This window comes from Paenibacillus oryziterrae (genome assembly GCF_042610485.1).
Lineage (GTDB): Bacteria > Bacillota > Bacilli > Paenibacillales > Paenibacillaceae > Paenibacillus_AQ.
Window position 1 is genome coordinate 1 of the sequence record NZ_JBGJZO010000004.1, and the last position, 57,671, is coordinate 57,671.

Here is a 57,671-nt window from a genome sequence, read left to right on the forward strand (position 1 = left end):
GAGCCTGGATTATACGTAACAAACCAGGTCGAACGCTGAAACGAGCCTGGATTATACGTAACAAACCAGGTCGAACGCTGAAACGCTTCTGGTCATCAGCCGCCGAACGAAGGAGGTTCGTAGGCTGATCCAGGGCAATGGCGGAACTTCCACGGGGTTCCGCCAGGAACTCCAGCGCTGCCCCGGCGGCTTCGGCCTGGGCTGCGCTTAGCCTCCATCGCTGCGTGGCGATGGGGGCCGAAACGGCCGTGCCCCGCACGGCCGGAAGCGCTGCGCCGCGCAGCAGCAGCGCGCAAGACCGGCTGCGCCCGAGTGCGAGGCAGGCCTCGCAATAGGCGCAGCCCGCAAGGCCGCACGCCGCGCAAGGCGTGCGGCCTTCGGCGGCGCTGCCGCAGCGCAGGCAGCGCGGTGCCACACCGCCGCGCCAGCCGGCAGCGCGCGGGACCCTGCCGCGCCCCCAGGACGGGCGCGGCACAGCGGCGGCGGCTTCCAGCAGCAGCCGCCCCTGGAGATGCGCCCGCTGCACCGCGCGGCGCCAGCCCGGTGCGAGCTGCGGCCAGCGCTCGCCCAGCAGCGCTTCAAGCTCCGGCTGCAGCAGCGACCGCCCGCGGAGGGCTTCAGTTACAGCTGCAGCTTCATGCTCCAGAGCACCCGTGGTTAGCTCTGGTGGAATAGGGCTATATCCGCCATAAATAGCCCTCATCCGATCCATCCACGCAGCGTCCTCCTGCCGGGGGTGTCCTATGATTACTTGGGAGTCCGGCCAGTTTGCACTACACACGTCCACTCCGGAGGGCACAAAGTTTTCACGCTTCCGGATTCTACACTCCTCTTTCAGTTCCCTCTGCAAAACGTCTCTTACATAGCTCCCCCACTCCCGCGTATCCCACCGCTGCATTTCCGGGATGAATACAAACCATTCCCTAAGTTTAACTGCCCAACCAAGAGGCATCGAAGCACACAACACCACCAGCACCTCTGCACTCTTTTCACAAAAACCACGCATGTCCCTCATTTCACTCTTGTCACTCATATCATCACTCATGTCATGCTTATCACTCTTTAGACATTCCCCAAACTCCCAACTCTTCTCACGCTTATCACTAATGTCTCTCATATCTCTCTTGCCACTCATATCACTCATATCATGCTTTTCACTCTTTAGATGTTTACCACGCGCATGACTCTTTCCACTCTCAATCCCCCTCTTCCCATCTCTACTCTCTCCACCGCCTGTTCTGCCCCTGCCACTCCCGCCATACCACAGCAAATCTACCATCAAATCCAGGGAAATTCGGATCTCCCATTGTTTATTTACCTGAACTGCATACACTGCCGCCTTCATATACGCCACTCCCCCTGCCCATGTTCAAGCTGTTATCTTCCTCTGTTCAGGTTTAACTTTCTTACTCTTAGTTAATAGCGCAGAATATTATCGAATTCTTATATAAAAGCAAACACAAAAAAACACACTGCCCCATTACATGGAGAGTGTGCTTCACCCGTCATTTTCATTATTATACCCAATTGTTATTATAAGCCCCGTCGTGATCCCCAGCCTTTGCTGCCCGACATGCGCATGAAAGGTACTGGGACAACCGGCTCTGGCAGGCGTAGATCAAGCACCATACCCTGCTGTAAATATTCGTCTTCTCCGGTAAAAGCCCGAAAGTCCGTTTCTCGCCCCAGTCCGTTCTGGAACGCTCCAACCATTCCTGCCAGTCCTTGCCTTGATCCGTCCTTAACCACTTCCACTACTCCAGCCGTTTCCAGCCCGGGAATAGCATGTATACCACCATGTTCAGCCACACCGCCACAATCTGTAAGCAAATCAACAGGATACCCGGAGCGCTTCATGATCGAAACTAACATCATCGTATCATCACTCGAACCATCATCCACTAACGTCAGGCGCAACTGCTTCCCTGTGATAAAAGAATGAAACCCTAGCGCGCGGATATACCACTCTACAACCGACTCATGGTTTCGCGTAATGAGAACATAATGCATCCACTTCCCCGTTCTTGGGGATTGTTTGGATTCCTCACGGATACGAAATATTTGAACAAGGATCACTGCAGAAGCATACACGGCTGCTATCCAGATCAACTGGGCTACCATGGAGACACACCTCCTCTGTATACCAACAATATATGCCAGTATAAAAAGGTCGGTGACTGCCCAATCCTGACAGGCTTCCTGCTCTATGCTTCTGCTTTATGTCACGGTATTCCTGCTAAATCCACTTCAGATCAGCTTCACTCTTGTCCAAAATGAGTATATCCGGCTAACACCGGATTCCTCTTTTTATGTAGTCGTAAAGTACAGCGTTACAGCGTTACCCAACCGTATTTAATCGAGTTGATTACAGCTTGCGTGCGGTCGTCAACTTCCATTTTCTGCAAAATACTGCTTACATGGTTCTTCACGGTTTTCTCGCTGATGAAGAGGTATTCACCAATCATCTTATTGCTTTTACCCTCGGCCATCAGACGCAGCACTTCTGCTTCGCGGCGAGTAAGCGGGTTGTTGTCGCCAGCGACAAATTTAACTCCTGCTTCCTTCACCACAGTTTCAGCCATAGCCCCGGTTTCGTTCAGATAAGTCATGCGGCGCAGCTGGTTAATCAGCTTCCCGGTTACTTTCGGATGAATGAAGGCATGGCCTTCACAGACCGAACGGATAGCGTTAATCAGCGACTCTGCCTCCATATCTTTCAGTAAATAACCGTTCGCACCTTTGCGCAGCGTTTCAAACACATAGCTTTCGTCGTCATGAATCGATAAAATAATAACTTTAATGTCCGGGAACATCTCCCGCAGCTTTTGCGTTGCTTCGACACCGTTCTGTGTAGGCATGTTGATATCCATCAGAACGATATCCGGTTTGGTGTGATTGCAGAATTCCAGGACCTGAATCCCGTCGCCGCACTCACCAATGACCTCAATGTCGCCCTCCATATTCAAAATGCGCTTGAGGCCTTCACGAAACAGCTGATGATCGTCCGCCAATAATACCTTGATTGACGGCTTGCCAGAGCTTTGATTCTCCATAACTCATTTACTCCTTTCCTTTGTCCACGTTCGTTGGAATGTGGATGATAACTGATGTGCCTTGATTCTCTGCCGATTCGATCTCCATTCTTCCCTCCAGTAGTTCCACGCGTTCACGCATCCCCACCAGACCGAAGCTCTCCCGGCTGCTCTGTTCGTTTTTGATTTGCTGTACGTTGAAGCCCAAACCATTATCTCTGACGACAATCTTGATCAGCTGTGCTTGGAAGGATATCTCTACCAACACATAACTCGGATTAGCATGCTTAGCTGCATTGGACAACGCTTCCTGTACCAAACGGTATACTGCGGCTTCCATCGCCGATGAGAGCCGGTGCTCCTTGCCTCTGGTTTCAAAAGAGGTTCGTATCTTCGTCTTTTCCTCATAGTCGTGCACATACTTCCGTAATGTCGGAATCAGTCCTAAATCGTCGAGTGCCATCGGACGCAAATTAAAAATAACCTTACGCATTTCTTCCAGGCTGAAGCGAACCTGCCCTTTCAAATCTACTATTTCGTCCTGCACCAGCCCATATTCCTGCTTTATCAGCATTCTTTCTACAATTTCCGTCCTAAGGACTAGATTGGCGAGCATTTGGGCAGGACCATCGTGAATTTCCCGGGCAATTCTCTTCCGTTCTTCCTCCTGGGCCAAAATAATCTTAAGCCCAATAATCTGTCTATTCTTCGCAGATTCGACAAGACGCGTCACTTGTCCCAGTTCTCCGGACAAATATTCCAGGACAACGCTCATTTGCGAGCCGATCGATTCCGCACGCTCCACTGAACTCTCCACGCTGCGGACACGCATCTGCAGTTCATTCCTGCGGCTTCGCAGGTAAGCTTCCCTCTCACGTGTCATCATCAGCTCAAGCTGAAGCTCCGTTGCTTTCTCATAAGCAACGCGGATGTCCTTCTCGGTATAACGGACAAAATCACGGCTGACTTCTGTCAGCCGGATCCGGGAGCGGTGGTACTGAAGCTCCAGCTTGTCCACCTTCTGGAGGGTTTCATCCGTCTCATCCATCACCCGCTGCAGCTCTCTGTTCAGCGCGGCAAGTTCATCACGGGCTACCTGCAAAATTTCAAAAATCTGATATTTGCTGTTCTCCATGACTTCGATCGTATTCCTAATGACGCGGTCTATCGCATCTGCCTGGTATTCCACGGACATTTGCCCCATTTCTATCGGATCATAATTAAAGGGTTTCCTTTATATTAACATATCATGATTCGATCGTTACGGTCTTCGTATTCTGTTCCCAATTTACTTTCAATCCAAGCTGCTCCGAGACCAATCTTAGTGGTACTAAAGTCCTACCTTGAATCAATAGGGCCGCATCATCAGCGGTCTTAAGCTTGCCATTCAGTTCGAAATCGGTTTTATTCACCGTAAGCTGCATTACCTTGCCTCCGCGGAGCACCAATATTCTTTTGCTCGCATCCATGCTTGCGCTGCCGCCAAAGGCATCAAGCACAAAGCGGATCGGTACATAGGTGGTCTCTCCTTTGACGACAGGAGCTACATCCACCGCCACTTTCGTGCCATTGACGAGCATGGATTTCTGCCCGATGACCATAGACACCTTGCCAGTTGGCAGGCCCGCGTCACTTGAAAGGGAAGGCATGGTGAAGCTGATATTATCAAAAGCAACCGAGCCCGTCTTGGCACGCTCATCCTGGCCCTCTTCTACATTCACGACATACAGCCGTTTCAGGACAGCAGGGAATTTGATGCCCGAGCCTGTCAGGTCGATATTGATATTCTTCCAGCCGTTCCAATCAATAATCTTCGCCAAATCCACATACACCGTTGCACCGCTGTTATCCGTGAATTCCGCGCGCATCCAGTTCAGGCTGTTATCACCCATCACGTCAAGTGACATCGAGGTAGCCGCTGCCGGAACCGATTTGCCGGTGGTACCGTTGAACTGGGCGTAGGCGTACATTTTACCGCTGCCTGCGGTCATATCATAGGTGAGTCCAAGTACGTTGGAGCCAGCGCGTTCCCCGTTACCCGGAATGACCGCTGCGGTTCCTGTAACTCCGGCAGCATTCGTGGTGAATGCAAGCGGATAGGCTACTTTCTCGAAATTCTCCCACACAGAGGCTGTGGCAGCAGACAGGACAACACCGGTGCTAAAGCCGTCATAACGTGCAATAGCATACCCTGTTGTCGCCCCAGTGTTCACAGAGCTTACCGTCAGCTTGCCGTCCTGCACACTTCCTTTGAAACCGATGAACTCCCACTTCAAGGATGAGGCTGGCACCGTTATGGTAGCACCACTCTTCGTTACTGCTGTCACCGGCACAGAAATGGTGCTTCCGGCAACCAGCGGAGCTGTGGCTGTTCCAACGTTCAGACTGCTGAGGTCATTTCCCCCAATGACAGTAACTTCCGTGGTAGCACTGGCACTACCGCTGACAGCCTTTAAAGTAACCTTGCCTGGCTTCACAGCCGTCGCCACTCCGGCATTCACCGTAACACTGCTATCAGTTGAGGTCCATGCAGGATTGGCTGCAGCCACATCAATCGGATTATAGTACGTATCATAGCCTTTTAATGAATAGGTTGCCTGCTGACCCATCAGGAGCACAGGACTTCCGCTGATTTTGATACCTTTAACTTCACCCTGAGGAGCTGAGGTATAAATTCCGAGACCATTCACGATACTGCGCTGCTCGGTCCCATATTCCGTATTAAAGCTAAGCGTTGTGGAGGTTTCAGCCAGAGGCCGGTCAACCATAGTGGTCGAACCGCCGCCGTCGAGATTAAGTCCCTTCCACACCCCGATATTCGTCATAAAAGATTGCAGCTCAGTCAGTGACATTCCCGCACTGTTGCCATTCTTCTCCGCTGCAATGACGTACACATAACGACCGTCCTGCGAATACCCGAGTGCCGTCCGCGCACGGTAACCGCCAATGCTTGTGGTGGAACGGGAGAAGGTGGCCGCCTTGCCGTTGTTCACCAGTATCGTATGACCTCCGATCATCATCTGGAGATTAGTCGGGTCAACCTTCTGCTGCGTGGATTTAGAGATCAGAGAATACGTGCTGTCCAGATGCTGGCCGACCGCAAGGTGAGCCATAACATACTGCGCCGCAAGTCCATGCGTCCGTAGAATGTAGGCCCCTTTCGGAACAGCCATAGGAAGCGCCGCATTTGCTGATATTTGCGTTATGATACCGTTCTCTACAAGCACCTCGGTAGGTGTGGTAGAACTGTTCTTTGGGCGCTCCAGAGCCGTCCAGGCATCTGTATAGATGTACATGGCATGGGCATGGCTGTAATTGGAGCTTCCTCCCTCAGGAGTATAAGCACCCTTGTTGATTCCCGACAGCAGGAATTGGGCTCCATCTTCCGCCGTTACCATCCCTTCAAAAGAGAATTCATCAATCACAGGCTTTCTGTCATTCGTTACGGCGAAAGCGTACATCCCTTCCAGTTGCGATGGCGTAGACATCACCACACCGGACGAAATCTGTCCTCCCATTGGTGATCCTTCTCCGCTGGTTACGAAATAATCACCGTTAACCGCAGCCACAGCTCCCGTCTCCTTAGCCATGCCTCCGGTACTCTGCTTGGTTGTAAGTGCGCCTCCTTTGCCCGTCATAACATCCAGAGAGACGTAAGGATTGTTCAAATCAACCCGGATGACATCCGCCAAACCGCTTACACTGCTTCCGGAGCGGGTTGCCGTGTATTTATATTTCATCTTAATGGCGCCGGAAGTAATCACTTCCTCACCCAGCTTGCTCACCGAAAAAGCAGCTTCTGCTGCTGAGGCTACAGGTGCGTACTTAGGTCCTCCCGTAAATATACCTTCACTGCCGATAACCGGCATCAGCCAGAGTACACCGGCAAGGGATGCAGCAACCCATTTTTTTCGATTAAATGTAGTTGAAATCATATTCATGTTAAGTAGAACTCTCCCATCTCTTCGCTCTCTCTTTAGATCATCTTCAGAGTCTGGAAATGACAAGTCTATTTTCCCAGTACACTACTAATAGACTGAATTTTAGCCAAAAAGTTGCGATTATTGAGAGATTAAGAGAATAGAGTTCTGAGAGGATCAGGCAACAAAAAAGCCGGGCTTCCCTAGGAAGACCCGGCTCATTTCTGATAGTTGATGTTATAACACGCTTAATTCTTGTTACAAATAATCTGCTTTGTTCAGCATCCGCTGCAGCATCACCGCTGCCTGGGCACGTGTAGCATTCCCCTGCGGCTGGAAGACTCCGGCAGATACACCGAGGATAATTCCAGATTGATAGGCTTTGGCGACAAAATCATCACTCTGGATCTTAGACTTATCCTTGAAGACGGACAGCACCGTAGCGGATGTTCCCTTCAGTGTAATCGGATGGTCCGTATATTCCATAGCCCGAATCATCATGAGGGCCATCTGCTCACGTGTAATATTAGCATTCGGCTTGAACGTAGCATCTTTATTCCCCAGGATAATGCCCGCTTTAGCCGCAGCACCAATATAGTCACCTACTTGTGTCGAAGGCTGTACATCACGGAAGGTCTGCGCTGTCTCCCTGCTGCCTTGAAGCCCAAGTCCCCGGGCAAGCATTACCGCGAACTCCCCGCGGGTAATCTTCAGGTCCGGCTTGTAGTTGGAACCGTAGCTGCTGTCGATGATATTCTTGGTTACCAGTTCCGATACCGCGGTACGCGCCCAGTGCTTGCTCATATCGTTGAAGGAGCGAATCGACAGAAAGGCTCCCATAACCTGATTCCCCTGTGTCTTGGCATGAAGGACGGTGTAGCTTCCTACCTTGGTAAAGGTCGTCGGCAGATATGCGGCATCCTGATAAGTGGTATCCAGTCTGGCCAAGGATACCTGCGGTTCGTTCAGCGAGGCGGTAGTCCGCACACTGTACTCACCCGCTGCGGTCAAATCTACTGGCTTCGAATAATTATCATTTGCGATTGCTGACAGACGGTAGTCCACGAGACTGCTGATTTTTTGCAGACCATTATTCTGCAGTTTCGTTTCCAAATCAGTATAGGTTCCTGTCGGAACCTTCTCTAGCCGCAGGAGAAGAGAAATACTGCTGCTATCAGCACTTAGACTGCGCACGAGTCCGGACATATCAACTTTATCAAGCTCAATGCTGTACAGATTCTCGCCATAACGGATTGCGAATTCAGCCTTCTTGTTGCGGTTAACCGCGGCAGACAGCGGAGCCAGAGGCACAGATACATAAGCGGCACTCTCTGTCTGCGGCACTTCAAAGACCAGCGAAGCTGTTCCCAGCTTGGAGAGGTATTCGTAGCTTCCTGTTAAACGGTCTGCTTTCAGGTTATACCGGTTAATCGCTTGGCTGGACTTGGAATAATCACCAACTGCATTTGCCGAGTCACTCTTCAGCATAGGGATCGACTCTCCGAACTCTGCGGTCGCGAGCGTCGTCAAGTAGGACGGGCCACCCGCCACTGAGCTTGTTAGATTCTGCACACTTAGCGTTGTGAATGACGGAAGAGCCGTACCATTCAGGTCCTTGATCGTTCCTGTTCCCGCCATATAGGACAAATCGATGATTTGTCCTGTCTTCACCAGCGAGCTTAAAGTAATCTTCAACTGAGTGCCCGACACTGAAGCGGATTGAACACCGAGATTACTGCTGTCAGCTCTAACCGCGAACTGGCTCGGGGAGAAGGAAGATGTAGTTACCATGCTTTTGTTAAAGTTAACACTAAGCGTATCGCCCGTAATCGTTGCCGAGCTAATCTCCGCAACAGCACTTGCTCCCGACATCGTAACATTCTGCAGGTTAATATAACCGGCCCGGTTATTATTCAAATCACTGGTTCCCGTGGTTCCCGGTACGTAGGATACCGTAACCTTCTGATCCACGGTTAGCGCTGTCTGCAGTGTCAAAGTCACCTGATTACCGCTTACCGCAGCATCCGTCACGTAGACTACCGTGCTGCCAGCCAGAACAGAGAACTGGTTATTCACCGGAAGGTTAGTCGTGGACAAGCCCTCATTGTAGGTAAGTACGATTTTATTGCCGCTTCCGGTTGCGGTCTGCAACACTGGAGCCACCACATCATTACTGTTGCGGACATTGAAATTCGAGAACGCCGACAGATTCTGCCCTAACGTGTCTTGCAGCGGGTAGGAGCCTGCATTATAGGATACACGAACAACTCCTGAATTAGATGGTGCACTGCTCAGCGACAGATAAACTGTGCTACCGCTGGAGCTGATCGAATTAACCCCAATATAAGAACCGTCAGACGTGACAGAGAACTGGCTATAGGCGTAAGGAGATACACTCTTCAGTGAATCATTAAAGTTCAGCGTCAGCATCGTTCCGGAGACCACACCATCTTTAGGTGCAGCGAGTGCCGAATCCACGTTGTTGGATACAAGCCGTAGTGCAAAGGTGGCTGCAGCATTAGCGTTAAGATCTTTAATCGTGCGGCTGCCCCCGGAATATCCGACTTTCACTACTTGGCCTACAGCTACGCCTGAGCTTAACGTTATATACACACTGTCACCAGATACAACTGCGCTGTCCACACGGCGATACTCGTCATTCACCGTAACCGGGAAGCTGGATGCCAGCAATGCTGTTGTAGCATCCAATGGCTCGTTGTATTTCAAACGTATCGTCCGGTTATTGTCCAGAACTGCCGATGAAAGAACCGGAGCCGTTCTATCTACGGCTGTTGTGGTGAAAGTCCACGCCGTTTGTCCATTAAGCCCACTATAGACAGTAAGGGGATCGGCGGCATCCGTAAATACGCCATTCAGGATATTAATATAGTAGGTGGAAGCATTGTCGAGTACAGTGGAGCCTTGCATCGTAATGACAAAGTCCTTGGCCGTGCTTCCTGGTGTGACTGTAATCGGAACCTGAACCCCGGTACTCTTATATAGGGCGACTCCGTTAGCAATTGAGTTATCATAAATCACATTCCGGTTGAAGGTAATCCCGAACGTGCGGTTAACCGCAACCGAATCACTTCCATCTGCCGGAGACAGAGTTGCTGGAGCAAGAGGCTGCAGGCTTGAAGCTGTCGTAAAAGTCCAGGTATAGGCAGATCCTCCTGATGCCGGGAACAAGTGGTCATCCTGATCCTTGAAAGCTCCAGGCGGCACCGTGACGGTGTAAGTCGTGCTGTACAGCAGCGGACTGGATGAGGAGGCAGGTGAGACTGTAATCGTTCTGCTGCCACCACCTGTTACTTGTGTGGAAGTCACATTAACCTTGCGGGCTCTGCTGTCTGTAAGAGAACCTGGTGAAACCGTAATCTGGCCGCCTCCCGGCCACATCGGACGATCAAAGGTTAGCTGCAGCGAACCTGTTGGAGAAATATTGGCTGATGCATTGACTGGAGTCACACTAGGTACAGGTACAACGGCCGTCCCTTCCGTGCTGAAGCTCCATATCGCTCCGCTTGAAATCCCCCCGAAGGTCGTGAAATCCGTATCACGGATCGCATACTTATCCACAAGGACATAGTAACTGGTGCCGGTGGTTAGCGTAACTCCTGTTAAGGCGAGTCTCACTGTAGTTCCGCTGGCATCACTCGTAAGAGACACTCTTGGATCACTGGATGTGATATAACTCGAAATTGGCGTATTGCTTGCGGAAGCAATTAGTTTAATTGTGCCGCTCCCTTTGAGAAGTCCCGGCTTGCTAAGTTTAAAGCTCAGCTCAGAAAGTGAGCCGCCATTGACCCTTGCGTTGTTAATCGGTGTGAAGCTTCCCGCTGTTATCGCCGAGTTCACCGCAGGATCAGTAGTGAACGACCAGCTTGCAGCCAGTGAATTCCCGCCTGAGCTGTCCTTGAACGCTCCCGCTGGAATACTTACGGTGTAGGTCGTATTCGGCTCAAATTGCAGACTGGACAGCCATTTCACATCGAACTGCGTGGAACTACCCAATAACCCAGATGTAAGCGGCACAGAAACAAAGGTAGTTCCGGTACTCTGCTTCGTTATCGTTACGTCGCCGCCTACTGGAACAACGGTCCGGTCGAAGTTCAGCTTAAGATACTCAGCTACGCCTACTTCTGTTTGTCCAGCCGACGGATAGGTCGACGTTATCGCAAAATCAACTGCGGCATATGCTTTCGGTGCCTGTACTCCTATATAAGGGATTCCATTACCTAGCAGTAAGCTTCCGGCCAGAAACAGTGCCGCCCATCTTGAAGTTCTTCTGTTCATGCGGTTAAAGACTCCTCTCGAGCTCGTCAGTATGTATAGAGTTTATTTCGGCTAAAGTGCTTCCAAAGTTTAGCGGTTTCTTTCGTCCCGAGGTAAGCCTGTTTGATATTTCAATATCCTGGCACAATAAAGACCCGTAAGAAGAACACTTCTTTCGAAGCCATTCTCTTACGGGTCATCTTAATCATAAAGCGATAGAATTAAATCTCAGCTTGGGATCTCAGCAGCTCCGCTTTATCCACGCGTTCCCATGGCAGATCGATATCCGTACGTCCGAAATGGCCATATGCTGCGGTATACTTATAAATCGGTTTACGCAGGTCGAGCATGGAGATAATTCCAGCCGGACGAAGGTCGAAATTGCTGCGGATCAGCTCCACCAGCTTCTCTTCACTTACCCTGCCTGTCCCATAGGTATCCACGTTAATGGATACCGGATTCGCTACGCCGATCGCGTAAGCCAATTGAATTTCGCATTTATCCGCCAGACCTGCCGCTACGAGATTCTTCGCAACGTAGCGAGCCGCATAAGCTGCAGAACGGTCTACCTTGGTCGGATCCTTACCGGAGAAAGCGCCCCCGCCATGGCGGGCATATCCACCGTATGTATCCACGATAATCTTACGTCCGGTCAGACCTGCATCCCCCTGTGGACCACCAATTACAAAACGACCGGTTGGGTTGATGAAATATTTAGTCTCCCCATCCAGCAACGTTTCAGGAACCACCGGCAGAATAACATGCTCTTTAATATCAGCCTGAATCTGCTCCAGAGTGATCTCTTCAGCGTGTTGCGTCGAAACTACGATCGTATCTACACGTACAGGCTTCTCATCCTGATACTCAACCGTAACTTGAGTCTTACCATCCGGGCGCAAATAAGGCAGAGTACCGTCCTTACGCACTTCCGCCAGGCGGCGGGCAATCCGGTGAGATAAAGCAATCGGCAGCGGCATAAGCTCAGGTGTTTCATTGGTAGCGAAACCAAACATAAGCCCCTGATCCCCAGCTCCGATATTCGCAGTCTCTTCGGCAACCTGTGCAGGATCCCGGCCTTCCAGAGCAGCATTAACACCCTGCGCGATATCGGCAGATTGTTCGTTGAGCGAGGTGAGTACGGCACACGTATTATAATCAAAGCCATAAGTGGCATTGGTATATCCGATTTCCTTAACAGTACTACGCACAATGGCCGGAATATCCACGTACTCCGATTTGGTACTAATCTCCCCAATGACAAGCACCAGACCTGTAGCCACCGCGACTTCACAAGCTACACGCGCATTCGGATCATTCGCCAGGAATGCATCCAGCACAGCATCCGAAATCTGGTCACAAATCTTATCCGGATGCCCTTCCGTAACCGACTCGGAAGTAAACAGATGGCGTCCTTGAATCGACATGAATTCAACCTCCCATATTCAAATAATGGCAATTTCTATAGCCTAATAAAAAAACGAACCTTCTCCATATGGAAAAGGTTGTTGGTTTTCCTCAAAAGAATATTAACGCATTTTAGAAAGAGTGTCAATTCCAGGAATTAACTGATGTCACAAAATTCACCTAATCTTCTTTTTTTATCGAAAAAGCGCCTGTTCTGCCTGCCGGACAAGCCGTTTTGTCATTTCTCCACCCACCGAACCATTCTCCCTTGAGGTTAAATGGCCCAGATATCCACTGCCCATCCCCATAGAACCCGAAGCTCCAAGTTCCGAAGCGAATTCGGTATCCGCGCCGCCACCCATCGCTGACCCATACAGGCCAAACTCGGAAGCGACTTCATATTGCATCTGCTTAAGCATCTGTTTACTCTCTGGTACCACCTTGCGATTATTACGTGCCATAATTGCGCACCTCCTGATAAATTATAGATTACAGGAATATTGTGCGTCCGGCAGAATCCCTTCAACCCCGTTAATGGTTGGGAGGTATGGAAATGTAATCTGTACGTATGTTTCGTAAGCAATAAGGACATCCTAGATTATATATAGGAAGAAATAAAGCTATTGCAGATTATAACCACCGCGAACCATAACGGTAAGCCCGAGGGTTTGTCCATTCTGTACAGTAATTCCCCGGCCTTCACGCGGGAACGAGAGCAGGTGATTCGATGGAGCAACTTGCCCATTGGTCAGATCCTTGCCATCTGTGAGATCGGCAACACCATTGGAATCAGTGGAATAGATAATGGCTTTGCCTGCGCGGACAATAAATTCTGCTCCACCATAGGCGATAAGAGTTTGACCAGGATTGACGTTAACGATTGTTACAGAATCTGAGCCAGAAGAGCCCGAGCTTGGTGCCTGAGTTGCGGATGGAGCAGTTGTAGCTGTTGGAACAGAGCCGCCTAATGCTTTTTGAATTTGTTGATCTACGTAGCTTTTGGTGACGACAGGGTCATCGGCTGTGCCGGGTTGAGAGCCAACACTTGCGCCGTCGGCGGTGGTTAGGATGGTTCCGGCAGTAATGGCTCCCACAATAAGTAAAGCAGCATTAATAATTTTATATTGAATCTTAATATTACTCACCACTTTCTTATTTCAATAATTAATTCATAGTCAACGATACCATTAATTTATAAAGAAAAACCCTGCTGAGATTTCTCTCAGCAGGGCATCCCTAGACTTTTAGAGTCTATTCAAATTACTTAGCTACAGCAATTGTTACATCGCCTTTTGCATGATTATTGATCGAAGATGCATCAGTTGCATCGGTCGAAGAGAGAAGTTTAACTTGGATATCTTTTGCAAGATCATCGACTGTCAATGCATTAGTAAGCGTGATTACAAAAGTGTCACCAGCAGTAGTACCTACATTAGCAACTGGAACAGCTTCACGTTTTACACCACCAACATAAACTTCGAAGTCAACAACGGATCCACCGGTCAAAGTAGCAGTTGCCAAAGCTTCAGTAAACTTAACTTCGATTGTTGATCCACTAAGGAGACGTGCAGATTTCAAAGCAGGCGCTACATTCTCAACGAAAGGTTGAGCAAACGTAATGGAATCCATTACAACACCAGCGCTTGAAGCTACGTTTCTAATAGTGAATGCACGAGTTGCAGATACAGAGATAGCATCTTGCTTAAGTGTCAAGCGAACTGTAGATTCATTACCAACGAAGATTGCTTTTTCAAATACAGTTTCGCCATCTACTAGGTAGTTGTTCACATTCAAAGCTGTAGCAGCGGATACTGGTTTATCAAATGTTACAACGATTTCGTTAGGAGTAGCTGCTACTTGAGCAGTATATCCGTTGGAAATTCCGTTTGTAGTATCAGCATCATCCAGAACAGCTGGTTTAGCAGTAGAAGCAGATGCATTCCAAGTAAATGTAATCACTTTAGCAGCAGAAGTGTTCGGTGTAGTTGCTTTATCTTGAACAATACCTGCTGGCAATGTAGCTGTGTAAACACCTTTACTTTGTCCAGCCAAAGAAACTTTGATTGTGTCAGTTTTAAGGTCACCATCTGCGTCATAAACAGCAGCGGTTCCAAATGAAGTTACTGCATACTCAACATTGTTATCAACACGTTTAACACTAGTCAAAGCATTGGCAACAGCGTTCAAAGTAACGTCAGTATCATCGAAAGTAACATACAGGAAGTCACCAATAACTTCTGTTTTTGTTACAGCAGGAGCAGTTGTATCAACTGCGAAGTTAACAACTTTAACAAACGCAGTGGTTTGTTTGTTTGCCGATGCATCAAAGAAGTTGTTAACACTTACTGCATTCAATCCTGCTGTTGCAGGTGCTGCAAGAACTACTGTCAAAGTTTTTCCATCAGTGCTACGTGTTACAGAAGTAACACCGCCACCCGCGATGAGCTTGCCTGTATATCCGCCTACTGTGAAGTCACCATATCCATTTGCTGGAGTAGTTGCATCTGTAATTACTTTCTCTGAGAAATTAATTTTGAAAGTATTCAGTGAAACAGCAGTTACACTCTCAACAACTGGCTTAACAACATCAGCATTAGTTCTTACAACAGTGAAAGTTTGGGTTCCAGCGAAGTTACCATACAAATCCAATGCTCCGAATACTTTTACTGTGTAAGTTTTGTTAACTTCTGCATTTGTCAGATCAACCAGAATATCTGTGTCGCCATTAGCAGCGATACCATTAACAGATTGCAGTCCTGCTGCAGTTACATCAGTTGTGCCATCGTATACTTTAACAGCTGTTCCAGCCAAAGCAGTCATACCTTCGGAGAAACTTACTTTAGCTTGTGTGTTAGAAGTATAACTTACAGCTCCAAGTGTTGGCGCAGTAGTATCAGCAAATGTCAGAGCAGTAGAGAAGGTAGGAACTGTCTTACCTTCGATTGTCAAAACATCCTTAACAGCAAACAAATACGCAGTATTATTTGTCAGTTTGTTAAGAACTGGCATAGTGATCAGAACTGATTTCTTATCTGCTTGAAGTTCAAATGTAGGCGATCCTGGAATTGCTGAACCATTCAGTTGGTAGTTTGCAGCAGTTTCAGCAGATGCCTCATTCAAGACTTTGTTATAAGTAACCAAGAATTTTGTTCCGGCTGGAGTGGTAACAGATACAACCTTAGCAGATTGCAAAGTTACTGTGCTGGAATAGCTAAAACCTTTGTTTGTGAAAGTGAATGGTGTAGCAACGTTTTCCACAAGTGCAGTTGTCAATGTAACAGTTGCAGTGGATTTGTCAGCGAAAGTCACCAATACAGTAGTTGCATTCAATGCTTCAGTAGAAGCGATTGCTGGCTTGGATTGATCCATATCAATTGCATAAGCTGCGCCGATTGCTACTGCGCGAGTTGCAGTTGAAGTGTAAGTCAATTCTTTAGCCATCAGACCTTTGTTGATAACTGCTTGAACATAGCCTTTAGCCCATGTTGCAGCATTGTTGTCAACGCCAGTTGTTGGTACTTCCAGTTTCAAAGCGCGAGCCAATACAGTCGCGATTTCTTGAACTGTGATTTTACCGGATGGATCAAAAGTAGTTGCGGATCTGCCAGTCATCAAACCTGATTTGTTAACAGCTTCGATGAAACCTTTAGCCCAGTGTGTGGAATAGTTCTTGTCTTTGAAAGTTGTAGTTGTAGCTGTTGTGTCCAGGTCGAACAGGTTAGCTACGATTTTCGCGAACTCAGCGCGAGTCAAGTCTTTTTCAAGATGAGCTTGACCGTCTGGGAATCCACTTACGATACCTTTCGCTGCAAGAGCTGTAAATTGTGCGTCTGCAGATGTTGCAGTTTCACCAAACGCCACAGAGGCAAACATCGAGAATGCCATTGCTGTAGATAATGCTACGGATAAAATTTTCTTCATAACCTTTTTTTCTCCTCCTTGGACAATCATGAACTTGGTATTTTCTTTAGTTGGGTAGCTCATGTCACTCATTAGCCGATGCACCCCCTTTCCCGAGTTGAGCATAGTAAGTATAAATAATGTCTGTGACGGGTATCACAGAAACTGGTAAACCACATTGTGGGCATACCTATAGTAGAACGCTAATTCTACCTTAGCATTATACTATGTGCCTCTAGTCACGTAAAGCTAAATCTTCCCAATTGGGGGTTCGGCTTTCGTACATCGCCGCTTATAGGGCCGCTGTACTGTGACTCTACATCTTAAACGCAGATGGTTTCTAAAAGTTGCGCTTCTTGCAAAAAAAATTTCAAACTTGTTATCTTTGTTACCTCGTAGCATCCCTACGTACAGTGAAGTTTTAGTGATTCAAACTCTTTCTAGTACTGGCTGGCTACGGGAATCAGTATAGCATGGCGATTCAAAGAGCGTCATCCTACAATATTTGTTAAGTAAATAACCCATATTCACCCTTATCAAACGCTGACTTTTCTATCGTTAACAGCAAAAAAAGCGCCGGCAGCGGCGCTTTTCTTCTATATACCTATATCTTAGCGAATCTTCATGGACAGCATAATGAGTTCCTGACGTTTCTCCGTGCTCGAATTCACACTAGCATAGAGATTCTCAATTGCTTCCTTGTTGTCCTTGTAGGTCTTCTCATGCTTGATGGTGGTATGGGACCAGGCGATGAGCGAATTCTCGGCAACGATCAGATCGTTATATGCATCGTGGAAGCCTGTCTCCTGCACGAGCTGTTCCATAACCTCCTGGGTAATCTCCATTACTGCCCGTTTGGCGGCAATGACTTTCTCCATTTCCTTGGCTCTATTCTCGAACTTGTTCTTCGCTTTTGTGTAATCCAGTTGTGCTTTGGATAAAATCGGTTTCATCGATGGCTTTCACCTTTCAGAACATATTAGTGTATACGTTATTGTACCGTATCCCGCCGCATATTACAAAGTCTAATGTCTCCGGGAAGCACAAAATATTACAAAAATGCCGGTCTGCGAGTATATTCGCAGACCGGCATGTCTAAAGTCCCGTTAATTAAAGTTCTTAGGGAAGATTGCCGTGCTCTTCTGCAAGAGCGCTACAGCGATTTTGCCTGCCTCTGCTCTTGTCAGTTTACCCTTTGGATTGAAATTGTATACAGGCTTCTTCTGTCCGGTGACGGTAATCGGATTCCCTTCCATGATCTTCGCCTTGGAGACGGCCTCGATCGCAGGGCGGGAATAGAATTCCATGCTGCCAGTATCCACAAACGATTTGCTGAGACTGGTTAACAACTTATCGTTATTCAAAGACATCTTAAGTTTCAGCGCCCGGGCAATCATCACGGCTGCCTGCTCACGGGTTAGCGAGATGGTAGCCCCAAAGAATCCGTCGCTTAGCCCGGTGACAATACCGGCTCTGGCTGCTGTTTCAATATGAGCGTAATCCCATGTGGCTGCACTGGATTCTGGCACGATATCGAAGAAGGTCTGTTGATCTTCATTGTAATCCAGCGGGATGTTAAGTCCCTCTACGAGCAGCGTAGCGAACTCACCGCGGGTTGTGGTGTCATCTGCGCCGAATTGATCCGCACGCAGATTCTCCATAATACCTTTGGAGTACAAGCCGTTCAAGATGTTTCTTGCCCAAGGATGGTTGGTGATATCGTTATATCCACGGCGAAGTTTCATGACGGTGTAATATCCAAATTCATCAAATGGAACGGTAACCGTATGACTCTTCGTATCTACTTCACCGCCAACATTCTCCCAGACTCCTTTGTCTGTATATCTAAATACTGTTACGGTAGATCCAACCTCATCAACAATGTTGTTGCCGAAGGACAGAGTCAATTCTCCGCGCTGGGAAGGAACGATTTTGCGTTCATAATCATAACGGGTGAAATATCCTTCTGTGGAATAAGGCGCTAGACCGTTAGTTGCGGCAATATAGCCTGTAACTCCCTTGTTCCCCTTCTCACCCAGACCACCGCTGATCCAATAAATATCGGATACACGGGAGAAATTAATGGTTGAAGCATTGGACGTAAAGTATTGGGTCAGTTCATCCGGGATATCAATCCCTGTCGCGCCTAATGGCGTTCTGGCATCCAAATCGACATTTATGGTATTGCCATAGTCATTCTTACGTTCCACGACACCATCCTTCGGATCGGCGATACCGAACAAGAGCTTCGTATCCGGATAGTATTTAGCCGCCCCGGAGGTCGTGTAACCCTTCATCAGGGTTCCTTTCGGGAAACTAAGTGTTAGTCCCTTGTTAAATACACTGTACTTCGTTGCCACTTTCTCCGCCATATACTGTGTATCGATCTGCACTGCACTAGCATAGTAGACATTGACGGTAGCATTCAGTGTAGAATCTGCACGGATAATCTGAATTTTGATTGCTGTTGCCTTATCCGGCTTCAAACCTACGAAATCATAAACAAATCTGTCTTTAATGTCTGCACGTTTCGTTGCTTCATACTTATCGATCATTACCTTCGTTGCACCTTCGGCTTCAATATCGAAACGAACAAAGTTCTTGTTCACTACGATTTGATCGCCTACGGTTGCTACCGGAGAAAGTATACGGTAAGGTGTCACTTCACGCTGCACTTCAAGGCGCTGCGTGGTACGTGCTCCGGTGCTGTTAATCAGCTCGAGAGTATACACATGGCTTCCCGGGGCATCAAATTTGAAGCCGGTAAGGCGAAGCATGAAGTCTGAGCTGTTACCTGCATAGGTATAACCATAAGTCTTGCTACCATAAGTAAAGCTGTCTACAGGTATTAACTTATAAGCTGGCTTCAGCATTTCTCCGGCACCTGATACGTTGGTGGAGAACATAATCTGGGATCCATCATAAATATTCAGAATGGTTGCCCCGCCACCCCGCAGCACAATATCGTAGTCCTGCTGATTGGTCACATATTTCTCATCTTTATACAAGAAATCAGTCGTCAGATTCAGAATCTTGCCAAGGGCATCCGCCGTATAATCGCTTAGCTTGGCGGAGGTAAAAGCAGGCCCGTTCTTCAAGACCGGGTGAAAGGATTTCAAGGTAGAACCATTAGTATCAATTACATAAATACGGAGCTCTTTTCGGATTTCCCGGCGATTACCGAGTGCATCCTTAGATATTCCGACCAGAACAATAGTGTTCTCTCCGTATACCAATGGACCCGCTTGTTGAATAGGCATCGTTTTATTAAATTTTGTCTGAGTAGTAGTTACTCCCAAATCCATCGTCACAGAATCCGAAATGCCGTTAATAAACATTTGTGTACTTTCAATGTTCTCGAAGCCAAGAAATTCACCTTTAATGGATAACGTGTTAGTCATATCCGAGCTAAACGAATAGGTCTGTCCGTCATATAAACTTTCCACATAGATATAACTCTTGGTTACATAGGTGATCGTTACATCCGTCTTCGAAGCTGAACCATTGAATTTAAAGCGAACTGATTGTTGTCCTGTCGAGAAGCCGGTAACCTGATACACTTGTTCATCAGTACCTATGCCCGTTACCCCTACAGTGACAGGTGTTAGACTAACTAGATTGGGACTAAGCGGCAGATAAGCAGCTGATAAGGTTTTGCCACTTAGGTTGGTGTTCCCTTTGACCAGGATATAGAAGTTACCGGAATCTACTTGTGCCTTATCTAGAGCTAACTTGGAGGCTAATGCTACATCGCCTGTTCCGGAGTAACCTTTAAGATAATACAGTTTGGAGATCACAATCTCCCCTGGCAAGTAGCTATACGTTCCTAATTTGGATGCCTGAAAATTACCCGCAGTGTACTTAACACCCACAATAACTTGTGTGGAAGAAGCGGGTATTACATAAGTCGTTCTGAAGGTTACCAAACGATAGGCAGGGGTTACTCCATCAGCAGCTGGAATGATAATCTCATCATTCTTATCGCCAACATTCTCAACCCACTTACCCGTAGTAGCATCCACACCATAGGACTTCAGAATATTGAAGGTTGAAGGTGTAGCGCTGTTATTTATGGTAATTACCGCATTATTCTCAAAGTCAGTACTGTTGTAGGGCACCAGCACCTGACCGATTATATGCGTAGTTCCGTCCTCAGCACTGGTTATGGTAGGGGTGCCATCTAATAAATCACTCACAATAAACGGTTTCGCCACTGACCCGTCTCCCTGCACAATCTTAAGATCCGTAAACGGTTTAGCTGGATCGAAATAGTACAGAGACCGCTTGATTGTGATGGAGTCTGAAGCATTCTGGATTACAATAACCATATTATTGTTACCGGATTTAAGGGCAAGCGCTGGCGAGAAGAAGGTACCGTCTTCCAACAACGTTGTCTGCAACGCAGTACCGCCATTGACCGCTACGGTTACTTTGGTAGCATTGGCTACAAGTCCTTTCAGTGTAACCGAAGGATTCGAAACGACAACCTGTGTTCCTTCATTGAGGTTAATCGCATTGCTTCCTCCGCCGATTACCTGAAGGGATTGAATGTACGGAATTTGATCATATAGAACATAGAACGACTCCGAACGCTCAAGCAAGCCCTGCATCCCGGAGAAGGTGATTTTGTTATAGCCGGAGAACAAACTGAGTCCGCTGGTCGTGAAGCGGTTGCCCAGTCCATTGGTTGAGTCTACATTCACGGCGCCTAGAATGACATGCGCTGAATCAGTAACCCAATTGCTTCCGCTCTGAGTGAGCTGTTCCACTTTGACCTTCATCGTGGAAGCCGTTACCTGAGAGAATGAACCTGTTATCGTCATGATACTACTACTTGTTTTATATACAGCCGCACGAGTAAGTGTACTTTGGGTAAGTGAAATGGTGCTTCTAAGATCGTTGTCGTCCGGACTGAAGTATTGTGTTGATGTTACTGCTGCCGAGACGGGTCTGGCCAAGCCCGCCGGAATTAGCGAGACGACCATAGCTGCCAGCAGCAGCCACAAGAAAGGTCTCTTGATGCGTTGCATGTGTATATCTCTCCTTTAGAATCATATTCTTGTTACCCTCTTTCTTCTCTATCGGTTTAGTCCCGAAGTAAATTTAGGAATATAAACAAAAAACTCATCCTAAAGTGGATGAGTTTAGTCGTTTAAGGTAAAAATTACAAAAATAATATCGTTGCGTCCTAAGATTTGGAACTTCTCTCCGGATCAAGCTTCACGCGCATTCTCATAATGAAATCGAGAAGCGGACGTTTCGTCTTGCCGATGAGACCGGTAATCTCTGCACCGATCTGCAGGAAGAAGAGCATCACGCAGATGACCACAAAGGTTACCCAGTTCGCTTCATAGAGTGCAGCAGAAGACTGGATAACGGCCAACACTCCGAAGAAAGCAGCAATGCCGTAAATGATCAGCACAGTCTGGCGATGGCTAAAGCCGAGCTCGCGAAGACAGTGATGCAAATGGCCTTTGTCTGGTGCAAATATCGGTTTCTTCTGCAGCTTACGGCGCACAATAGCAAAGAATGTATCTGACAGCGGAACACCGATAATCAGCAAAGGTGTAATAAAGGATACGACCGCGATCTGCTTAAATCCAAGCAAGGCCAGCATAGCGAGGCAAAAGCCCAGGAACAGTGATCCGGCGTCGCCCATAAAGATCTTCGCTGGATGGAAGTTAAAGAACAAGAAGCCTACAATACTGCCGAGGAGCAGTATACACAACATGGCAACCGCGACATTACCCATAATCAGAGCCATCACAGCAATCGTAGCAATCGCAATACCGGATACACCGGCTGCCAGCCCGTCCAGTCCGTCAATCAGGTTCACAGCGTTCGTTACCCCAACGATCCAGAAAATGGTCAGCGGGATGGAAATCCAAGTTTCAAGCGTAGAATACGTATTATTAAAAGGGATATTTACAAAGTCCACAGTAATTCCAAATCCGAATACGACAATACTGGCTGCAGCAATCTGGCCCAGCAGCTTCACCTTGGCTGACAGCTCGAAACGGTCATCCAGACCTCCAAGCAATACGATCAGTCCGCCGCCGCTAAGCAGCGCTTTGATGAAGTTAGCCTCCCGTGGAGTGAAATCATACGGTATAAATTGCAACACGGCCAAGAGGCCTAACACAAACGCCAGGAAAATACCTAATCCGCCAAGGCGAGGCATAATCTTCGTATGCACTTTACGGGCATTGGGCACATCTGTGGCACCAACCTTGATGGCGAACTTCTTCACCAGTGGTGTCAAGCATAGTGCGAGACCCATGCACACGATAAATCCGGCGATGTATATGATTAACATTTGATCAGTCGACCCCCATTTCTCTACCGCATTGAATTATACGCTGATGTAAAAGTAAATTCCAATTCTGAAATTGGGCTATTTTTTGCATTTTCACAGGGAATATCGTCATATTACACAACTTTTGTGACCTTATCTTTGTCCCGCAGTACTTTTAATGCGAATTTCGGCAGCGCAAGCATTCTCCGGTAGCGTGTCGGCTCCTTCAGCAGCCGGTAGAACCACTCCAGCCGCAGTTTTTGGAACGCTTTGGGCGCCCGGCGGCTTTTGCCGGAGATGACATCAAAGCTTCCACCCACACCCATCATCACGGGGATGGCCAGCTTGGACTTGTATTTGGCGATCCACGGCTCTTGGCTGTCCGCCCCGCGGGCAACAAACAAGATATCAGGATTGGCAGCCATAATTCCAGACACAACGGCCTCATCCTCATCCGGTCCGAAGTAGCCGTCACGGAAGCCGACAATCACGATACCAGGGTATTGCAATTGTAATCTTCGGGCTGTCTCAGAGATTACTTCAGCGGTTGATCCGAGCAGATACACCTTCCACTGATAGCTTTCTCCCGCCTTCAGTAATTCATGTAGGAGATCAAAACCTGCTACACGCTCCTTAACTGGATTACCACAGTGCTGGGCCGCCCAAACCACTCCTGTTCCGTCCGGAACCACCAATTCTGCTGAGGTCATGATCTCCATGTAAGCCGGATTCTCAAGTGCACTCATTACCATGATCGGATTGGCTGTAATTACCTGATGCGGCCTCCGGGAAGTAATTACTCCAGTTAAATAGGCCACTGTTTCCTTCAAATCAAGTTTGCTAACGGAAATCCCGTAGATAGGCACCGTGGGTATAGCTTTCATCTCGCTCACTTCAACTCATCCTTTATGACTTAAATATCCGGCGATATGCCGGGCTGGCGCTTGCGCCTGGTGAACCAGGGTGGAGATGGCTTCCTCCCGTTCATGCTTCCAGCCTGTTGAATTCTGCAGCAGCTGACCGATCTCAGAAGCGATCTTCCCGCCATCCAATTGTGCTGTTGATCCTACCGGCTGACTTCCGATCCGCTTCAGGAAATGGTCAATCTTCGGATCATAGGATATGCCCATGAGCGGCACCCGCTGCCCTGCGGCATAAATCAGGCTGTGAAGCCTCATGCCCAGCAGAACGGAACACTGAGCAACCTCCCGCAGCATGTGCTGCGGGTGTACAGCATCCTCACAGATGCTGACCATCCCGCCGCTTTGTACTACTGACTCTCCTAGGCGTTCCATAATGTAACGGGAAGCTTCAATATCGGAAGGCAGATGGAAAGGCAGAAAGCGCAGATGCAACGGCTGCGCAGATGCAGCCTCCCGCAAGCCTTCAGCAATCGCGTCCAGCTCACGCCGGTCGCCCTCCCAGAACCGCACGGATATCCCGATCACCGGGATAGCGGTTTCCAGCGGTTGATCCCCCAAGCCCTTATCCTGCACAGGTAAAGATAAACCCATAACCGGGTCAGGCACGACCTCGATCTTCTCTCCATCCAGCCCCATACTGGCTAGCAGACTGCGGGATTGTTCATCCCTCACAGAGATGTACGCGCATTTACGAAATACGGCTTTAATCAGCGGATGGAACAAAGGTCTGTTCACCGGCCCGATTCCCTGGGCGTAGATGAAGGTCGGCTTGCCCAGCCACTGGGCAAGCTTGATAATCCCAAGGTAATAAGGGATGGTCTTGCTTCCGGTCACATCCTGCAGCAGGCTGCCGCCGCCGCTGATAAGTCCTGCGCTGTCCATAAGCGCCTTGCGGACTTCACCAAGCTTCATGCGGTGTACGGCTTGAACTCCGTATGTGGCTGCCGTCCACTGCGGATCAATGGACAGCACAACCGGTTCTATTCGTATTCCGGAAGCCTGCGACTGTTCCTGAAGTGCGATAAGGATCGACTGCAGAACCGCTTCGTCACCGCTGTTGCGGTAGCCGTAGTAACCGGATATTACTATTTTTTGAGCAGTGGGGACCATCGTTTCCAACACCCTTCAGCAATCTGCCATGCAAGTACGGCAATTACACCAATGATGGCTCCTAGTCCAAGGCCCAGTAGTCCGCGGATCAGCGAGATCAACAGCGGAGAATGGATATGGGCAAATGTATCTACCATCGATAACTGGCCAATGACAGCGATAATCATGAGGAAAGCGGCATTGCGGTATCTAAGCGCAAGGAACGCTCCCAGAATGAACATCGGATGGGCCAGAAGGAATTCTTTGTTCCGCGGACGGACATGAACCGTGTTCTCCAGGAATGTGCGGAATGACATCTCCAGTGAGCTGACACTGCCGTTATTACCGGTACGGCTCAAATAATAAAGACCAAGTACACCCACAACGCCAGCCGCGACGACCATCGCAAGCGTAACTGGCGTACGCAGCAGCTTACCAGTCTTGTTGAAAGCAAACTCCCCACGGTACAAGAGCACGTACAGCCCTACAAGCGCTATCGGCGCAAGATGCAGCAGACTGACTCCGCGGAACTGTTCAAGTACAAGACTGTAAGTAATATTGTTCAGCAAAGCCACTACAAACGGCACCGCACTCAGTGAGATCAGCGCTGTCTTCACGTACAGTACAATACTGTGTGCGAAGCGGCGCTGCGGACTCATCATGGCATACAAGCCACCCATCTTCACCTTCTTGCCGGACAGATTCCCGGCAGCCGAGCCGCGCAGTGGCGGACCGAGCGCATTCAGCTTGCGGATGGCCAGAATCGTTCCGACCGTTGGAGCACTAATCGCTGTGGCAAGCGCGAGCGCCTGCTCGAAGAGAGCAGGTTTCAGCACCATAAGTCCGGCGCTGCCAAGCAGTCCAAGTGCCCAAGCCGGAAGCGTCAGCCAAGGAATAAAGTACGAAATCATCAGCGCAACCATCGAAACCGCGCCAATGACAGCAATCAGTTTGAAATAACGCTGGAATGAGGAGTCCACAACTTCAAAAGCTGTAGCTTGCCCCATGGTAAACCCGTTGTCTTCAATCTTCTGGACGGCACCATCCGGTCCGCTAAGACTGGTCACAAGGTTGTCCAGCGTATCCGTAACCTTGCCTTTGGTCAGGTCACGGGATGCAGCCGTATTCAGATACAGCATGCGGATATTGCGGTCTTTCGTTGCCAGAGCGAACCGGTCGGCAATGACCTCCGGATCCAGTGCTGAATCCAGATCACTCAGCGAATAAAGACGGGCCACATTGTAATCCAGCTGATAGGACAGTTTATTGAAGCCCTTCTGCTGCGATTTCAAATTCTCGATGGCGGCAATTCCGATGCCGCGCTCCTTGAGGAGCTCGGCAAATCCGGCTACACTGCCCAGGTGCGCGTCATCAGAGAACCCTTTTACCGTATCCCCTTCAAACAGAATGCGTGTGACGCCCACCGATTTATAATAGTCGAGCAGCTTCGCTACAGACTCCTGATTATAGGCTATAGAGTCCACAAGACGCGGAACGATATTAAACCCTTTGTCACGCAGCATTTCGATCGTAACCGGATCAGGCTGCATCGGCTTCAGCGTAGCATCCTCCAGTGGTGTTTCAATTATTAACCCCTGCTGCCCGCGCTGACTCCATTCTCTCGTAGTAATACCGATAGTGCTGAAGGTATCGCGGATAACTGGTGCCAGTGCATTATAATTATCACCACTGGTAAAAAGCACATACGTGTAGTTCTCATTCTCCTGCACAACAGTGTCCGTCAGTTCAGCCGCATCAATGGAATTCCACAGCATGACCTTACGGGCTTTGCGCAGATCATCCAGGGTGCTCTCATACACAGCCATACTCTGTACACCGGCACTCTTCAAACGGTCAAGCTGCTGATCTATATAATCCTTCGGTTTGGCCTGGTAGCTGGCTACGTCCACCAAATCCCGATAATCAAATACAATTTCAACTGTCTTGGAGGATTTCTCCGTCTGCAGGCGGTCATAGGCGACAGGTAAAGCCGCTACCAATCCTACTACAACCATAATCCACAGCCACTTTCTTGAAGCTGTGTTCCAACGCTGCCATTTTTGCTGCACTCCAAGTACCTCCTCTTTCAATTCTACCCTTTAAACGCCGTCAACCCGTCCCATAACCTGCTGGGTGAGCGCAGCTACTTTATCCTTGGCATTCTGCAGCGACTCGCCCCTTACCGCAAAATAAACCTTAATCTTCGGTTCCGTTCCGGAAGGACGCAAGCAGAACCATGATCCATCGGCGAGCATATATTTCAGCACATTCTCCTTCGGCAGTCCGTTAATGCCCTGCGAATAGTCGAGAATTTCAGTTACAGCTGCACCGGTGATTTCCTGCGGCGGATTACTGCGCCAGTCGTTCATAATGCCCTGGATTTGAGCCACACCGTCTTTACCCTTGAGTGTGCGGGATTCCAGGCTCTCCAAGAAGTAACCGAACTGCTCATACAGCTCTTGAAGCACATCATACAGGGTTTTACCTTGAGCCTTATAATAAGCTCCCGCTTCAGCAATCAGCATCGCTGCAAGTACAGCATCCTTGTCCCGGGCATAGTTGCCCGCCAGGTAACCGTAGCTCTCTTCATAGCCAAACAGGTAGGTGTAATCACCAGAGGCTTCGAACTGGGTCATCTTCTCCCCGATATATTTAAAGCCGGTCAGGGTGTTAAATACGGTTGCTCCGTAATGACTGGCTACCGCAGCACCCATCTCGCTGGTTACAACGGTCTTCACGACCGCCCCGTTCTTCGGCAGCTTGCCTTGCTCCTGCAGACGGCTGAGGTAATAGTGAATCATCAGAGCGCCGGACTGATTGCCGGAGAGAACAACAAACTTCCCTTCATTATCACGCACCACTGCACCCATCCGGTCTGCATCCGGGTCGGTTCCGATCAGGATATCCGCATTCAGTTCCTCGCCCAGCTTCATTGCGAGTGTGAACGCCTCCCGCTCCTCAGGATTCGGCGATTTCACGGTGGAGAACTCAGAATCCGGCTGCTCCTGCTCTGGTACAACAACAACATCGGTGAATCCGATCTTGGACAGCACTGAGCGGACCGGAAGATTGCCAGTACCATGCAAAGGGGTATAGACAATCTTGAAATCCTTGCCCAGACCTGCCTTTATCTCTTCACGGGCCACACTAACAGCAGCTACGGTATCCGTGAAGGCTTCATCTTCCGCCTCACCAAGCCAGTGCAGAAGACCTTGGCTCTCCGCTTCTTCCTTGGAGACACGTTTCACGGCATCAAAGGAATCCACTTCTACTATGTAGGAAATGACCTTCTCCGCTTCATCCGGAACAAGCTGGCCTCCCTCCGCGTTATACACTTTGTAGCCGTTGTATTCGGGAGGGTTATGACTTGCCGTAATTACAATACCCCCTGTTGCTTTCAGATGGCGCACACTGAACGAAAGCTGTGGTGTCGAGCGCAGGGAAGGGAACACATGAGTCTCGATTCCGTTGCCTGCAAGCACAAGCGCAGCTTCCAGTGTGAATTCAGGGGAATACCGGCGGGAATCATGGGCGATGACAACAGAGGGTCTGCCCGCCCCGTTATGCTGCTCCAGGATGTATTTAGCGAAGCCTTGCGTTGCTCTTCCGACGGTATAACGGTTAATCCGGTTGCTGCCTGCGCCAATCACACCGCGCAAACCGCCTGTACCGAACTCGAGGTCTCTATAAAAACGTTCCTCCAGTTCCTTCTCGTCATTCTCCAGAGCGCGAAGCTCATTCTTGGTCACTTCGTCCACCAAATGATCTTGGAGCCAACGCTCCAGGGTTTCTGCGGCTTTCGGGCTTAATTGTGTCATATGAATCTCTCCTTCTCCATGTATGTTTGTGTACACATTAACTCAGAGCGAACATAATTTCACCGGAGGCAACCACTTTGCCATCTACTGTGGCTGTGGCTTGTCCTTTACCAATGCTTCCTTTCAGACGCGTAATTTCAACTTCGAGTTGCAATGTGTCTCCCGGCACTACCTGTCCCCGGAAACGGAAGCCGTCAAGACCGGCCAGAAAACCAATCTTGCCGCGGTTCGCTTCGACACCCAGAATAGCAACAGCTCCCACTTGGGCCAGCGCTTCTGTAATCAGAACCCCCGGCATTACCGGGTACCCGGGAAAATGTCCGGTGAAGAACGGTTCATTCACAGTTACGTTCTTAATGCCTACTGCCCGTTTACCCATTTCAATCTCGATAATCCGGTCCACCAGCAGAAATGGAGGCCGATGGGGTATAATTTCCTGAATTTGATTGACATTCATCATTGGGATAAGAATCCTCCTTGGAATCGTCTAAACGACTAATTCTTGCCGTAATGCATAAATACGGGAACCTGCGGTAAAAACTATATCCATCCTTCACTCCCTGCAGAAGTGTAGGTTCAGATAAGGGGCTTTCTCCAGCGCAGAAGAGCAGCATTTGCGGAGAGGGCCCTTTTTACCAAATATAAGCCTGCAAGCCCCCCTCATTATACATTTTTCCGCATAAAAAAGAAAACTCCCTTGTGTCACAAGAGAGTTCCCTAGAGCCCCCAAATCGGGGGGAATGTATTGTAATTAAGGAGCAAAAACCAGATCATATACATGCTTCCAAGTACTCCATTCAAACACATCAGCAAGTTCCTTCTTGCCAAGAATCACGTATCCGGCGGCCATTCCGCCTCCAAGCGCTGCTGCAAGCAGCAAGGGAATCAGGAACACCTGAATAATCCCCCATACGGGAACCCTGCGTTTGGTTGTGGCCGGCTGCTGCTTCTCTTCCTGGTCCATCTCTAGCTGTCCGTTCTCTTCCTGACGACTCATTCCTTCACCTACCCGCGCATGTTATTAGCCAGACCTTGCATCTGATCGCTGGAGGTAAGTGACCGGGCTGCCAGTTGATACGTGCGCTGAAGCTGCATTAGTTCCGTCATTTCTTTATTCAGATCGACGTTAGATTGCTCCAGCCACCCGGAACGTACACCTACTGCCGATGCTTCATCTGCTGCTCTTTGCACGAATGCCTGCTGCTCTGTCACTCCATCCGCCAACACATAGAAGTTACCATCTACAGCACGCAGGGAATCTCTGCTTGTCGGCTCTACAATCATTAGTCTTCCCGCAACTTCAGGAGTAGCATTCTCATTTGTTTTGGTTAGGACCTGACCGCTTTCGTCAATCGCCACACTAACTCCAACCGGAACCGAAATCGGCGTACCCTCCGAGCTCAGAACAGGATTATTCGTGTTGTCTACGAGAATCATATTGGCTGGGTCAGTGGTGTCCGGTGTGAAATGGAAATCACCTTGACGCGTATATGCGGTACCGCCATTCACTTGTACTCCGAACAAACCGTTGCCCTGCAGCGATAAATCGGTAGGATTGCCAGTCTCCTTAAGCGTACCTTCTTCCCAATTGTCGGTAATCGAAGGCACCCGCACACCAAAACCAATATTGAAGCCCATCGGCATGCTGCGGCCTTCCAGCTTATAATCATCCGACTGCTGCTGAACACGGGTCAGAACATCCTCAAATGAGGCTTCCTTGCTCTTATACCCATTGGTATTCAGGTTGGCAATGTTGTCGGCAATAATATCAAGACGCTGCTGCAGACTGGACATGGAGACGGCCGCACTTATTGTGGAATTATTCATGAAGAGCTACCTCCTAAAAGCTTTACGAAGTAAAGCTCGCTTCGTAAGCATAGTCTATATTTTGCCGACATCGTTGACGGCCTTTTGCAAGCTGCTATCATAAAACTGGACAACCTTCTGATTGGCTTCATATGCACGATATGCGGCGTTGAGATCGACCGTTACCTGTGTAGCATCCACATTGGAATTCTCCAGATATCCCTGACGGACCTGCAAGTTATCACCATCAGCCGCATAGCGGACCGCTGCAGCCTCCGGATTCTCAGCATGGAATACACCATTACCGTCACGCACGAGCTCCATCGGTCTGGTCACAACACTTACCCCTAGCCGAGCTGTGGAGCGCTGACCTGTATTATTATCAATGAGAAAGCCCTGTCCGTCTACCATGAGGCCATCCTCTGAAACCTTAAGACCATTGCCAAAGTTATTCAAGTTGAGCGGCTTTCCGTTACTGTCCAGAACCTTATATCCTGCCGAGCTCAATACTTCCCCTGTTGGGCTTACCGAGAATTTACCATTGCGTGTATATAGCACATTGCCGTCGTTATCCTGTACGGTGAAAAAAGCCTGAGGTTTATAGGTTACCTCTCCGGTTGTACCGATATGCTTGCCTGAGCCGTCGAATATCATCGGCGCGCCTGTTTCGGGATCAGTCAGCTGTAAATCGGCGGAAAGTGCAAAATCGACAGTCTTGCCGCTTTCGATCAGATCCCCCTGCAAATACTGGGAGACGGATTGTTCGGCGAACACGCCTGTGTTCAAGCGGCCGATGGACTTGCTGGTACCGCCCTGCATGGCAGTGACCAGTACATCCGGAAACGCATGGCTTACGCTGTCAACCTGCTTGTACCCCGTTGTATTTAAATTGGCGATATTCTGCGTTGCAGTGTCATGTCTGCGCTGCTGCGTAACCATCCCGGCTGCAGCGGTATATAATCCTCTAATCATGAGGGCAGTCCCCTTTCCAAGCTCATAGGCTTATTATCGGCAGAACTAGAATTTTTTCTTAATCACCTTGTCCAAATGATCCAGCATAATTCCCGTTCCCTTCACTACACAATGCATCGGATCTTCCGCAACCCAAACCGGAACGCGCAGCTCATCGGCGAGAAGCTCGTCCAACCCGTTAAGCAGTGCACCGCCCCCGGTCAGGACAACCCCGCGGTCGATAATGTCAGCTGATAATTCAGGCGGTGTCCGCTCCAGCACAGACTTGGCCGCCGCCACAATGGATGAAACCGGATCCCATAGTGCTTCCTGCACCTCGCTTGCGGAGATGGTGAGGGTCAGGGGCAGACCGCTTACCATATCACGGCCGCGGATATCCATCTCGGCCTTCATCCCGCTTGGACGCACGGTGCCGATTGTCAGCTTGATGTCCTCAGCAGTGCGCTCCCCGATCAGCAGTTTATATTTCTGTTTAATATATCTTAAAATGGCATCGTCGAACTTGTCCCCCGCGACTTTAATCGAGGAGGCGGTAACGACGTCGCCCATAGACAATACGGCTACGTCCGTCGTTCCGCCGCCAATATCGACGACCATGTTCCCGCTAGGTTGATAAATATCCATCCCTGCACCGATAGCAGCAGCTTTAGGCTCTTCTTCCATGTATACTTCTTTAGCCCCGCTGCGTTCTGCCGCTTCACGGATAGACTTCTGTTCTACCGAAGTAATGTTGGTGGGCGCACAGATCAAAATCCGGGGACGTGAGTACCAGGTACGGCCACCGACGCGGTCGATGAAATATTTCAGCATCATTTCAGTAATTTCAAAATCTGCGATAACGCCATCCCGCAGCGGACGGATCGTTGTGATATTGCCGGGCGTACGTCCAACCATGCGACGTGCCTGCTCTCCCACCGCAAGGACCTTCTTCGTGTCACTTTCAAGTGTGACTACAGAAGGTTCATCCAGAACGACTCCTCTCCCTTTGACATGAATAAGCACATTAGCCGTGCCGAGATCGATTCCGATATCCTTGCTAAACATAGTGAAAGAGCCCCCAAAGTGTTATTTTGATTAAAAAATACGGATGTTAGTGCTAAATTTAAAAGTACCATACTTTAGGGGAAATTCACAACGTATAATGCCTGAAAAATTCCTGAAAATTCCGAAAATGTTATGTCTTCGACGCTACAGCCACTTCACGCTTTTTTCCAGTCGTTTTTTTATATTTAATCTTTGTAGCTTCTCCCCCCCGAAGATGGCGTATCGATTTGTGATATTCGAGAATGTGCTTCACCTGATCGGCCAAATCAGGATTGATCTCGGGCAAACGCTCAGTCAAATCTTTATGCACCGTGCTCTTCGAAACACCAAATTCCTTGGCTATGGTCCGGACCGTGTGCCTGGTTTCCACGATGCAGCGTCCGATTTTGATCGTACGTTCCTTGATGTAATCGTGCACGCTCCCGCCTCCCAACTGTGGATAGTTTGGTACATTATATGAGGGGCGGGCCTATATATTCGCGCTTTCAGGACGTGACAAGCCCGGGGAGACTCATTTTATTTCATGGACAACTAGTTCATGCGGGAAAACCTCTGCTTGGATTGAAGCGGAAGGGGTGGGGGAGGCGCACTGTGTTACTTGGTAAGTATCCGCCCGGGGAAAGTTGCACGCGCTATGATCCACAAAAAAATAAGGCAGGGAGAAATCCCCCGCCTTATCCGCACTGCTATTAACGACCCGGGAGCAAATCCGAAGGATTCACAGGTGCACCATTCTCATGCACTTCAAAGTGTACGTGGTTGCCCAGGTTCTTCTCCATTTCGTTACGGCCAGACGCCGCCAGCGTATCCCCTTGCTTAACCTCGTCACCTTGTTTGACTTTGGTTTCGCCTACGCTTTGGTACACGGTCATCAGATTGCCCGGATGGGTAACTTCAATGACGGTACCGATGACTGGAACATCTTCAACTCTGGTCACTTCACCGCTGAGCGCCGCTTTGACATCAAAGGTCTTGTTGTCTTCGCGGGCAATATCGATTCCGGCGTTCGGCAAAAAGGTGTCGTTATATTCCACCATGGCTTCGATATGGTTCTGTTCGGTTCCATTCTCATCATAGTACGGCTTAACGACTTCCACCTCACCCGGATTCGCTACGGGCCAAATAATATCCTCGGCTGACGCAACAACTTCCACAGCATCCTGATCCCCGGTTGTATTTCCGCTCACATCGTTGGATACCGAAGTATCTTGCTGTGAGACAACGGTGGCGGCGTCATTAGTCAGCGACTTTTGGCCGGCATCCTGATAGACCCACACCAAGGTTAGTATAATTGCCGCTGCTGCTGTGTAGACTGCCGGGAATACCCAACGTTTCGATAACAGTCTGTTCCACGAAGAAGGCTGTGCGCCCGATTCTCCCTGATTTTTTTTGAGAGACTCTTCATGGTTTGGTTTGTTTTTGTTCTGTTCATTCATATCCTATCACCTCAGTAACCAGTGTTACCGGGCGTTTGGCTTTTATACGTATCTTGCAAGTTATTTTATCAGAAGAGTTGAGACTTGCGTAAAAGAAATTCCGCTGTAATAGTATTTGAGAATCCGCGTGGCCGTTTCGCCCTCCTTCGCCATTCCGTTCGCGCCCCATTGGCTCATGCCGACCCCGTGCCCGCTGCCGTAGGTGGTAATGGCAATACTGCCGTTCTTTATCTTCCAGGTGAACTGGCTGGAGCGGAGCTGCAGCTTCTCACGAACCTCCCGCCCGGTAAAAACGGTTCCGCCGATGGAAATCTCTTTAATCCGGTGCCCCGAAGTTTGGGAGAGCACCTTGATCTGCGGCGCCTTATCTGTAGAAGCCGACAACGTCTTTGTCCTCTCATACTTTGTGGATTCTCCGAGAACGGGAACCGCCCCTTTGCCGGAGGATGTACTGTGAATCCCAAGCCTGGCTAAAAAGTCGGATGTTCTGAAGGTTGTCGTAACGGCAAATTTCGGATCAATCTCTTTCTCCCACGGACTGGCTACGCTGCGAAGATACGGCACCTCCGCGCTCCAGTACTCCTCCGAGTTCTCCGTATACCCTCCGCTTGCAGAGAAGAAGGAAGCCGTAATCGGCTGACCCTTATACGTCATGACAACCCCGCGCGTCTCCAGGACCGCGCGGCGGAGCTTCGCCAGCTCGGCGCTCTTGCCGCCGTGCTCCCACTCCCGTTCCAGCTCAGCTTTCGATACGTAAGCCTGGTGGCTGACCGTATCGGTCACATCCGCGCCCGGAACGGGGATGCCGCTTGTGTCGCCGGCGACAAGGCGGCGCAGGATGAAGGTGCGGGCCGCGACGGCCTGGGCTTTGAGCGCTTCCAGCTCAAAGTCCGCCGGCATTTCGGCCGCAACCACGCCGGTGACGTAGTCCTCCAGCGGCAGGCTCTCTATTTGTCTGCTATGCGACAAATAGACGCGAATGACCGGCTGCGTATCAGCAGCCGGGGTGTCCGGAGCGGCCGTAGCCTCAGGCACGGCCGGAGCAGGTGTCGGCCCGCGGTGCAGCGGGACGATCACCAGCGGCAGCAGCAGCGCGGCCAGCAGCGGCGCTGCGAGCCAGACGGCGGGGACGGCGTGCCGGAGGCGCCGGGTTCCGCTGGGAGGCGGCGACCACCGCCGCTTGCCTATGCGCCGCCGCCAAACACGGAAATCTTTCATCTCTATCGGCCCCTTTCATGTGCTCTTCTGATTCTTATAGATATGAATTATGAAGAACTGCTAGAACGCCAAGTGAGAGAAAGAGAGTCGATTGGAATGTTAATCAGGACATAAAAAAAGACTGCAGCGTAATCCTACCACCGCCGCGAAAGCGGTCAGTTTATGGATTACGGTGCAGTCTCTACGAATAAGCTAACAATTATACCCAGGTTGCCTGAACTTGAAAACGCGGTTTGGCTTCTTCCGCCTTATGCGATTCGTTCTTAACCACTTCAGCTTTAACAGCCTCTTCTTTGGCAGTCTGCATTGCTGGTTCATCCATGCTGATCCGCCAAATATCCGCACCAAGCCCGGACAGCTTCTCGGCCAAATGAACATACCCGCGGTCAATGTGATGCGTTCCGCCAACTTCCGTTGTACCTTCCGCAACAAGGCCCGCCAAAATAAGCGCAGCTCCCGCACGAAGATCGGTAGCGCACACTTTAGCACCCACCAGACGGGCATTGCCCGTTACAATTGCGGAACGTCCTTCGATCTTAATCTCAGCGTTCATATTGTGGAATTCGTCGACATGCATAAAACGGTTCTCAAATACGGTTTCGGTCACGACACTGGTACCTTCGGAACGAAGCAGCAGCGCCATCATCTGTGATTGCATATCCGTAGGGAAACCAGGGTACGGCAGGGTTTTGAGATCTACGGCTTTAAGCGGCTTATCCCCAATAACACGGATACCATTCTCGTCAGGGATAATCGTCACGCCCATCTCTTCCATCTTCGCAATAACCGGACCCAAATGATCTGCAATGGCACCTTCCACATACACATCTCCGCCAGTGATTGCAGCTGCGGCCATGTAAGTACCTGCTTCAATACGGTCAGGAATGACATGATGTTTCACACCATGCAGCCGTTCCACGCCTTCAATACGGATCATTCCTGTACCCGCACCGCGGACAATACCGCCCATGCCGTTCAGGTAGTTCGCCAAATCCACAATTTCCGGCTCTTTCGCCGCATTTTCAATAACGGTAACGCCTTCTGCCAGAGCAGCCGCCATCATTATATTTTCGGTTGCACCTACGCTAGCCACATCCAGGTATACCTTGGCTCCACGCAGACGCCCGTTGCTTTTCGCTTCAATGTACCCTTGGCCGAGACTGATCTCTGCACCAAGCGCTTCAAACCCTTTTAAATGCTGATCAATAGGACGTGTTCCGATCGCACAGCCACCTGGTAAGGAGATCCTTGTACGACCTAATCTGGATAAAAGAGGACCCATAACTAAAAATGATGCCCGCATCTTACGCACCCACTCATAAGGTGCCTCACAGGAAGATAATTCTCTTGCATCCACCTGGATAATATCGTTCTCGTATGTAACCTCTGCTCCCAGAGATTCCAACACCTTGCTGATTGTCATAACATCATCAAGCGGAGGTGCGTCAACAATAACGCTTACCCCTTCTTCTGCCAATAGAGAGGCGGCTATGATCGGTAGTACGGAATTTTTTGCGCCGCTAACTTTCACGCTCCCGGTCAATCTGTTGCCACCGCGGACGATAAATTTGCTCATTACGGTTCCCTCCGCGCCCATTATTTCTTGAATAAAATTGAATTAAAAAGTCAAATGCTACAAGTTGCCATTTCCTGTCGATCTGCCCCGTATTACAGGGAGAATCCTTAAATTTCAGTGTTGACATAATAAATTGTTATTATTCGGCGGATTATCGCCAAACACCTACGACATTAATAACCTAACTACCCGCCATTAAAACATGTAACGGATCTGGCCGCTCCAGCTCAGATAATCAAGCAGGAACCCCGCGACAAAATGACCCAGTACAATGGCTAACAACAAATGCAGAAGACGCCCTTGTGGACTCTTGGGATATCTTATGACCAAATCGAGCTTAAGGTTCTGCAATGCCCACCAAGATAATGCAACACAGAGTAACGATATAATCATTGACATTAGCCCGCTAGTACCTATGTTTTGAGATACACCGGGTATCAAATCCTCCACCTGTTCACCCTCCGTGTTAGTCATACTCGGAAATCGACTCTTATATCATACTTGTGTAGTGGAAAAGAATCCAGTACTTTTACAAAATTCATAGTTTCTTATTTTTATACCGTACATACGTTCCGAAATCCGCATCTATAAGGCTATTTAAAGCGTTTTTATGCTAAAAAAAGCAGTCAAGCCCTAGGGCCCGACTGCATGTATATAACTATTGTCCTTTACCTCCGGACACTTTAATCCGTGTAACAGCACGCTGCAGGGCAAGCTCTGCACGGCGGTGATCGATAGCATCCTGCTTGTTCACGCTCTTGAGGCGGCGCTCCGCACGTTCCTTAGCAGCTTCCGCACGTTCAATATCGATATCCACAGGAAGTTCGGCACTCTCAGCTAAGATGGTCACCTTATCTTTACGCACTTCAACGAAACCGCCGTGAACGGCGATTGTGATCGTGACACCGTCTGCTTTGACGGATAAGGGAGCCACCTGAAGCGGAGTTACAAGCGGAATATGTCCTGGCAAAATGCCCATTTCACCTTCTGCACCACGCACGGTCAAACTGCTCACCTGCTTGGAGAATACGAGGCGTTCAGGTGTGACTATTTCCAACAAAAAGGTGTTCACTTCCATTCCTCCTAAATGCTTTACGAAGTAAAGCACGCATCGAAAGCATCATCTAAGCTTTGAGAAGCAAAGCTTGCATCGAAAGCATCAACTTAGCTTTGCGAAGCAAAGCTCGCATCGAAAGCATCAACTAAGCTTTACACAGTAAAGCTTTCATCGAAAGTACTATCGCACCGTTCAAGATTACATTGATTTCGCTTTTTCAACCGCTTCTTCAATCGTACCTACAAAGAGGAATGCTGCTTCCGGAAGATCGTCATGCTTACCATCCAGAATCTCTTTGAAGCTGCGCACGGTTTCTTTAATCGGCACGTATTTGCCTTTGAAACCAGTGAACTGCTCGGCTACGTGGAACGGCTGCGACAGGAAGCGCTCAACCTTACGGGCGCGGGCTACGATAACCTTATCTTCCTCACTCAGCTCATCCATACCCAGAATCGCGATGATATCCTGAAGCTCTGTGTAGCGTTGAAGCAATTGCTTAACGCCTTGAGCTACGTTGTAGTGCTCTTCGCCAACGATTTCCGGTGCAAGCAGACGGGAACTGGAAGCCAGCGGATCTACTGCAGGGAAGATACCTTTCTCGGAGATTTTACGCTCCAAGTTGGTTGTAGCATCCAAGTGGGCAAACGCCGTTGCTGGAGCCGGGTCAGTATAGTCATCCGCAGGAACGTAAATCGCCTGGATGGATGTAACGGATCCTTTTTTGGTGGAAGTGATGCGCTCTTGCAGCTGACCCATTTCTGTAGCCAGCGTAGGTTGGTAACCTACCGCTGAAGGCATACGTCCGAGCAATGCGGATACTTCGGAACCCGCTTGGGTGAAACGGAATATATTATCGATAAACAGCAATGTATCGCGGCCTTCCACATCACGGAAATATTCCGCCATGGTCAAACCAGTCAGTGCAACGCGCAGACGCGCGCCTGGCGGCTCGTTCATTTGTCCGAATACCATTGCTGTTTTCTTAATAACACCGGAGTCGGTCATCTCATGGTACAAGTCATTACCTTCACGGGTACGCTCGCCCACACCAGCAAATACGGAAATACCGCCGTGCTCCTGTGCGATGTTGTTGATAAGCTCCTGGATAGTTACGGTTTTACCTACGCCGGCACCGCCGAACAGGCCGACTTTACCGCCCTTGGCATAAGGGGCCAAGAGGTCAATAACCTTAATTCCAGTCTCCAGAATTTCCGCTTGCGTCGACAGCTCGTCGAACGTCGGAGCAAGACGGTGAATCGGGTTCTTCTCGGCTGCAACGATTTCTTCGCCGTTATCGATCGGATTACCCAATACGTTAAATACACGACCAAGTGTCACTGCGCCTACAGGAACCGAAATTGGGCCGCCTGTATCCAGTGCATCCAGTCCGCGAACCAGTCCGTCCGTAGATGACATAGCAATACAACGTACCAGATTATCACCCAAGTGATTGGAAACCTCAAGTGTTAAATCTATCTTGCGGCCATTTTGCAGGCTGGTTTCAATCTTAATAGCGTTGAATATGTCGGGCAGCTGGCCGCGTTCAAATTCAATATCCACAACCGGACCCATAATGCTTACAACGCGTCCTTTGTTCATCTCATATTTCCCTCCTCGGAAGCTGTTACCTACGAAGAAACGACTGCGCCGTCCTATCAAGAGCCTAAACTCCTAAAACGCGGATGATAACACACCCGCCTAGACGGCACCCGTCTCCCGTTAATATAAGACAGAGCTAAGCACTCCGCTTAACCTAACTTATATCTTAAGACTGCGCGTTCGCTCCGGCTACGATCTCGGTAATTTCCTGTGTAATAGCCGCCTGACGGGCGCGGTTGTACGTCAGTGTAAGTTCCCCGATCATTTTGGACGCGTTCTTTGTTGCACTGCCCATCGCTGTCATTTTCGCACCCAGCTCACTGGCCTTGCCATCAAGAATTGCGCTGTAAATCAAAGTTTCGGCGTATTTCGGAAGCAATACTTCCAGTACGCCTTCCGGTGAAGGCTCGTATTCGTAGCTGGCGGTGACTTCATGTTGTTCTGAAGTTCCCACTCCATCCATCGGAAGCAGACGATCTACGGTTGGCACCTGGCTGATCGCATTGACAAAGCGGTTGTAGCAGATGTACAGCTCGTCATATACGCCGTTCTCAAACTGTTGTACCGCCGAGTTTGCAATAGACTTAATGTCAGCAAATTTCGGGGTATCCGAAAGCTCGGTAATCTCCTCGACAATCGGATATTCACGGCGGCGCAGGAAGTCACGGCCCTTCCGTCCGATAACGAACAGGGAGTACTCGTCCTTCGATTGATGCCGTTCCGCGAGGAGCATCGTCACTTTCCGCAAAATATTCGCGTTATATCCGCCTGCTAGCCCCCGGTCCGAAGTAACGATAAGATACGCCGTCTTCTTCACAGGACGGCTAACCAGCATTGGATGCTGGATGCCTTGTGTGCCGGCAGCAATGCTGGATACGACCTCTTTCAGCTTCTGCGAGTAAGGACGGGCAGCTTCTGCTTTCTCCTGCGCCTTTCTCAGCTTGGAGGCAGCAACCATCTCCATCGCTTTGGTGATCTGTCTGGTGTTTTGAACGCTCTTGATTTGACGTTTAATATCACGCATGCTTCTTGCCATGATTTCACCACCTTAAAGTTTTGACTTTAGTCAAAACTAACTTCGTAAGCATTTTCTTAGCTTTGACGAAGTCAAAGCTGACTTCGTAAGCATTCTCTTAAGCTTTGACAATAGTCAAAGCCTCTTTATAAATCTATCTTAGCTGGTTGCGAAGCCTTTTTTGAACTTCTCAATCGCTGCTTTAAGTGCTGTTTCGTTATCAGCCGTAAGATCCTTAGTATCCGTGATGGATTTAAGGATTTCGGATGCGCTGCTGTCGATAAATGCCAGGAATTCCTTCTCGAAGCGTCTAACGTCTTTGACTGGAATATCATCCAGGTGACCTTTAACCGCAGCGTACAGGCTGACCACTTGGTGTTCAACTGCGAGCGGCTGGTTAACGCCTTGTTTCAGGATTTCCATCATGCGCGCACCGCGGTTCAGACGGGCTTGCGTGGATTTATCGAGATCGGAACCGAACTGGGAGAACGCCTGAAGTTCGCGGTATTGTGCCAAGTCCAGACGGAGCGAGCCGGCAACCTTCTTCATCGCTTTAATCTGAGCCGAACCCCCTACACGGGATACGGAGATACCTACGTTGATCGCAGGACGCTGACCGGAGTAGAACAGATCGGACTCCAGGAAGATTTGACCGTCGGTAATCGAAATTACATTCGTAGGAATGTAAGCCGATACGTCGGAGGCTTGTGTTTCGATAAATGGCAGAGCGGTTAATGAACCACCACCAAGTGCATCACTCAGCTTAGCTGCACGCTCCAAAAGACGGGAGTGCAGATAGAATACATCACCCGGGAATGCTTCCCGGCCCGGAGGACGGCGGAGCAGCAGGGACAATTCGCGGTAAGCGGAAGCTTGCTTCGAAAGGTCATCATAAATGATGAGCACGTGTTCGCCTTTGTACATGAAGTATTCGCCCATTGCGCAGCCTGCGTATGGAGCGAGATACAACAACGGTGAAGGCTCGGAAGCCGACGCGGTTACAACGATGGTGTACTCCAATGCGCCATGACGGCGAAGAGTTTCCACAACCTGTGCTACTGTGGATTGTTTTTGACCAATAGCAACGTAGATACATTTCATGCCGTTGCCTTTTTGGTTGATAATAGCATCGATGGCGATTGCCGTTTTACCCGTTTGGCGGTCTCCGATAATCAGCTCGCGTTGTCCGCGTCCGATCGGTACCATGGCGTCAATCGCTTTAAGTCCAGTCTGCATTGGCTCATGAACCGATTTACGGTCAATAACACCTGGTGCGTTGTTCTCTACCGGACGGAATTCAGTCGTTGCAATAGGTCCTTTGCCGTCTAGCGGCATACCAAGAGGATTAACTACACGGCCCAGAAGGGCTTCGCCAACAGGAACCTGCATAATTTGTCCGGTACGTTTAACTTGATCTCCTTCACGGATCTCAGTGTACTCACCTAGGATAACAACGCCGACGTTGCTTTCTTCCAGGTTGAGCGCCATGCCCATTACGCCATTGGAGAATTCAAGCAGTTCGCCTGCCATTGCATTTTCCAAACCGTAGACACGGGCGATACCGTCGCCGACTTGAATGACGGTGCCGACTTCGGCAACTTCGATATCGGCTTTATATTGCTCAATTTGACTTTTGATCAAAGTGCTGATCTCTTCAGGTCTGATGCCCAATACCCTCACCCCTATCTTCTATGCTTATCATTAAAGGATTTCTCGAGACGTTCCAGCTTCCCGGAAAGACTTCCGTCATACAGCGTATCGCCGATATAGACTTTCAGTCCGCCGAGCAGGCTTGTGTCGACCACATTAGTTACACGGATCGTCCGGTTCACCAACTGGCCAAACTCAGCAGCCACATTAGCTTTCTCCTCTTCGCTCAGTGCGTAAGTGGAGTAAACCGTAGCATCGCCAATGCCTAGAGCGTCCCCTTCAATCTTGATGTACGTCTCCAGCAGATCGGCCATAATATCGGTTCTGCCCTGCTCTACCAGCAGTTCTACAGTGTTCATCACCGTTGGTGAGACCTTGTCTTGAAGCGCTGTACGCAGCACGTTCAGCTTGTCGGATTCCGAGATGCGCGGCGAAAGAATAAACCGCTTCACATCCTGGTCGAAATGAAGCACTTCGACAACCGCCTTCAACTGTTCTTCCACTTCAAGGGTGATCCCCTTATCAACAGCCGCACTGTACAATGCTCTGGCATAGCGTTTGGCAACTACCGTATCGCGGCTCATGATCGGCCTCCTACCTCTTTGAGGTATTGGTCAACGAGTTGTTCCTGTTCGCCGTCAGCACGTACTTCTTTTTCAAGCAACTTAGAAGCAATACGCACGGAAGCCGTTCCCAGCTCGCTGCGCAGCGCATCTACAGCCTTGTTCTTTTCGTTCTCGATATCACGAACAGCCTCGTCTTTAAGGCGTGCCGCTTCTGCTTTGGCTTGCTCCAGAATACGGTCAACCTGGTTATTGCTAGTCGCCTGCGACTGTTGAATAATGCTTTGTGCCTCCTGACGCGCCTGCTGCAGAGCTTGTTTCTGTTCTTCTACATAAGAAACAGCTTGCTCTCTGGTTTTCGACGCTTCATCCATTTGCTGCAGTACCAGCTCACGACGTTTTTCCATTACGGAGAACAACGGACCGAAAGCATACTTGTTCAGCAAAAGGTATAAAATCGTGAAGGCAATGATAGCCAATACGAGAGACTCCCATTGAAATTGCAATGCTAGACACTCCTTTCCGATGCACGTTCATGTGTAGATCGTTCCTAAAAAGAAGGCGCGGAGGGCTGTGGCCTTCCCCGCCAATCGTTTGTAATTATTAAGCGCCAGTGTAGAACATGAACGCAAGAACTACCCCGATGATAGGCAGGGCCTCTACGAGTGCCACACCGATAAACATTGTAGTTTGCAGAGTGGATTTTGCTTCTGGTTGACGGGCGATACCCTCTACCGTTTTGCTGACGATCAGACCGTTACCAATACCAGCGCCCAGCGCGCCCAAACCTACTGCAATTGCAGCTGCCAAATAAGCCATAACTCCCATTGTGTAAATCCTCCTCAAAGATATGTTTTAGTGTGTATTAATGAGCCAGACATGAAGTTTGCTCCCGCCTTGGCATAAATCTTAAACTCTTTGCAATCGTTCTTCTAGTGCTCCTCATGACTCTCCAACATTTGTGAAAAGTAAACCATGGTCAGCATAACGAAGATAAACGCCTGGATTGTACCTACAAACAAACTGAATCCCTGCCAAATGATCAGGCCCAGTACAGAAGCTATCCAACCGCCCCAGCCAAGCACTCCCATCCGGAGGATGACCGATATCAGCACCTCGCCGGCAAAAATATTACCGAATAGACGCATACCATGGGTCAGCAGCTTTGATACCTGTTCAATCAGGTTAATCGGCAGGAAGAACGGGTAAGGCTGAAGATAATGTTTGAAGTAATTCTTGGTATTGCGGGTGATCCCTAAGAAGTGAGACATAAGGAAAATCAATCCGGCAAGACCCATAGCTACAGCAGGATCGGCTGTCGGTGATTTCCACCAGGCAACGCCTACCTCCGCTGGTTCTTCGGCAGTACCCGAACCCTCAGCGTGGAGTTTATCCAGCTCCTTAGTTACGGATACGATTTCGTGGCCGAAAATAGTAGCCTTATTCGCATCATGATACTCTGTGACCACACCCAAAGGTAGCCCAAGCAGATTCGCTACAAACAGGAACATGATGAGCGTAAGACCCAAAGAGAGAAATGGTCTGCCCTTTTTCATATCCATGGTGCTTGAAATCATGCCTTGGACGAATTCCACTGCCCACTCCAGGAAATTCTGAAGTTTGCCCGGATTCTCTACTGACAGGTTGCGTGTTGCCAAAAGCGAGAGCACTAACACGATAGTACAGGTCACTAACAGCATTAACACGATCGAAAGATCGATATGTAAGCCGCCCAGCATAATGATTGGTGATTTATGCATTTTTCTCACCCCTTTCTCCGTTGCAACCTTTAACTTTCTCTTCGCGAAAACCCAAGCCCTATTATAATAAGAAGAACTGGAGCCAAGAGCAGACTGCCGGCTACCGCAATCATGTGAAAATACTGCGGCGCCCTAAAAGCCACCATTACGCCTAAAACACTAAGCGCAGCGCGCGTTAAGAAACCAAGACTCATGCGTCTTTTGCCTTCTCCTGCCATTGTATCCGACACCTGCCGGACCTTATAGCCCAGGTAGATTACATTGATGCAGCCGATAGCTCCACCAAGCGCCATCCCCAGAGGTATATTCCGGTGAGACGGAATTACAAACGCAGACAGAACGCAGATTACCACGAAGCAAAGTGTTGCTAGTGCCAATACCTTGCGGTATCTCGACAGTTCATCCATCACTTTCCTCCATGACAGCTTTAATAATGAAGACGACGCCTGTTATTCCACATAACACACCCAAAACAACACCAAGCGCCACCCCAAGTCCCGAGCCATCCCACCTTCGGTCGAGCCATGCTCCCAAGAAATAACCGCCTAGTGTAAAGGCGGCCAAATCAATACCGACGGCACTGACGAGACTCATCGCTTTAAACGCTTTCCCCGTTTGATTTCGCGGTTCTTCAGGCTTGCCAGGATTCTTCATTTTCAACACTTCCTTCGAAGTCCCATTCATTTTACTGAATGTTACAAGAGTTTGTCAATCCAGCGAAAATCGCGGGTTTTTCGGATGAAAGTATGAAAATAATCACAGCAAAACTCTCCAAAACCATATAAACCGTACAGTTTGACTGTATGTTGAATTCAAACATTTCAGAATAGCAGTTTTAGGCGTTTGCGTTGTCTTCTGTGAACATTCTGTGAAATTCTTCTGGACGTTCTTCTTTTACTCCGAAATGGTGCAAAATCGCATTGACAATTCTCTGCGAAGCTTTGCCATCTCCGTACGGGTTGGCGGCCCGGCTCATCGACTGATAGAGCTCTTGATCAGTCAGCAGAGCATGTGTCCGTTGATACACCTTCTCCTCGTCCGTTCCCACCAGCTCAAGCGTGCCAGCCTCAATGCCTTCCGGACGTTCCGTTGTGTCACGCAGTACAAGCACCGGAACTCCAAAGGAGGGCGCTTCTTCCTGCAGACCGCCAGAATCGGTCAGTATGAGATGGGTATGCGGATAAAAATTGTGCAGGTCCACTACATCCAGCGGATCAATCAGCTTGATTCTAGGGTGTCCGCCCAAAATCTCATGCGCCGGTTCCTTGACGGCCGGACTTGGATGCACGGGATAAACAATGGCAACATCTTCAAATTCATCAGCGATTCTTTTGACAGCATGGAAAATATGACGGTGCGGTTCGCCTTGTGATTCTCTGCGGTGCGCCGTCATCAGAATTAGTCTTTTTCCAGATGCAAAATCCAGTACGGGATGCCGGTAGTCCGGCTGTACGGTATATTGAAACACATCCGTCACAGTGTTGCCTGTGATATAAATACTTGACTCTTTCTTATTCTCGTTTCTCAAATTACTCGCTGACCAGTCGGTCGGAGCAAAGTGCAAATCTGCCAATACACCTGTCAATTGACGGTTCATTTCTTCAGGGTAAGGGGAGAGCTTGTTCCATGTCCGAAGACCTGCTTCCACATGCCCAACCTGAATCTGTTGCAGAAATGAAGCATAGCTGGCCAGGAATGTGGTGAGGGTGTCACCATGCACGAGTACCAGATCAGGTTTCGCTTCGCGAAGCACCGGTTCAAGACCTTCCAGCACCCGAATGGTAATCTCATTCAAGGTCTGACGGTCTTTCATTACATCCAGATCATAATCAGGCGTGATCTTGAATACCTCGAGCACCTGATCAAGGAGCTCCCTATGCTGCGCCGTAACGCATACCACGGACTCGATATGCTCCGGATGCCTATTCAGCTCAAGAACCAGCGGTGCCATCTTGATCGCCTCGGGGCGCACACCGAAAATCGTCATTACTTTAATCTTGGTCATAACCCCTGCCCTCTTCTTTTCTATATTATTTAGTACCGTATAAACGGTCTCCCGCATCGCCAAGCCCAGGAACGATATATCCATGGTCATTCAGATGGCTATCAAGCGCCGCTACATAAATATCTACATCAGGATGTGCTTCTTGAACGGCAGCAACACCTTCAGGTGCAGCTATCAGATTCATCATCTTGATTTGGGTACAGCCCCGGTTCTTCAATGAAGTAATTGCCGCAATCGCGGAACCGCCGGTAGCCAGCATCGGGTCAATAACAATCAGTTCACGCTCTTGCACGTCGGTAGGCAGCTTTATGTAATACTCTACCGGTTGAAGCGTGTCGGGATCACGGAACAATCCGACATGACCTACCTTAGCAGCAGGCAGTAATTTGAGAACACCTTCCAGCATGCCAAGTCCGGCGCGCAAAATAGGGATAAGACCCAGCATACGGCCAGATATTACCTTGCTTTCCGTTTCGGCTACAGGCGTTTGCACCGTAATCGTCTCCAGCGGAATGTCACGGGTAATCTCATATGCCATCAATGTTGCAACTTCATCGACATGCTCTCTAAATTCCTTCGTGTTGGTCCGCACATCGCGAATAAATGTTAGTTTGTGCTGAATCAAAGGATGATCGCAAATCACCAATTTTCCCATTTAATGTCCCTCCGGTAATGTTAAGTCTTGTCCATGCACAGTGTGCCTTAAAGCCTTCTGTGAATAAATCTCGTCTATTATATCACCCTCGCCGCCGCTTTTCACCTACAAAGGGAGGAATTAGTCCCGAATAACCAACTCTGTGGAAGAATTGCTCACTCTTCGGCAAAGATGGGTATTTGTGTTCAGCGCTCATTTCCGATTAGTTTGTGTGATAAAGTTCAATTTCATGCTATTCACAATTAATTCACGAATGTTTTTGAAAGTTTCATGAACTTGCATGATGTTTTTTCAACAATTTTCATACAGTCTGTCGACTTTAAATGTGACCAAAAATTGAAAAGACCTCCGCCGTTTCCGGTGTAGCGGAACCAGCAGAGGTCTTGCATATGCCATGGTCTTAGATGAAGAGGCCTAGTATTTCAATTCCGGATAGAGCGGATATTTCTCAGTAATATCGGCCACATTCCGCGCAGCCTCAGCCAATACTGCCTCATCCTCCGGATTCTTCAGCACTTTAGCAATAATGGTACCAATCTCCACCATCGCCTGCTCGTCCATACCACGGGAGGTTACAGCAGGCGTACCGATCCGGATACCGCTGGTAACGAACGGGCTGGTCGGATCAAATGGAATCGCATTTTTATTAACGGTAATGCCAACGGAATCAAGCACCTTCTCCGCTACTTTACCCGTAATGTTCAGGTTACGTGTATCGAGCAGCATCAAGTGATTGTCCGTTCCTCCGGATACGATATTCACACCTTCGGCAATAAGTGTATCAGACAATACTTTGGCATTCTTCACCACATTCTCGGCATAAGTCTTGAAAGAAGGCTGAAGAGCTTCGCCGAGTGCCACCGCTTTGGAAGCAATGACATGCATCAGCGGTCCGCCTTGAGATCCCGGGAATACCGCTTTATCAATGGCTGCCGCCCAGGCTTGTTTGCAGAGAATCAGACCACCGCGGGGACCGCGAAGTGTTTTGTGAGTAGTCGTAGTTACGAAATGGGCATGCAGAACCGGGCTTGGGTGAAGACCAGCCGCCACCAGGCCGGCAATATGTGCCATATCAACAAACAGCAGAGCACCCACATCATTAGCAATCGATGCCATCGCTTCAAAATCAATGATCCGCGGATATGCGCTGGCTCCAGCTACGATCATGCGTGGACGATGCTTGAAAGCCGCTTTGCGGACTTCATCATAATCGATTAGGAAGGTATCTTCCTGTACACCATACGCCACAAAGTTATACAGCAAGCCGGAAGCGTTGACCGGACTGCCGTGAGTCAAATGACCGCCGTGAGCAAGGTTCATGCCGAGAACGGTATCCCCAGGATTCAATGCTGCCAGATATACTGCCATATTAGCCTGAGCACCGGAGTGCGGCTGCACATTGGCATGCTCTGCACCAAACAATTCCTTCGCACGATCGCGGGCAAGATTCTCCACGATGTCTACATCCTCACAACCACCATAATATCGTTTACCCGGATAACCTTCCGCGTATTTATTGGTGAGAACAGAGCCCATGGCCTCCATGACAGCCTCGCTTACGATATTCTCCGAGGCAATAAGCTCAATGTTGGCACGCTGACGTTTCAACTCCAGTCCCATCGCTTCCAGTACTGCCGGGTCACTCTTACGCAATTGTTCCATGATTCTTATTTCCTCCCTGGTTGTGTATGATGTAAACCTGTATCAGTCAATCGCAAAGCTGCGAATCACTTTCTTCTATTCTTCGGTAAACGGCGCGTTCCCCGCCGATTAGCGGCGGCCTGCACCAGGCGGTATTAACCCTAGCCTTCCCGATGTAGCGTATGGCCGGTCTAAAAGGTACTGCTACGCGGCGCAAGTGCATCCCGATCAGCGTCTCCCCAATATCAACACCCGCATGGGCCTGCACCGTCTCTGCAAGGACCGGATCCACCATGGAGCGGTAAGCCGCTGCAGCCATAGATCCTCCAGCACCGGGTATCGGCACTGCGGTTACTTCATTTAATCCAAGCTTCTCCAGCAACGAGCGTTCCATCACCAGTGCGCGGTTCAAATGCTCGCAGCATTGATATACCGGATGGAATCCGAATTCGTCGACAGCCGCGCGGATTCCGCTCAGCAGCTGCTGCGCCACTTCCAGCGCACCACCCGTACCGATGTGCACACCGGCAACTTCACTTGTGCTTGCACCAATGACCACAATTTTACCGGGACCTAGATTTCCTGCCGCTGCAAGCTCCCGAAGGACGGACAAGGTTTGTCCGCTAAGAGATTCTTGCTTCATTACTTCCTTCATTGCTCATCCTCCTTAGGGTAAAAGCCACATGTGGAGAGTGCTTATTCTATATATGAGTCCAATAAGTCAAAAAAGAGCAACCCGCATTCGCATGCGGATGTGCTCTTTCGCCCAGGCGACCGGCCGTTTACTCCGATGCTCCATCGTGGTTTGATCCACATTTGTCGCCAGTTACACCGGAACCGATATTTGTTTATCATAATAAAGCAAAGGGAAGGGAAATGCAACCACCTTATAGGTTTCAAAATTTACCTGAAACGCAGCACAGCGACTCCCCCATCAAAGGAGAATCGCTGTGTTGTTAACTTCCAAATCATCTATAACCGCGGAACTTCAAGCTTATCCAGCAGCCGGTGCAGCGCCGTGCGAATCTCGGCAGCCGCGATCTCATAGTCGTCACGCGTACCTCCGAACGGATCGGAAATATCAAAGCTCGGAATCCGCTGGCGGATCTCTATCATCCGCTGCAAATCTGCACTGTCCGGCTCACTCCCCAGTGAGAGTTCCAGCTCCGCCTGAGCGTACAGACTATCCAGCTCATGCAAATCCTCGAAGGCAGCCGTCCCATCCTCTACGTATTCCTTTAATGTATGAGTCTTCGATACCGCAGCCGGAAAATATTGCAGGACATGGCGTTTATGCCCTCCGGTCAAGGTCAGCACAAGGTCAGCCCAGGACACCAGCTCACCATTTAGTTGCGAGGAAGTCCCCACATCTGTAATCCCTTCATCCCGCAAAATAGCTGCAGCATGTCTCGAAACGGCAGTACCGGTAATGGCGGATACTCCCGCAGACCGCACTTCAAGGTTGATCCCCCGCTCTTTGGCGAGCTTGCGCAGCAGGCCTTCGGCCATTGGGCTGCGGCACGTATTTCCCGTGCAGACGAACAAAATATGCAGCATGCTTATCCACCCCCATGAATGATTAAACTTGTGATGTTATTGTATCAAAAGATGAACAGCAAGCCAAACCCCAGAAGAATAGCCCCGCCCAGTGCTTCCCCATATTCGCCAAGCCCTTGACTGACACGCCGCCCCAGCAGTAAGCCGAGAATCGACATCGCTCCGCCGCAGGCGCCAAAGATAAGTACTGTCAACAATATATGACTAACAAACATCCCGAGCGACACACCAACGGAGAATGAATCGACACTGACACTAAGCGCAACGAGCAGCATCCCCCAAAGCGTACGGTGATCCACGGTCCGTATTCCCTCCCCTTCCCCATGGAAAAAGGAGTTGAATATCATATGGCCTCCCAGCAAAAGCAAAAGCCCGCCTGCCGCATAGGTAGTAACCTGTCCCAGTAATTGGCCCACATATTCTCCTGTTACCAATCCGAGAAGAGGCATCAGCACATGAAAAAAAGCAACAAGGAGACTGAGCTGCAGTATATGCAACAACCGGATGCCTTTCATTCCAATGCCTACTCCGAGTGAAAAGGCGTCCATCCCCAGAGCCAATGCCAAAAAGGCAATCGTGATGATCTGACCCCATCCCGCATATACTTCTCCTACTCCTATTCCCATATCTCCACCCCATGTCCGAAATATCCTGTACAACCACAATATGCGGACAAGAAGGTAATCATGACTTTAGATGCGGGCGTTACAAAGCCCCGTGATATCAACGGCCAACCGGTAAAGAAGAAGGCTATCTTGACTTCAGTTGCGGGTGTTACAAAGCCCCGTGATATCAACGGCCAACCGGTAAAGAAGAAGGCTATCTTGACTTCAGTTGCGGGTGTTACCCTGCGTCGATGACGGTTCCACCGGCTGCTTTCATCAGCCGGTTCATGATGGCTGTACCGAGGCCGGTGTCAGGACAGGCCTCGGCCAGAATGTAAGTAGCCCCCGCTTCATCAAAACGACGCAAAGTGGCATATAAGGAGCGGGCGGCCTCCTCGAGCGAGTCCAACGAGCCGAGGGAAACGACGCAGGCGGCAGGGTCGGCGGGATAGAGGGCTAGATGCTCCTCGAAGAGGAGTAGGCCCGTAATCCCGCCGTCCCGCTGCGCCGCCTGCAGCAGATCTGCGGCACATGCCGCGACGCGCTGCGGCGAGGTGCCGCGCACTACGCTAAGCGCGCCGCGCGGGGCGTAGTGTGTGTACTTCATGCCCGGCGCGCGCGGCGCCGGGCCGTGGTCTCCGGCGGCGGACACGGAGTGGGCCGCCGGAACGCCGCCGGATAAGGAGGCGGCTGGAGCAGCCAAATCCGCAGCGGCGGCGGACTGCGAAGAAGCGCCAAGCTTCGGAGCAGAACTGTCTCGGGACTCTTCTGGTGCAGGGACTACAGTACCCGGTCCGGCAACGGCCTCAAGCTGCTCGGCGGTAATGCCGCCGGGACGCAGCACAGCAATCCGTCCATCCGGCTGCACCTGCACCACCGTGGACTCCAGGCCAACGCCTGCAGCGCCGCCGTCCAGGACACCACCGATGTATCCGTTCAAATCCTCCAGAACATGGGTTGCCAGGGTAGGGCTAGGCCGCCCAGACCGATTGGCGCTTGGGGCAGCGACAGGGCAGCCGGACGCCCGAATCAATTCGAGCGCGACGGGATGACCCGGAATCCGGACACCCACCGTGTCCAGTCCTGCACTCACGAGTGTTGAGAGTACGTTCGGCCTAAGCGGCAATATAAGCGTCAGCGGGCCGGGCCAAAAGGCTTCCATGAGCGCCGTTTCCACAGGCTGAACGCTTGTAACCAATCCATCAAGGGCCGACAGGTCGGCGATGTGCACAATTAGCGGATTATCCGAAGGCCGGCCTTTTGCCGCAAAAACAGCCTCAACGGCAGCCGTATTCCGCGCATCCGCTCCAAGACCGTAGACCGTTTCCGTCGGAAAAGCCACCGTACCTCCAGCTTCCAGCATTGCTGCAGCTTCTGCAATCTTCGCATCATCACCTTGTAGGCCCTCTGCTGATAAAGCTTCGCGTTCCCCAGAAACACTTAGGGTCCAAAAAGCAGTTTCCGTTATATCGCCAAGCATCCGTTGGATCGCAAACATATTGTCTTCAGGTTGTTTCATGTTTATCACAATCTTTCTTTCTCGTAAATTTGTCAGAACATAAATGGATCGGGTTTCTCTCGAATGCAGCATCCCATTCTAGTAGGGGCACAGATAGAAGGGCGCACGGTTACAATTAACGCCGATAATTTCATCTAATCACTTCAAACACGTTAGATTATTCAAATTAACGCCGGTTTTTCCAGTTAACCTATTAAAGCTGGTGGTCGTTGACCCGGCGTTTGGCGTAATCGAGTGGAGTCAACGCTTGGCGTTACTGTGTAGAGTTATAGTGTAGAGTTATCGTGTTAGTCTTGGCTTTACTGTGTAGAGTTACCCTTTAGCCTTATCACGCGCAGTTACCGTACAGGGTCATCCATTACCGTTACCCTTTAGCGGTATCACGTGCAGTTACCGTGTGGCGTTATCGCGTGACCATAAAGCAGCAGATTAAGTTATGCAATAGATAAACGCGCAGGACTCGAGTTTTCCGCGTAATAATAATCTTCAAAAAGCGGCTCCACTGCGTGGAGCCGCTTGAATCCGCTTATGAGATTCTATCATATCCTGCGATAAAACAACATGCCTCTGACAAAAGCGGCAGCTTGCGGATTACGCCCAGAGCCCGCTGATCCAATCCCAGAGATTAGTCAGCATATCCCAAATGAAGAAGCGGACTTCCGGCTCTGCCGGTTGGGATGGATTCTCCCCTGCGGCTCCAGTGACACCAGCGGCTACAGCAGCTCCAGCGGTTTGCACCACTTTACCGGATACGGATGACTTCGTCTCATCTGCCGCTGAAGCCGTAGCTGTCTTGGCTGCTGCATCGCCGGAACCTGCGTCAATGAAGCAGAGCGGCGGAAACAGAACGCACCACCAGTTCTGCCCCTGCCCCGCGCCCAGCGTAATACGCACAGCTTCATATTCACCCGCAGGATATACGGTGCCGCCGTACATTTTGGTCGGGAATGGAACGACTCCAAGTTCTACTTTATAGGCATACGTAATACCTCTTTTTTCAAGCTCCGCACCTACCAGCTCGTTCAGTTCAGGCAGATGGCTCCGGATCAGAGTCCGGGCTTGCTCCAGGCTTTGCGGATCTTCAAGTGCGGAGACCCACTGATTCATCTGTTCGACAACAGAATCGCGGATCTGCCGTTTCACCAATTGGTCCTGCGCTCCGTCCGAGTTCGCCAGAATGCGTAGACGAATGGACTCCTGTGGAATAGAGGTTTCTGCTACGGCGGCATCACTTTTTTGCCCTTCCCAAATCATCATCAGTATCATAAAAAAACAAATTAAAATGGCAGTATACTTTACGGTTACACGCAATGAATCTCCGGTTTCCTGCTTAAGGTACATCATTTTTGAATTGCCCCTCTCCTGAATGCGTTCATAGCACCAGTATGTCCGGGAGAGGTCTTCTGCAAACCTAGTAATCTATCATTTTTTAGAGCAGCTTGGCTGGCGGAGAGTAGACCGGAATTCCGGCGAGTTCATCCTCCACTTCACTTCCGTATAAACTCACACTCATCGCAATCCCCATGCTGGCCATATTGATCAGAAGCGAGGTTCCACCGAAGCTGATAAAAGGAAGAGTAATGCCCGTCAGCGGCATCAGGCCGATAAATGCACCGATGTTCTCCAGAATCTGATACAGCAGCATCGCCACAATGCCAACAATCAGAAACGGCCCTCCGCGATCCTTGCACTCCAAAGCAATCAGAACCATCCGGTGAATGAGGATAAAAAAGAGCAGCAGCACACCCGCCGACCCCAGAAACCCGAACTCCTCAGCTATCTGCACAAAAATCGCATCCGAATACGTATAGGGCACCCGTTTATTTTGGACAGAGCTACCCTCCATGTACCCTTCACCACTAAGTCCACCCGACGCAATAGCCAACTGGGCATTTTTCGTATGGTAGCTTGCATCCTTAGACGCCAAATCCGGGACAAGCCAAGGATCAAAACGGTCGACCAGATGATCGCGTCCCAAAGTATCTTCAAGAAAGCTGACCGCCTGATCATGATATTGAATGTAGGTCGTTATCCCCGCCGCCGCAGAACCGCCAATAATGAGCAATCCAATGATTGCATGGGAGAATTTGATATTGCCGATCCACAGCAGCCCGATCAAAATAATAGCGTAACTCAGAGCATTCCCCAGGTCATTTTGCATGATAACAATCCCGAAAGGGAGCATCGTGAGCAGTCCCAGCGGAACGACGTCCCGCCAAAAGGTCAGCTTTCTTTTATTCTTCCGGACCAGCACAGATCCCAGAAACAAAATCAATATTAGCTTAAACAGCTCTGCCGGCTGAAGCGAAAGCCCCCCGGGGAGTTCCAGCCAGCCCTTGGCCCCGTTCTTATCCTCGCCAATGAAGCTGACCAGCACCAGGAGAGCGATGCCGAACAAATAAATATAGAGCGCATATTTCACGAGCAGCTTGTAATCCATAAAAGTCAGCCCGAAAAAAGAGACAAAACCTATCCCGTAATAAACCAGCATTCGTAAATGAAATCCATCATAGCCTTCCCTACCATTTGTCACACTGTAGATGGATGTAATACTTACAGTCATCAGCAGCACAAGGATCACAACAATAACGCCATCAATCTTTTTGAGTTTCTCCAGCATGCTCGTCCCTTGCCTTTCCCACTGATAGGTGTGAAATCGGACTTTCCAAAGCTACACTTCTATTGTAAAGGAATAACAGCGGAGATTACAACGCCGGCAGAATTTTTAACGATTGCATTAAGGGGATATACACCTTGGCAATAATGCCATGGTGTATAGATACATTAGCGGCAGGATTAACAATCCTTGCTGCGAACATTTGTTATTCTTCCATAGACTTGTTCTTTTCTCCCCATAAAAAAGCCTATACAAAAAACCGCCGGATCTCTCCAGCGGTCTCTGCTCTCACTTGTATAAGTACTACCCTTGTTTGGCCGGAGCGGGATATACGGTATTCTGGGGAAGATCTTCTTCCACTTCCATACCATGAAGCCGCACACTCATGACCAGCCCGATGCTAGCCATATTGATCAGCAGAGAAGTCCCGCCGTAACTGATAAAAGGTAATGTTATGCCAGTCAGCGGCATGAGTCCGATAAATGCTCCAATGTTCTCGAAGATCTGGTAGAGCATCATCGCGACAATGCCGACAATCAGAAACGGCCCGCTCCTGTCCTTGCATTCCAGCGCAATCAGAATCATCCGGTGGATGAGGATGAAATAGAGCAGCAGCAACGCTGCCGAACCAACAAACCCGAACTCCTCAGCAATCTGCACAAAGATGGAATCGGAATACGTATACGGAACGCGGTCACTTTGTACAGAGGTTCCCTCCATATAACCTTCACCGCTCATACCGCCGGAAGCAATAGCCAGCTTGGCATTTTTGGTGTGGTAGCTGGCCTTCGCCGTCGCTTTATCCGGTACAAGCCAGGGATCAAAGCGTTCGACCCAGTGCGAACGGTTAATGCCGTCCAGGAAATCCTTAATCTCATCGTGATAATGAATATAGCTCATGATACCAGCCGTCGCTGTACTGCCAATGACCAGCAGCCCGATCAGCGCGTGACTGAATTTTATATTGCCGATCCACAGAAGGCCGATCAGGATTATGATGTAAGACAAGGCGTTCCCCAAGTCATTTTGGGAAATGACGATCAGAAAGGGCAGCATTGTCATTAGCCCGAGCGGTACAACGTCATGGAGGAATGATAATCTGCCTTTGTTCTTCCGGAACAGGACCGCTGCCAGAAACAGAATCAGGATGAGCTTGAACAGCTCGGCAGGCTGAAGACCAATAGAGCCGAATTTAATCCAGCCTTGAGCGCCGTTCTCTTCCTTGCCGATAAAGCTGACAAGCACTAGCAGAGCAACGCCGCCGAGATAAACATACTTGGCATATTTGACAAGCAGACGGTAATCCAGAAAGGTCAGCCCAAAGAAGGCGATAAAGCCCAGTACATAAAATTTAGCCATGCGGATTTCAAATCCGCCCAGCTTGTCTCTTCCGTGGGTCACGCTATATATGGCAAAAATGCTGACAACCATAAGCAATAATAAAATGACTACGATTGCGGCATCTATCTTCTTAAGTTTCTGAAGCACGCTCTGCCTCCTCATGGATGATATTTAAGGGCAGGCCCCTTACTGCATGCATGTGCGGGCAGCAGTTTCATACTACCCGCTGCTGGCAGCGCATTCGAATTTTCTTGCGTAACCGCTGGATGGTTCTTAACGCGAAATGCCGATGACATGACGTGCGATTCCAGCAAGATCGTGAATGGTCACGATCTCGCTCCAGTGGCCGGCCGAAGCCAGCAGGGCGGCCACTTGCTCCGCCTGGCCGAGGCCAAGCTCGAAGCCGACGAGGCGCGGCGGAGCCGGGAGCAGCGTCAGCTGCTCCATCATGCGGCGGTACGGGTCAAGCCCGTCCGCACCGCCGTCCAGCGCTGTGCGCGGCTCATGGTCGCGCACCTCGCGCTGCAGCCCGGCGATGTCACCGCCGGGAATGTACGGTGGGTTGGAGACGAGGATATCCGTCTCCATCCCCGCAAACGGCTCGAGCAGGTCGCCGAGCCGGAAGTCCACGTCCGTGCCGTGGCGCAGGGCATTGCGCCCGGCCACGGCCAGTGCCGCCGGCGAGATGTCGCCGGCGAAGACCCGCCACGCTGGCGCTTCCGCCGCCAGCGTCACCGATATCGCGCCACTGCCGGCGCCGATATCCACCACATGCAGCGGGCGCGAAGCGCTACCGGCTGCATTGCCGTTCGCTGCAGCACCTTCGGAAGCTGCACCATCACTGCCGGCGCCCGCCGCCACACGCCCGCCGGTTCGGCCATCCGGCCACAGCTCCGCGCCGTACTTCAGGATGGCCTCCACGAGCAGCTCCGTCTCCGGCCGGGGGATCAGCACAGCCGGTGTAACCTCAAAAGCCCGCCCGAAGAATTCCTGTTCGCCGATAATATACTGCACTGGTTCGCCGGCACCGCGCCGGGTAACAGACTCTTCCCAGCCGTCACGCAGAGCGGCCGGAAAAGGATCAGCCAGCGCCATGTAATAGGCGGCACCGGACAAGCCCAGCGCATGCTCCAGCAGAAGCTGCGCACTGCGCTGCGGTTCGTTAGCGCCGCTCCGGCTCAAAAAAGAAGAAGCCTCCGCAAAGGCTTCCCGGATGCTTTGCACTTCCGTCATGACAAAAGCGCCATATTCCAAAGCATTATTCTCCTTTTTCCATCAGATCGGTCTGTTCTGCAATCGAAAGCGCCGAAATAATCTCAGTAATATCTCCGTTCATCACTTGATCCAGACGGTGCAGGGTCAGGCCAATACGGTGATCG

Annotated in this window: 49 protein-coding genes, 1 pseudogene and 1 riboswitch (1 of these 51 running past the window's edge); of the genes and pseudogenes, 1 reads left to right on the top strand and 49 read right to left on the bottom strand. The window is 49.9% G+C overall.

The features are described from left to right. The 25 genes and pseudogenes from ACAN55_RS06695 to spoIID form a co-directional block, all read right to left on the bottom strand. Nucleotides 1-1,345: pseudogene (locus ACAN55_RS06695) on the bottom strand (hypothetical protein); the annotation flags it as partial. Nucleotides 1,346-1,533: 188 nt separating this feature from the next. Further along, nucleotides 1,534-2,121, bottom strand: coding sequence for a hypothetical protein (locus ACAN55_RS06700; protein ID WP_379129866.1), 588 nt, complete (start codon nucleotides 2,119-2,121; stop codon nucleotides 1,534-1,536). Between the two features lie 209 nt (nucleotides 2,122-2,330). Continuing rightward, nucleotides 2,331-3,053, bottom strand: coding sequence for a response regulator (locus ACAN55_RS06705; protein ID WP_379129869.1), 723 nt, complete (start codon nucleotides 3,051-3,053; stop codon nucleotides 2,331-2,333). Between the two features lie 7 nt (nucleotides 3,054-3,060). Next, the gene (locus ACAN55_RS06710; RefSeq protein WP_379130319.1) at nucleotides 3,061-4,221 is read right to left on the bottom strand and encodes a sensor histidine kinase; all 1,161 of its coding nucleotides are present in this window, start codon (nucleotides 4,219-4,221) and stop codon (nucleotides 3,061-3,063) included. Between the two features lie 58 nt (nucleotides 4,222-4,279). Beyond that, entirely contained in the window at nucleotides 4,280-6,973 is a 2,694-nt protein-coding gene (locus tag ACAN55_RS06715) for a stalk domain-containing protein (RefSeq protein ID WP_379129872.1), read from the bottom strand. Nucleotides 6,974-7,210: 237 nt separating this feature from the next. Further along, entirely contained in the window at nucleotides 7,211-11,248 is a 4,038-nt protein-coding gene (locus ACAN55_RS06720) for an Ig-like domain-containing protein (protein ID WP_379129875.1), read from the bottom strand. Between the two features lie 200 nt (nucleotides 11,249-11,448). Next, nucleotides 11,449-12,651 carry a methionine adenosyltransferase gene (gene metK / locus ACAN55_RS06725; RefSeq protein WP_379129878.1) on the bottom strand — a complete coding sequence of 401 codons (1,203 nt, stop codon included), beginning with the start codon at nucleotides 12,649-12,651 and terminating at the stop codon, nucleotides 11,449-11,451. A gap of 174 nt (nucleotides 12,652-12,825) precedes the next feature. Then, a complete protein-coding gene (locus tag ACAN55_RS06730) occupies nucleotides 12,826-13,092 on the bottom strand; it encodes an alpha/beta-type small acid-soluble spore protein (RefSeq protein ID WP_379129881.1) in 267 nt (88 codons plus the stop codon). A gap of 159 nt (nucleotides 13,093-13,251) precedes the next feature. Further along, nucleotides 13,252-13,767 (bottom strand): hypothetical protein, encoded by a 516-nt coding sequence (locus tag ACAN55_RS06735; RefSeq protein ID WP_379130322.1) that lies wholly within the window; start codon nucleotides 13,765-13,767, stop codon nucleotides 13,252-13,254. Between the two features lie 124 nt (nucleotides 13,768-13,891). Next, nucleotides 13,892-16,624 (bottom strand): S-layer homology domain-containing protein, encoded by a 2,733-nt coding sequence (locus ACAN55_RS06740; protein WP_379129883.1) that lies wholly within the window; start codon nucleotides 16,622-16,624, stop codon nucleotides 13,892-13,894. 518 nt (nucleotides 16,625-17,142) lie between these two features. Beyond that, the gene (locus ACAN55_RS06745) at nucleotides 17,143-17,484 is read right to left on the bottom strand and encodes a hypothetical protein (protein ID WP_379129886.1); all 342 of its coding nucleotides are present in this window, start codon (nucleotides 17,482-17,484) and stop codon (nucleotides 17,143-17,145) included. 153 nt (nucleotides 17,485-17,637) lie between these two features. Further along, a complete protein-coding gene (locus ACAN55_RS06750; RefSeq protein ID WP_379129889.1) occupies nucleotides 17,638-21,561 on the bottom strand; it encodes an S-layer homology domain-containing protein in 3,924 nt (1,307 codons plus the stop codon). A gap of 158 nt (nucleotides 21,562-21,719) precedes the next feature. After that, on the bottom strand, nucleotides 21,720-22,847 hold the full coding sequence (locus tag ACAN55_RS06755) for a glycosyltransferase family 4 protein (protein WP_379129892.1): 1,128 nt from the start codon (nucleotides 22,845-22,847) through the stop codon (nucleotides 21,720-21,722). A gap of 113 nt (nucleotides 22,848-22,960) precedes the next feature. Then, complete coding sequence (locus tag ACAN55_RS06760) at nucleotides 22,961-23,710, bottom strand: WecB/TagA/CpsF family glycosyltransferase (protein WP_379130325.1); 750 nt, start codon at nucleotides 23,708-23,710, stop codon at nucleotides 22,961-22,963. 15 nt (nucleotides 23,711-23,725) lie between these two features. Next, nucleotides 23,726-24,859 carry a polysaccharide pyruvyl transferase CsaB gene (gene csaB, locus ACAN55_RS06765; protein WP_379129895.1) on the bottom strand — a complete coding sequence of 378 codons (1,134 nt, stop codon included), beginning with the start codon at nucleotides 24,857-24,859 and terminating at the stop codon, nucleotides 23,726-23,728. Then, the gene (locus ACAN55_RS06770) at nucleotides 24,835-26,907 is read right to left on the bottom strand and encodes a DUF5693 family protein (RefSeq protein ID WP_379129898.1); all 2,073 of its coding nucleotides are present in this window, start codon (nucleotides 26,905-26,907) and stop codon (nucleotides 24,835-24,837) included. Before ACAN55_RS06770 ends, csaB begins: the two co-directional genes overlap by 25 nt. A 30-nt stretch (nucleotides 26,908-26,937) precedes the next feature. Then, nucleotides 26,938-28,656 carry a phospho-sugar mutase gene (locus ACAN55_RS06775; RefSeq protein ID WP_379129901.1) on the bottom strand — a complete coding sequence of 573 codons (1,719 nt, stop codon included), beginning with the start codon at nucleotides 28,654-28,656 and terminating at the stop codon, nucleotides 26,938-26,940. A 37-nt stretch (nucleotides 28,657-28,693) separates the two neighbouring features. Then, nucleotides 28,694-29,116, bottom strand: coding sequence for a 3-hydroxyacyl-ACP dehydratase FabZ (fabZ, locus tag ACAN55_RS06780; protein WP_379129904.1), 423 nt, complete (start codon nucleotides 29,114-29,116; stop codon nucleotides 28,694-28,696). A gap of 291 nt (nucleotides 29,117-29,407) precedes the next feature. Continuing rightward, the gene (locus ACAN55_RS06785; protein WP_379129907.1) at nucleotides 29,408-29,653 is read right to left on the bottom strand and encodes a DNA-directed RNA polymerase subunit beta; all 246 of its coding nucleotides are present in this window, start codon (nucleotides 29,651-29,653) and stop codon (nucleotides 29,408-29,410) included. Nucleotides 29,654-29,661: 8 nt separating this feature from the next. Next, nucleotides 29,662-30,483: a flagellar hook-basal body protein gene (locus tag ACAN55_RS06790; RefSeq protein ID WP_379129910.1), complete on the bottom strand. Its 822-nt coding sequence runs from the start codon at nucleotides 30,481-30,483 to the stop codon at nucleotides 29,662-29,664. 54 nt (nucleotides 30,484-30,537) lie between these two features. Further along, entirely contained in the window at nucleotides 30,538-31,434 is an 897-nt protein-coding gene (locus ACAN55_RS06795) for a flagellar hook-basal body protein (RefSeq protein WP_379129913.1), read from the bottom strand. A 45-nt stretch (nucleotides 31,435-31,479) separates the two neighbouring features. Next, on the bottom strand, nucleotides 31,480-32,478 hold the full coding sequence (locus ACAN55_RS06800; RefSeq protein ID WP_379129916.1) for a rod shape-determining protein: 999 nt from the start codon (nucleotides 32,476-32,478) through the stop codon (nucleotides 31,480-31,482). 130 nt (nucleotides 32,479-32,608) lie between these two features. Continuing rightward, on the bottom strand, nucleotides 32,609-32,896 hold the full coding sequence (spoIIID, locus tag ACAN55_RS06805) for a sporulation transcriptional regulator SpoIIID (protein ID WP_234530662.1): 288 nt from the start codon (nucleotides 32,894-32,896) through the stop codon (nucleotides 32,609-32,611). 271 nt (nucleotides 32,897-33,167) lie between these two features. Next, nucleotides 33,168-33,914 carry a peptidoglycan DD-metalloendopeptidase family protein gene (locus ACAN55_RS06810; protein ID WP_379129921.1) on the bottom strand — a complete coding sequence of 249 codons (747 nt, stop codon included), beginning with the start codon at nucleotides 33,912-33,914 and terminating at the stop codon, nucleotides 33,168-33,170. Between the two features lie 60 nt (nucleotides 33,915-33,974). Further along, nucleotides 33,975-34,949, bottom strand: coding sequence for a stage II sporulation protein D (gene spoIID / locus ACAN55_RS06815; protein ID WP_379129925.1), 975 nt, complete (start codon nucleotides 34,947-34,949; stop codon nucleotides 33,975-33,977). An 11-nt stretch (nucleotides 34,950-34,960) separates the two neighbouring features. On the opposite strand from spoIID, the gene ACAN55_RS06820 reads away from it, so the two are divergent. Beyond that, nucleotides 34,961-35,185, top strand: coding sequence for a hypothetical protein (locus ACAN55_RS06820; RefSeq protein WP_379129928.1), 225 nt, complete (start codon nucleotides 34,961-34,963; stop codon nucleotides 35,183-35,185). Nucleotides 35,186-35,331: 146 nt separating this feature from the next. Here the strand turns inward: ACAN55_RS06820 and murA are convergent, their stop codons facing one another. The 24 genes from murA to prfA form a co-directional block, all read right to left on the bottom strand. After that, complete coding sequence (gene murA / locus ACAN55_RS06825) at nucleotides 35,332-36,708, bottom strand: UDP-N-acetylglucosamine 1-carboxyvinyltransferase (RefSeq protein WP_379129931.1); 1,377 nt, start codon at nucleotides 36,706-36,708, stop codon at nucleotides 35,332-35,334. Between the two features lie 195 nt (nucleotides 36,709-36,903). After that, complete coding sequence (locus ACAN55_RS06830) at nucleotides 36,904-37,107, bottom strand: DUF1146 family protein (protein WP_379130327.1); 204 nt, start codon at nucleotides 37,105-37,107, stop codon at nucleotides 36,904-36,906. Between the two features lie 259 nt (nucleotides 37,108-37,366). Next, nucleotides 37,367-37,780 carry a F0F1 ATP synthase subunit epsilon gene (locus ACAN55_RS06835; protein ID WP_379129934.1) on the bottom strand — a complete coding sequence of 138 codons (414 nt, stop codon included), beginning with the start codon at nucleotides 37,778-37,780 and terminating at the stop codon, nucleotides 37,367-37,369. A gap of 183 nt (nucleotides 37,781-37,963) precedes the next feature. Then, nucleotides 37,964-39,364, bottom strand: coding sequence for a F0F1 ATP synthase subunit beta (atpD, locus tag ACAN55_RS06840; protein ID WP_379129937.1), 1,401 nt, complete (start codon nucleotides 39,362-39,364; stop codon nucleotides 37,964-37,966). Between the two features lie 166 nt (nucleotides 39,365-39,530). Beyond that, nucleotides 39,531-40,400, bottom strand: coding sequence for an ATP synthase F1 subunit gamma (gene atpG / locus ACAN55_RS06845; protein WP_379129940.1), 870 nt, complete (start codon nucleotides 40,398-40,400; stop codon nucleotides 39,531-39,533). 138 nt (nucleotides 40,401-40,538) lie between these two features. Further along, complete coding sequence (gene atpA / locus ACAN55_RS06850) at nucleotides 40,539-42,050, bottom strand: F0F1 ATP synthase subunit alpha (protein ID WP_379129944.1); 1,512 nt, start codon at nucleotides 42,048-42,050, stop codon at nucleotides 40,539-40,541. A gap of 11 nt (nucleotides 42,051-42,061) precedes the next feature. Further along, a complete protein-coding gene (locus ACAN55_RS06855) occupies nucleotides 42,062-42,613 on the bottom strand; it encodes a F0F1 ATP synthase subunit delta (RefSeq protein WP_379129947.1) in 552 nt (183 codons plus the stop codon). Next, nucleotides 42,610-43,098: a F0F1 ATP synthase subunit B gene (gene atpF, locus ACAN55_RS06860; RefSeq protein ID WP_379129950.1), complete on the bottom strand. Its 489-nt coding sequence runs from the start codon at nucleotides 43,096-43,098 to the stop codon at nucleotides 42,610-42,612. The genes ACAN55_RS06855 and atpF overlap by 4 nt, the downstream gene beginning before the upstream one ends. A gap of 97 nt (nucleotides 43,099-43,195) precedes the next feature. Next, nucleotides 43,196-43,420 carry a F0F1 ATP synthase subunit C gene (atpE, locus tag ACAN55_RS06865; RefSeq protein ID WP_379129953.1) on the bottom strand — a complete coding sequence of 75 codons (225 nt, stop codon included), beginning with the start codon at nucleotides 43,418-43,420 and terminating at the stop codon, nucleotides 43,196-43,198. A gap of 104 nt (nucleotides 43,421-43,524) precedes the next feature. Then, the gene (atpB, locus tag ACAN55_RS06870) at nucleotides 43,525-44,352 is read right to left on the bottom strand and encodes a F0F1 ATP synthase subunit A (protein ID WP_379129956.1); all 828 of its coding nucleotides are present in this window, start codon (nucleotides 44,350-44,352) and stop codon (nucleotides 43,525-43,527) included. Between the two features lie 29 nt (nucleotides 44,353-44,381). Continuing rightward, on the bottom strand, nucleotides 44,382-44,759 hold the full coding sequence (locus ACAN55_RS06875) for an ATP synthase subunit I (protein WP_379129959.1): 378 nt from the start codon (nucleotides 44,757-44,759) through the stop codon (nucleotides 44,382-44,384). Continuing rightward, the gene (locus ACAN55_RS06880; protein WP_379129961.1) at nucleotides 44,752-45,006 is read right to left on the bottom strand and encodes an AtpZ/AtpI family protein; all 255 of its coding nucleotides are present in this window, start codon (nucleotides 45,004-45,006) and stop codon (nucleotides 44,752-44,754) included. Before ACAN55_RS06880 ends, ACAN55_RS06875 begins: the two co-directional genes overlap by 8 nt. Before the next feature lie 181 nt (nucleotides 45,007-45,187). After that, entirely contained in the window at nucleotides 45,188-46,357 is a 1,170-nt protein-coding gene (gene wecB / locus ACAN55_RS06885; protein ID WP_379129963.1) for a non-hydrolyzing UDP-N-acetylglucosamine 2-epimerase, read from the bottom strand. 25 nt (nucleotides 46,358-46,382) lie between these two features. Further along, the gene (upp, locus tag ACAN55_RS06890; protein WP_379129965.1) at nucleotides 46,383-47,012 is read right to left on the bottom strand and encodes a uracil phosphoribosyltransferase; all 630 of its coding nucleotides are present in this window, start codon (nucleotides 47,010-47,012) and stop codon (nucleotides 46,383-46,385) included. A gap of 414 nt (nucleotides 47,013-47,426) precedes the next feature. Further along, a complete protein-coding gene (gene glyA, locus ACAN55_RS06895) occupies nucleotides 47,427-48,677 on the bottom strand; it encodes a serine hydroxymethyltransferase (protein WP_379130330.1) in 1,251 nt (416 codons plus the stop codon). 43 nt (nucleotides 48,678-48,720) lie between these two features. Beyond that, the gene (locus ACAN55_RS06900; RefSeq protein ID WP_379129969.1) at nucleotides 48,721-49,308 is read right to left on the bottom strand and encodes a TIGR01440 family protein; all 588 of its coding nucleotides are present in this window, start codon (nucleotides 49,306-49,308) and stop codon (nucleotides 48,721-48,723) included. Between the two features lie 102 nt (nucleotides 49,309-49,410). Then, nucleotides 49,411-49,493: riboswitch (ZMP/ZTP riboswitch) on the bottom strand. 132 nt (nucleotides 49,494-49,625) lie between these two features. Continuing rightward, on the bottom strand, nucleotides 49,626-50,210 hold the full coding sequence (locus ACAN55_RS06905) for a low molecular weight protein arginine phosphatase (protein ID WP_379129971.1): 585 nt from the start codon (nucleotides 50,208-50,210) through the stop codon (nucleotides 49,626-49,628). Nucleotides 50,211-50,254: 44 nt separating this feature from the next. Beyond that, complete coding sequence (locus ACAN55_RS06910) at nucleotides 50,255-50,836, bottom strand: manganese efflux pump MntP (protein ID WP_379129974.1); 582 nt, start codon at nucleotides 50,834-50,836, stop codon at nucleotides 50,255-50,257. Nucleotides 50,837-51,053: 217 nt separating this feature from the next. After that, nucleotides 51,054-52,313 (bottom strand): L-threonylcarbamoyladenylate synthase, encoded by a 1,260-nt coding sequence (locus tag ACAN55_RS06915; RefSeq protein ID WP_379129977.1) that lies wholly within the window; start codon nucleotides 52,311-52,313, stop codon nucleotides 51,054-51,056. A 612-nt stretch (nucleotides 52,314-52,925) separates the two neighbouring features. Further along, nucleotides 52,926-53,600 (bottom strand): stage II sporulation protein R, encoded by a 675-nt coding sequence (gene spoIIR / locus ACAN55_RS06920; protein WP_379129979.1) that lies wholly within the window; start codon nucleotides 53,598-53,600, stop codon nucleotides 52,926-52,928. 163 nt (nucleotides 53,601-53,763) lie between these two features. After that, nucleotides 53,764-54,954 (bottom strand): FtsW/RodA/SpoVE family cell cycle protein, encoded by a 1,191-nt coding sequence (locus ACAN55_RS06925; protein ID WP_379129983.1) that lies wholly within the window; start codon nucleotides 54,952-54,954, stop codon nucleotides 53,764-53,766. 300 nt (nucleotides 54,955-55,254) lie between these two features. Beyond that, entirely contained in the window at nucleotides 55,255-56,439 is a 1,185-nt protein-coding gene (locus ACAN55_RS06930; protein ID WP_379129986.1) for an FtsW/RodA/SpoVE family cell cycle protein, read from the bottom strand. Nucleotides 56,440-56,565: 126 nt separating this feature from the next. After that, complete coding sequence (prmC, locus tag ACAN55_RS06935; protein ID WP_379130332.1) at nucleotides 56,566-57,525, bottom strand: peptide chain release factor N(5)-glutamine methyltransferase; 960 nt, start codon at nucleotides 57,523-57,525, stop codon at nucleotides 56,566-56,568. A 25-nt stretch (nucleotides 57,526-57,550) separates the two neighbouring features. Next, on the bottom strand, nucleotides 57,551-57,671 hold the final stretch of the coding sequence (prfA, locus tag ACAN55_RS06940) for a peptide chain release factor 1 (protein WP_379130335.1). It continues 947 nt past the right edge of the window; the window shows 121 of its 1,068 coding nt (coding positions 948-1,068); its start codon lies beyond the right edge, outside the window; its stop codon occupies nucleotides 57,551-57,553.

Bases quoted from the DNA above. Each gene is read 5' to 3' on its own strand.
- ACAN55_RS06715 (WP_379129872.1), bottom strand. From the start codon at position 6,973: ATGAATATGATTTCAACTACATTTAATCGAAAAAAATGGGTTGCTGCA.
- ACAN55_RS06775 (WP_379129901.1), bottom strand. From the start codon at position 28,656: ATGACACAATTAAGCCCGAAAGCCGCAGAAACCCTGGAGCGTTGGCTC.
- ACAN55_RS06905 (WP_379129971.1), bottom strand. From the start codon at position 50,210: ATGCTGCATATTTTGTTCGTCTGCACGGGAAATACGTGCCGCAGCCCA.
- prmC (WP_379130332.1), bottom strand. From the start codon at position 57,525: ATGACGGAAGTGCAAAGCATCCGGGAAGCCTTTGCGGAGGCTTCTTCT.
- ACAN55_RS06875 (WP_379129959.1), bottom strand. From the start codon at position 44,759: ATGGATGAACTGTCGAGATACCGCAAGGTATTGGCACTAGCAACACTT.
- ACAN55_RS06880 (WP_379129961.1), bottom strand. From the start codon at position 45,006: ATGAAGAATCCTGGCAAGCCTGAAGAACCGCGAAATCAAACGGGGAAA.
- ACAN55_RS06810 (WP_379129921.1), bottom strand. From the start codon at position 33,914: ATGAATGAACAGAACAAAAACAAACCAAACCATGAAGAGTCTCTCAAA.
- ACAN55_RS06910 (WP_379129974.1), bottom strand. From the start codon at position 50,836: ATGGGAATAGGAGTAGGAGAAGTATATGCGGGATGGGGTCAGATCATC.
- wecB (WP_379129963.1), bottom strand. From the start codon at position 46,357: ATGACCAAGATTAAAGTAATGACGATTTTCGGTGTGCGCCCCGAGGCG.
- ACAN55_RS06925 (WP_379129983.1), bottom strand. From the start codon at position 54,954: ATGCTGGAGAAACTCAAAAAGATTGATGGCGTTATTGTTGTGATCCTT.
- ACAN55_RS06745 (WP_379129886.1), bottom strand. From the start codon at position 17,484: ATGAAACCGATTTTATCCAAAGCACAACTGGATTACACAAAAGCGAAG.
- ACAN55_RS06755 (WP_379129892.1), bottom strand. From the start codon at position 22,847: ATGTTAATCATATACATCGCCGGATTTATCGTGTGCATGGGTCTCGCA.
- ACAN55_RS06855 (WP_379129947.1), bottom strand. From the start codon at position 42,613: ATGAGCCGCGATACGGTAGTTGCCAAACGCTATGCCAGAGCATTGTAC.
- atpE (WP_379129953.1), bottom strand. From the start codon at position 43,420: ATGGGAGTTATGGCTTATTTGGCAGCTGCAATTGCAGTAGGTTTGGGC.
- ACAN55_RS06720 (WP_379129875.1), bottom strand. From the start codon at position 11,248: ATGAACAGAAGAACTTCAAGATGGGCGGCACTGTTTCTGGCCGGAAGC.
- ACAN55_RS06730 (WP_379129881.1), bottom strand. From the start codon at position 13,092: ATGGCACGTAATAATCGCAAGGTGGTACCAGAGAGTAAACAGATGCTT.
- ACAN55_RS06760 (WP_379130325.1), bottom strand. From the start codon at position 23,710: ATGAAAGCTATACCCACGGTGCCTATCTACGGGATTTCCGTTAGCAAA.
- ACAN55_RS06800 (WP_379129916.1), bottom strand. From the start codon at position 32,478: ATGTTTAGCAAGGATATCGGAATCGATCTCGGCACGGCTAATGTGCTT.
- fabZ (WP_379129904.1), bottom strand. From the start codon at position 29,116: ATGATGAATGTCAATCAAATTCAGGAAATTATACCCCATCGGCCTCCA.
- atpD (WP_379129937.1), bottom strand. From the start codon at position 39,364: ATGAACAAAGGACGCGTTGTAAGCATTATGGGTCCGGTTGTGGATATT.
- ACAN55_RS06830 (WP_379130327.1), bottom strand. From the start codon at position 37,107: ATGTCAATGATTATATCGTTACTCTGTGTTGCATTATCTTGGTGGGCA.
- ACAN55_RS06705 (WP_379129869.1), bottom strand. From the start codon at position 3,053: ATGGAGAATCAAAGCTCTGGCAAGCCGTCAATCAAGGTATTATTGGCG.
- spoIIR (WP_379129979.1), bottom strand. From the start codon at position 53,600: ATGATACTGATGATGATTTGGGAAGGGCAAAAAAGTGATGCCGCCGTA.
- murA (WP_379129931.1), bottom strand. From the start codon at position 36,708: ATGAGCAAATTTATCGTCCGCGGTGGCAACAGATTGACCGGGAGCGTG.
- upp (WP_379129965.1), bottom strand. From the start codon at position 47,012: ATGGGAAAATTGGTGATTTGCGATCATCCTTTGATTCAGCACAAACTA.
- ACAN55_RS06740 (WP_379129883.1), bottom strand. From the start codon at position 16,624: ATGAGTGACATGAGCTACCCAACTAAAGAAAATACCAAGTTCATGATT.
- atpG (WP_379129940.1), bottom strand. From the start codon at position 40,400: ATGGCAAGAAGCATGCGTGATATTAAACGTCAAATCAAGAGCGTTCAA.
- csaB (WP_379129895.1), bottom strand. From the start codon at position 24,859: ATGGTCCCCACTGCTCAAAAAATAGTAATATCCGGTTACTACGGCTAC.
- ACAN55_RS06785 (WP_379129907.1), bottom strand. From the start codon at position 29,653: ATGAGTCGTCAGGAAGAGAACGGACAGCTAGAGATGGACCAGGAAGAG.
- ACAN55_RS06790 (WP_379129910.1), bottom strand. From the start codon at position 30,483: ATGAATAATTCCACAATAAGTGCGGCCGTCTCCATGTCCAGTCTGCAG.
- ACAN55_RS06795 (WP_379129913.1), bottom strand. From the start codon at position 31,434: ATGATTAGAGGATTATATACCGCTGCAGCCGGGATGGTTACGCAGCAG.
- atpB (WP_379129956.1), bottom strand. From the start codon at position 44,352: ATGCATAAATCACCAATCATTATGCTGGGCGGCTTACATATCGATCTT.
- ACAN55_RS06915 (WP_379129977.1), bottom strand. From the start codon at position 52,313: ATGTTTGCGATCCAACGGATGCTTGGCGATATAACGGAAACTGCTTTT.
- ACAN55_RS06750 (WP_379129889.1), bottom strand. From the start codon at position 21,561: ATGCAACGCATCAAGAGACCTTTCTTGTGGCTGCTGCTGGCAGCTATG.
- ACAN55_RS06900 (WP_379129969.1), bottom strand. From the start codon at position 49,308: ATGAAGGAAGTAATGAAGCAAGAATCTCTTAGCGGACAAACCTTGTCC.
- metK (WP_379129878.1), bottom strand. From the start codon at position 12,651: ATGTCGATTCAAGGACGCCATCTGTTTACTTCCGAGTCGGTTACGGAA.
- ACAN55_RS06700 (WP_379129866.1), bottom strand. From the start codon at position 2,121: ATGGTAGCCCAGTTGATCTGGATAGCAGCCGTGTATGCTTCTGCAGTG.